The following is a 57671-nucleotide window of genomic DNA, read 5'->3' as shown; positions in this document are numbered from 1 at the left end:
TACTTTTTCCGGCTCCACTAAAACCGATGACCCCGAATATATCCCCTTTTTCAACGGTTATATTAATTTCCTTTAACGCTTCGATTTTCTTCTCTCCATCATCAAATACTTTTGAAACCTGACGAAATTCAATCAAAGTGGCCACCTCCTCTTTTTAACTAGCTTGGTATAGAATACTCCCTTCCCTTAAAACGCTGGCACGACGGCTCCTTCATATTTATCTAAAATAAACTCTTTGACCTTTTCCGTCGTTAATGCATTCGCAAGCTTTTGGATCGCTTTATCGTCCTTATTATCAGGACGAGCCACTAAAATGTTTACATATGGTGAATCCTTTCCTTCAATTATCAGTGCATCATCTAGAGGTTTTAACCCTCCTTCCAGAGCATAGTTTGTGTTAATGGCCGATGCTTCCACATCGTCAAGCGAGTGAACTAAAAGTGGGGAATCGACTGCAATGAATTCTATTTTTTTATCATTTTTTGTAATGTCCTCAATCGTATAATCCCCTGACTTGGAACCATCCAGCTCAATGATATTATTTGCTGCAAAAAGCTGTAACGCACGTGAAAAGTTTACTGGATCTTTCGGGATAGCTACTTTCGCTCCGTCTGACAATTCCCCTATAGACTTAATTTTCTTTGAATAGACACCAAATGGTTCAATATGTACGCCCTTCACATTAACAAATTTAAACCACTATCTTTATTTACTTGCTCTAAATACGGGGTATGTTGAAAGAAATTTGCATCCAATTCCTTGTTTGCGGTTTGTTGATTCGTTTGAATACCATCCGTAGAAATCACTACATCCAGTTTCACGCCCTGTTTTTCTAAATCCGGTGCGATAAACTCTAAAATTTCTGCATGTGGGATCGAGGCTGCACTAATTTTCAAAGTCACTACCTCATCTTTGTCTCCTTTACTCTCCGATCCTGTTTGCTCATTATTTCCACAAGCTCCCAATACCAGCAATGCTATTGTTAAAATCGTTACGGACAGCCATTTAATTTTCTTCAATGTTTCTCACTCCTCTTTCTTATCTTTTTATATTGGAATAACAAATATTTATCAGCTGCTTCATATCTGCTGGTATTTCTTTTCCTTCTATATGATAGTCTCATCCCCTAAGAGAAGCGGACTCAACAACTGAAAAGATTGGATCCGTTCTGTTTCTGTTCGAAGCGGTGTATGCAAAATAAATTCATCCACTTGAAAAACCTCCTGAAGTTCCTTTAAAATCCCGTTAACATATCCTGGAGTCCCAGCAATAACACTTGGGGTCTGCTCTTCTATTTCGTAAGCTTCACCAGCCTGCTTCTCAAATGACTCAGCCTGCTCACGTGATTGAACTGTAAGCGTCCGGCCACTTTGAAGATGAACTTTAAATAGTTTGTGTTCGCTTGCCAGCTCCTCTGCTTTTTGTTGGGTAGGAGCTGCCACAACCGCTACTGATACGATAAAACGACCTTCTGGGTACTTGCTTCGGTAAGCAGAGGAAGCTTCATACAGCATGGTATCATCACTATTAATAAATCTGGCGAATACAAAATCCATTCCTAGGTTAGCGGCTAGTTGAGCGCTGTCTGAACTTGCACCCAGCAGAAAAGTTTCGGGCTTTTCAGGCGGTATCGGCGTTGCTTGAATACCAGAAAGCAAATGATCGTAATTAATTGAATTTTCAATAATCTTCTGCAATAAGGATGCACGTTCCCCAAAATCCTTTCCATCATTTTCAGTTCCAAATTGTAATGCCTTTGTTGATAAAGGAAATCCACCTGGTGCTTTACCAATGCCAAGATCTACCCTGCCCGGGGCAAGCGTGGATAAAACATGAAAATTTTCAGCGACTTTATAAGGACTGTAGTGCTGAAGCATGACACCTCCAGAACCTACACGAATGGATGTGGTCTTCGATAATAAATAAGAAATTAATACTTCCGGTGAAGAGCCAGCAACTTGTTCCATATGATGATGTTCAGATACCCAAAAACGGGTATATCCCCATTCCTCAGCTTTTTGAGCTAGGTTTACGGTTTGCTTAAGTGCATCAACTGCCGAATTCCCAGGAAAAATGGGGCTTTGATCTAATATTCCAAGCTTAAAATTCATATCTCTCTCTCCAATCATAAAAACCAAGTTAACAAATCGAATTAGTTGTTTTAATTTGATTGAAATTCATCCTAACATTGTAAACAAGCACTTGACAACACCTTAATTGATAGAAAAATTTATTTAATTGATTAAAAAAATCTATCATTCGCTTATGAGCATGGAATACCTCTGACTAATAATTGACCAAGCTCTCGCCTATAATGGTTTGAGATTTAATCTTCTAGACCCTTTCAGAATAAGATTCATCAATGAGAGAGAGAGAGGAGTCTATGAAAAGCTGGAATGAATGAAAGAAGAGTGGCTATGTATTGAAGGAAAAAAAGGGGAGAATGTTCGCATCATGACTATACTTGAAATTAAGGTGGAACGAAACCTTTGGAGTTACAACAACAAAGGTACTAGGCACGAAATCGTGTCTGGCACCTAAGTCAAATATGTTCACCACTTACCATGGTTAGATAATAAATCCTTGGCACTTCCAGATAAAAAATAAGCGGCTTTAATAATGGCTTTTTCATCAACAGTAAAGGCTGGATGATGCCAGTCTTCGTTTCCGTTTGTACCAAAAAAGGCAAAGGTACCGGGGATATGTTGAAGGTAATAAGCGAAATCTTCACCACCCATTGAAGGTTCTGGATTGATTACGTGTAATGATTGCTCCAAAGCAGACCTGCGTGCCATTTCTGTGACAGCTGGATGATTATGAAGCGCGGGTGGTCCAGGAAACCAACCAATCGCAGCTTCCTGTGAAAAAGCAGCGGCGATATGATTCACAATCGAATAAAACTTATTCTTTAATTCTTCGCGTATCTCAGAATTAAAGGTTCGAATCGTTCCTTCCAATATGACGTCACCCGGAATTACATTCCAGGTGTTTCCACCTGTAATTCTCGTTACACTTACAACAGCACTATCTAATGGGGAGACATTCCGGCTGACGATAGTTTGAAGAGCGGTAATAAGCTGAGCCGCTGCCGCTATTGGATCTTTTCCGTGTTGAGGGATGGCCGCGTGACTCCCCTTCCCTTGAAGAACAATATGAAAACGGTCCACTGCCGCCATTAACGGGCCATCTTTTATTCCAATGGTGCCGACAGGCAAATTGGGTTTATTGTGCAGCCCAATCACAGCCGCTACATCGTCAATTTGACCATCTTTTATCACATGCACCGCTCCGCCACCAAATTCTTCTGCGGGTTGAAAAAGCAATCGCACTGTCCCGCACAACTCTGATTGACATTCTTTTAAAAGGTAGGCAGCACCCATTACAGCTGCCGTATGAAAATCATGGCCGCAAGCATGCATCACTCCTTTTACTTTCGAAGCAAATGGCAGCCCGGTTCGTTCCTCAATCGGAAGTGCATCGATATCCGCCCTTATGGCTACTGTCGGTCCGGGTTGGCCGCCCTTTATATCTGCAAAAACACCTGTTTTCAATCCTGTATGACGGATCTCAATGCTCTCTTCCTCGAGCCACGTTTGTATCGATTTTGTCGTTTCGAACTCTTCATTAGATAATTCCGGATATTGATGTAAATGGCGCCGTATCGATATTAAGCGCTTTTCCAGCTCTCGACTCATACAGTCGCCTCCTTCTATAAATCTAAGCGATAGCATTTTACTAAAATATCATGATTTTGAAATTCCTTCGTTCGATCCCGTTTAAAGCCAAACCATTCATATAGTTTAATGGCTTTATGCATCTTATCAGTAGAATGTAGATACAAACTGGACGCACCTTGCGATTTTGCATAATTTACACTAGCTTTTAATAATTCCTGTGCGATACCGCGTCCCCTTGATTCGGGATGAACGGCCAACAACCGAATGATTGGTGAAAAAATCCCAAGTTCCGGCTTTTCATATGCTTTTTCAGATGACTGAAAAAGCTGTAATGTACCAAGGATATCCTGATTGCACTTTGCAACCAACACCTTATCAACATGTGGATTATCCACGGAAGATTGAATGTTTTTTAAATACCCTTCCCAGGCTTCCGGGTTCGAATATTCATGTTCATATTGTTGATAACTTTCAACCAATAAACGGCGCACCGTCTCTTTATCTTCTTCAATCAATTCATCGACTACGATTGTATTAATCATACGTCCTCCTTGGCCCCTTCCTTTAATTGGCCTTTTCTTGTAATAACGATAAGGAATAATCTCTTGATATCCGGTTTAAAAATTGTCGTGTTCGTTCTTCCTTTGGAGCATTGAAAATCTCCAATGGTGACCCTTCTTCAACAATGACCCCGCCATCCATGAAAAGAACGCGATCCGATATCTCTTTAGCAAAACTCATTTCATGGGTTACAATCACCATCGTGATGCCTTCCTGGGCAATTGCTTTTATGACAGAAAGCACCTCCCCAACCAACTCAGGGTCGAGTGCCGACGTTGGCTCGTCAAATAGAATGACCTCCGGATTTAAAGCAAGTGCCCTGGCAATTCCAACACGTTGCTGTTGCCCTCCTGACAATTGCGAAGGGAAATGGTTATGCTTATCTCCCAAACCTACTTTTTCCAATAACAGCTCACTTTCCCGTTTCGCTTCAGCTTTCTTATATTTTTTTGTAACAATTAACCCTTCCATTACATTCTCCAAAACAGTTTTATGAGCAAATAAGTTATAATGCTGAAAAACCATTGCCGATTGTCTTCTAAGGGATAGGATTTCCCTTTTGGTCGCCTTCTTAGACTTCACCTTTATATCCCCCACTTGAACAATTCCCTCATCCGGTTTCTCGAGAAAGTTCAAGCACCTAAGCAAGGTTGTTTTCCCAGATCCACTCGGTCCAAGTATGGTAACTACTTCTCCCTTGCCTATTTTCAAATTAATTCCTTTTAAAACGGGCTGCTGGTTAAATGATTTTTTTATTTCTTTTAAATAAATCATTGTACTCCTCCTCGATTATAGGCAGTGGCCTTTTTCTCAATTAAAAACGAAAGCCCCTCTGCAATGATTGTGAGGCCCCAATAAATTAAACCAGCAGCGATAAATGACTCCAAAAATTTCAAATTGGTGGATGCAACAATATTGGCCGCTCCTGTCATTTCTTTTTGCGATACAACGAAAGCAATGGATGACGTATGCAAGAATCCAATGAAAATATTCGTGAAATTCGGGATGGACTGAGCAATGGCCTGTGGCAAAACAATTCGCGTCATGGCTTGAAACGAATTCATGCCCACGGAATAGGCTGCCTCCATTTGGCCATTGGAGACACTGATAATTCCCGATCTGAATATTTCCGATAAATAGGCACCCGCACTCAACGATAAGGCGGTTAAGACAAATAAAATGATCGGAATGGAATTAGATTGAATACCCAAATCAAACTTTTTAGAAATTTGATCGATTAATAATGGAAAACCGAAATAAATGAGCATGATGTGCATGATAATCGGTGTTCCTCTAAAGAAGGAAACATATCCATTTGCAACTCTACTTAGAAATTTCACTTTATATATCCTTATCAAGGCAACAGTGAGACCGATAATAAAACCTGCAAGAAGAGGAAGAATCGTTAAGATAAGTGTGATTGGAAGTGCTCTAATAATCTCCTTAAAAGCAGTCCAAATGAATGGTATATCAATCGTCAAGTCCTTCCCTCCTCTCTTTGTTATCCAGTAACAGACACTTCAACAGTTTGATGCCGATTAATGCGGTTTTCATAAAGTCTGAATATTTTCTCGAACAATAGCACGACTGCATAATAGATAACGGCTAATGAGAGATAGACTTCGAGAGCATGTGCAGTTGCGGCAATCAATGTCTCTCCCCTCCCCATCATATCCATTACGCCGATGGTAAAGGCAAGTGAGGTATCCTTCAAGGATCCGATAATAGAGTTTGCGATATTCGGAAAAGCAATCCTTATTGCCTGAGGAAGCACAATTCGAAAAAAACTTTGACTATTATTCATGCCAACAGAATAGGCTGCTTCCGTTTGCCCATAATCGACAGCCTTAATTGCTCCTCGGAATATTTCTGCGAAATGCGCCCCATTACTTAATGCATACGTAATAATGACAAAATACAGAGCATCCATTCTTGAAATATCAATATTAATGAATATAAGGATTGCAGGCAGTCCATAAAAAACTAGAAATAATTGTATTAAAATAGGCGTTCCCCGAATGAATGAAATATACAAAATGACTATTTGATTCAAAACAGGGATACGAAATAATCTCAGGATGGCTGCCGCTATCCCGATGACCATTCCTAATAAAACGGATGCTGCCAGAATTTTCAATGTTACGCCAAGATAATATATTAACGTCGGAATGAAATCGACGATTAATGAAGGATCAAATGCTTTCCCCATGCTTTAGCACCTCCGCGCTTACTACTATCTAATTAAAATCCCACTGAATAGTCGGCGCCCAGCCACTTTTTACTTAGTTCGCTAACTGCCCCTTCTTCTTTCAGTTCCACAAGTGCTTCATCAATTCTCTTCTGTAAAGGCGTTTCGTCTTTTCTTAGCAAAAAGTATACTTTTGAATTAAGAAGCGGCTCACCCACAACCTTTTGCTGTGCATCTGCTTGTTTATTTAAGAAGTCGACTGCAAATGGTGTAGTAATGGTAGCATCCGCCCGACCAGTTTTGATTTGATTCTTCGTATCATCTGTGCCTTGGCCAGAATAGACTATTTCAATACCGGCATTATTTTCTTTATTATACTTTTCAAGAAAAACTGCAGAATTGCTCGTTGCACTCACTATCGCTTTTTTTCCTTTTAGATCTTTAATGGAATGGATATCATTGTTGTCCTGATGAACTGTAACTTGAAGCGGAAAGACATTGTAGGGTTCTTTATTAAATAGAAATTTTTCTTCCCGTTCATCATTCACTTCCATTTGATGAGCAACAAAATCTATTTTGTTCGTTTCTAAACTTAATAATAGATTAGAAAATTCCATCGTTTTAAATTCAAATTCATATTCAGGCAGCTTTTCATCGATTTGACGAACCAACTCGACATCATACCCTGTTAGCTTACCATTCTTATCCAAAAAGCAAATATTAGGGAATTGCGTCCCTGTTCCAACAATGATTTTCTGAACTTTTTTATCTTTTGAATCCCCAGATTTTGCTGTACTCGTTGTTTCTTTTGAAGAACAAGCTCCTAAAAAAGTTAGTAGCAGTGCCATAACAATTAGTAATGTTTTTTTCATCTCAATTCCCCCGTACGTTTTTAATTACTAACAATTGGTTCTTTATTTTCAATAATGCGATACAACGTTTCATCTAGAATTTTACGAAGATACACAATTTTTTCTCCATCGTGATCCCGTTCAGCAAAAATCTCATAGCCCCTTCTTTCATAAATGGAAACTAGCCAAGGGTGACGTTCAGCTGTCGCCAAATAGACAGCCGGCGCTTTCACCTGTTTCCGAAGTGCATTTTCTTCCACCCAGGTTAACAAAGTCGAGCCAAAACCTTTTTGTTTGTATAGGGGGTCGACTGCAAACCACCAAATGAATGGGTACGGACTGAAATGATCAGGATCATTCCATGGATGACGAACTGTCACAGTGGAAACAATTTGGCCCTGCTGCTCTAAAACATAAGTGAGATTCCGCCTAATATTATTCGTCACTAGCTGTAAATCGGCTGTCGCAGCAAGAAAGTTAATATTCAATTCTCTGATTGGTTCATAAGCCCGAAGTGTGACGTTTAGCACTTCTGGAGCATCCTTTACAGTGGCAAGACGGATTAACTGTGTCATGATTAACTCCCCATTTCTATAACTTATTATTTACACAAGAATAGTCGGATTTATTTCTGCAATCTTTCCTTAATTCAATCAGTCATACTTATAGACTTAGATTTTAACGCATGATTTTTTGTTATTGTACACGTTTAAGTAATTTTTCAAGATGAGGAATTCCAATTTCCGTAACGCTCTCATATACACTACCTCGCCCAATTTCAATAATGGGCACATATCGAACACCATATTTGATTTCTAAAATATCTCGCCGATCATCATGATTGGTAACATCCACCGTTTGATAAGCGATCTCCTTTTCTTTTAAGTATTGTTTAACCTCCTCGCAATAGTGACATCCTTGTTTTGACCAAACGACGACAGATAACGCTTCTCCCATTTCTTATTCCTCCTTCAATTTTTAAATTGATTCTTCAATCATTGATTAATGCTTTCTTTCGCATAACGATTTTCCGGGAATGGAAGCCCCAAGTTGCCTCTTAAGGTTTCTGCTTCATATTCAGTACGATATATTCCCCTTTTTTGAAGGATAGGAACCACATAGTCTACAAAGTCACTTAAAGCATTTGGAACACTTGAAGAAAAGATAAATCCGTCCGCCCCCTTCTCTTCGAACCATTGCTGAATCAAATGCGCTACTTTCTCTGGAGTTCCAATGAAAGAAGTCCGGGGTGTTGTCTCCTTAAGTGCTACTTGACGGAGCGTTAACTGTTTCTCCTTCGCTTCCTGTTTAATTCGATCAGTCGTACTTCGGAAACTGTTTTTTCCGATGTCTCCGAGATCTGGGAAAGGTGCATCCAGTTCATATTGGGAAAAATCATGATGATCGAAGTAGCGTCCCAAATAGTCAAGCGCCTTATCTATAGAAACTAGGTTAGCGAGTTCTTGATATTTGTGCTCCGCCTCTTCCTCAGTTGCACCAATGATTGGCGCGATACCTGGCAGAATAACAATTTCATCAGGATTTCTCCCGAATGCAATAGCCCTGTTTTTTACATCCTGATAAAAAATCTTTGCATCTTCCAATGTTGGTTGACCAGTAAAGATTGCATCCGCTTCTTTAGCCGCAAAATTTTTGCCAGCTTCTGATGAACCAGCTTGAAAAACGACAGGTCTCCCCTGTTTAGATCTGGCAATGTTGAGTGGTCCTTGCACGGAGAAAAATTCTCCTTTATGCTTTAATTGATGCATTTTTGAAGGATCAAAAAACTCACCGGACTCTTTATCCCGAGTAAACGCGTCATCCTCCCATGAATCCCAAAGTCCTTTGGTGACTTGTATATATTCTGATGCTATCCGATAGCGTTTGGCATGATCAGGGTGTTCTTCAATGGTTTTGTTATAATTCAAGGCCGTACTCTCAAGAGGGGTAGTAACAAGGTTCCATCCGCCACGACCTTGACTAATGTGATCAAGTGAAGCAAATTGCCGAGCTACAGTAAATGGCTCACTGTATGAGGTGGAAACTGTTCCGACAAGCCCTATTCTTGATGTGAAAGCAGCGAGTGCGGATAAAATGGTAAGTGGTTCAAATCGATTTAAGAAATGCGGTATTGACTTCTCATTGATAAACAATCCGTCAGCAATGAAAAGTAAATCGAACTTTCCCTCTTCAGCCTTCTGGGCCTGCTCCTTATAAAATTCAAGACTAACACTGGCATCTGCTTGAATGTCTGGATGTCTCCAACCAGATATACTCCCTCCAACTCCATGAACAAGCGCTCCAAATTTCAACTTTCTCTGCTCAGACATCAATACTCCTCCTTTAATTAATCGGTTTTCAGCTTTGCTGACATCCACCAACTTCCCTAATTGCTGAAGTCTTTTTAATTTTGGCTCGTAACGTGTTTCTCTTCAGATAAGACTAATTGAAGTGGACTCAACAATCGAAAAGATCTGAACCTTTCTGCTTCCTTTAAAATCGGCGAATGTAGGATAAACTCATCTACCCCGTACTTTTCATGTAAATTTGCTAAGACTTCTTTTACATAAGAAGGAGTTCCAGCAATAATATTGGAATCTTGTTCTTCTATTTCGTAAGGCTCCCCAGACTGCTTCCCGAATAACTCTGCTTGCGCTAGTGTTTGGACCGTGACAGAACGACCGCTTTTGAGATGAACTTTCACAATCTTCTGGTCACCTGTTAACTGTTCTGCTTCTTGTTGTGAAGGAGCAGCAATCACTGAAACCGATACCTTAAAGCTCCCAGCTGGATAGATACTTTGGTAAATGCGTGAAGCATCTTCGAGTACAGTCTCATTACTATTGATAAATCGAGCAAATACATAAGCTATACCAAGATCGGCTGCTAGCCTGGCACTGTCAGCACTTGCACCAAGCAGAAACATCTTAGGCTTTTTGGAAGGGAGAGGTGTCGCTTGAATGCCTGCAAGCGGGTGAGTTTCATTAACTGAATTTTCGATTATTTCTCGGAGGAAAGATAACCGCTCTTCGAAATCTTTTCCATCATTCACAGTTCCAAACTGTAGCGCCTTCGTTGATAAGGGAAGGCCACCTGGTGCCTTTCCGATGCCAAGGTCTACCCTGCCTGGCGAAAGATTCGATAATACGTGAAAGTTTTCCGCCACTTTATATGGACTATAATGCTGAAGCATAACTCCTCCGGACCCTACCCGAATCGATTTTGTCTGGGCTAATAAATAAGAAATCAATACTTCCGGGGAGGACCCCGCCAACTGTTCGGCATGATGATGTTCCGATACCCAGAAACGGGTATAACCCCACTCTTCTGCATGTCTAGCCAGATTAATGGTTTGTTGTAGTGCATCAAATGCTGAAGCTCCTGGAAATATCGGGCTCTGGTCTAAAATGCCAAGCTTATAACTCATATTCTCTCCTCCGCTTTAATTCAAAGTTTACTTATGTGAATAATTATATTTTGACATATCCTATCATCTAGAACATGCTAATGGCAATGGTTTTACTAATAGAAAAAAATATTGTATTGATAGAAAATATCTATCAATTCGATTGTAACTGTAATTGCTGAGGGTTTTTCTCAAATTTCCGAATCGATAAAAGAATGTCTTTCCATAATAAAGGGGATTCCATCCCGTGATTTAAATGCGTCAGATGGATGTGCTGCTTTATCTTGATTAAATGTGACACATCCACTTCAATCAAATTTCCCTGTTCTAACTCTTTTTTAATACATAAGTACGGTAAAAATCCGATACAGCTTCTGCTAAGAATTAGCGACTTCGCCACTTCCAGGTGATCAACCTGAAATTCAATGCGAGGCTCTACATTGGATACTTCAAAAATTTTATGAACGTGGTTCCAGTCAAACGCACCACACTCAAAAAATACCAACGGCTCCATTGCTAATTCCTGTACTGTAAGCCCAGTTCGAAGTTGAAATGGATGTCCTGGATACACGACTAAACGAATCGAATTATCAAGGGTTTTGTAATTTTGCAGACCGCTATGTGTAACATCCTTCATAAAGGCTATATCAACCTGTTTCTGAAGCAATTTTTCCATTAATGCATCATTTGTTGCTGAAATAAATTTAAAGCGTAAATTGGGGTTTTCCTTTTTCCATAGAGGAAGAGCAAATGGAATAAAGTATTGCGATGTAATGATATTAGCCCCTATCGTTATTTCCTCCAGTTCGCTTCCTCTTTTCAACTGCTTTTTCCCCTGGTGAAAGGTACGAATAATTTGATCCGCAAACGGAATGAAGGCTTTCCCTTTTTCGGTTAAAATAATCCCTCTTCCTTGCCTCTCAAATAGTACTGAATCGAGTTCACTCTCAAGCGTCTTAATTCTTGCCGAAACCGTTGGCTGTGATAAAAACATTGCCTCTGCGGCTTTATGAAAACTATTAAGGTGAACAACATACATAAAAGCTTCAATATGATCAATATTCATCTTGCCAACTCCTTTTTCCAAGTGAACGCAAAAAGCTCCTGTTCGCTTATCACGTTCAGGAGCTTTCGGTTGTCCAATCAGCTCATCACTTATAATAATTCTTTCTCCGATTTTAATCTGATAAAACCAATAAGTAAAGTATAATTTAATTAACTAAACAACCAAAAAATCACGATATATTTTTTACGTTTTCATACATTATGATATTCAAGGAACGTAATAGTAATTATGCAGATGAAAATTTCAGGATTCTAAGTAAATAAAACGAATACTTTTTTGGACGTTTCAGAACTTTTCCAAGCTGTCCATCCTGTCTAGGTTATATTTTTTTCTCCTTATAAAATAGAAAAGAACGGTCATCCTAATGGAGTAATCCCAATAATGACATAAGGAGAGAAACTACATGCCTCAGCAACAAATTGATATCAATCAATTAAATCAAGCAAAAGCAAACGTTACCCTTACGCAAACCTTACTTTCACAAGCAATTGAAAAATCTTCCTCTGATCCAACTTTGGCACAAGAAGCCATTAAACAAGCTGCTCAAGAAATCGCCCAAGCCCAATCTTCCGTAAATCAGGTTTACAATACAGTACAAGCTCAGCAAGCGGAATGATTTTGAGTATTATCTCGATTAATTAATTCAAAACAAGAAGAAAGAGGCCTATATCCAAATTTAGGAATAGGCCTTTATATAACGAATATTTATGGTGAATCCAAGCTTTTTCAAACCCACTTATTTAATGGCGGTATGCTTTGTGGAAAACTTAAACGCATTGTATGGATCATACCTCGTTTTCACTTCCCTAAGCCGTTTGAAATTTTCTCCATAATACGCAGTTGGCCAATCTTTGATTAGAGTATCCGGCCAATTCACATAGTCACCGGTAGTAAATGGCGACAAGGCATGCTTCAGGTCCTTGATCCAACGAATGTTTAGCCGCTCTTCTTCTGGATTGGTCCATGCAGCCTGATACTCCTGGGCGATGATGGCATCGCGATAATAAAAAGCTGTCTCCTTTGGATCTTTAAGGCCCGCCACTCCTCCTAAGGATTGGTGCCAAATGGCTGCATTTTCATTTGGAGCATTTCCTAAAAAATGTTTCATGGTCATGATTGCTTGCTCCGGAAAAGCTTTTTCAATGAAAGATCCTGACCTCTTTCGATACGCCGGTTGATTTCCAGCTGGATAATCAAAGAATCTTACGGCTTCAATGTATGGGACTTCCTTTATCATGACATTTATTGGTGAACCAGTTTTTGTCAAAGGCTTTAATAGCTGCTTCAATCTATGTGACGATCCAACAAATTCACCTTTAGCAAAAATTTCGTTTGCTTCCTTTGCCTTGAATTCTATTTCTGAAGTTAAGCATTCATCAGCTTGAGGGGCCCAATCCTGCCAGGCTTCAAACACCGCTTCGAAATCTTCCCACCCCCATGTGACGGAGAAAACGGATACCCTTGATACGGGGGTTACCCTGAAAGTAAGAGAAGTGACTATGCCAAAGTTTCCCCCTCCTCCCCCGCAGCATGCCCAAAATAAATCACTATTGATTTTCCTATTTGCTTTAATGAGTTTGGCGCCCCTCTTTCCACACGCCCTTACCATTTCTATTTCAAGTAGATTGTCACAAGTAAGTCCAAAGCGCCTCGTTAACATACCTATTCCACCGCCGAGCGTAAGACCTACAACACCAACACTGCTTTCGGTCCCTGCCGGAATCGTCGTTCCATAGTTCCATAACGTATTATATACTCGCCCTAAATCAGCTCCGGCTTCAATTTTTGCGATCATTTTTTCACGATTGACCTTGATATTGTACATTTCACTAATATCAATGACTAGACCGCCATTCACTAATGAAAAATTTTCATAACTATGCCTGCCGCTCCTAACCCGGAAAGGTGCATGATTTTCCCGGGCCCACTTCAATGAATTCAACACATCATCGGAATTTTGACAAAACACAATGACCTTTGGGAATTTAGAAAAACTTAAGTTATTATTTATCCTGGCACGCTCATACTCAGCATCATTTGGTGTAACGATACGCCCGGTAAGCTTAGTTCTTTCCAAAAGATAACCCCTTCCTCGGGTAAATATGTTACATCCTATGAAAAAACTGGCAGGAAGATACATTCCCCTTGCTGTCCCTCCCTTGTAATGGGGTCAATTTAGCTTTACTCGTGAATTTCGCTGTTTTACTCGTGAATTCAACGGTTTTACTCGTAAATTTCGCTGTTTTACTCGTGAATTCCACGCATTTACTCGTGAATTCCACAATTGATCCAAAAAAACAAAAAAAGCCCTTCTCGAATTAAGAGAAGGGCTTTTTTTACCTTATCAGGAAATCTCATCATCGGATTTAACATCCAATGGTGTTCGTTTATCCATTTTCAGCATGTAATAACTTGCTGCGACCAAGGCTAGGAAAACGATCCCGACAACCAAGGAAATCCTTGTACTAGGATTGATCCACATACCGACCAGCACCATCAGTAAAAAGGCAATCGTCGCATAGTTACTGTAAGGGGCCAACGGCATTTTGAACGGATGTTTCTCCATTACAGCAGCATTCACCTTTCTGAATTTAAGCTCACTGATAAGTAAGACAAACCATGGAATCATCCCGGGCAATACACTCGCACTGTACACATAAAGGAATAATTGAGGCGGTGCAAGGTAATTCAGGATAACCCCGATGCCCAATCCTAAAAGTACAGCGATCGTGCAATATGCCGGCACTCCATTTTTAGATACTTTAGCAAAGGCTTTCGGAGCTTGGCCATTCAATGCCAGTGTGTAAAGCATACGTCCTGCACTGAAAATCCCACTGTTGCATCCAGACATTGCTGCAGTGATTACGACAAAATTAATGATGCCTGCCGCTGCAGTGATACCTATTTTGGCAAAGGTTGAAACAAATGGACTGCCTAAGTCATCCAGTTGATCCCAAGGGAATACTGTCACGATGACGAATATGGCACCAATGTAGAAAATTAAAATGCGCCATATGATTGATTGGATCGCTTTTGTTACGGTCTTGGTTGGATTCTTCGCTTCTCCTGCTGTGATTCCGATAAGCTCAACGCCTTGATAGGAAGCCACTACTAGGGAAAGCGCGAAGAAGAATCCTGTCCAGCCTCCCGTAAAGAAGCCGCCATTTGCCCAAAGATTCGATAATCCAATAGCATCCCCGCCATTCCCTATTCCAAAGAAGATAAGGCCAAGGCCGGCAATGATCATCAATATAATCGTTATGATTTTTATAAGCGCAAACCAAAATTCAAATTCCCCGAAGGATTTAACCGAAATAAGGTTTGCCGCCCCCAAGATGATCATGGCGACCACACCTGGTATCCAAGCAGGTAACTCCGGGAACCAATATTGCATATACAACCCAACCGCGATGATTTCGGACATTCCGACGATTACCCATTGAAACCAATTGCTCCAAGCAGTCATATAACCTGCCAAGGGATGTATATAGCTGCTCGCAAAGGTTGCAAAAGAACCTGTAGTCGGTTCTAAATATAGCATCTCACCCATGGAACGCATGATGAAAAATATAAAAATACCTGCGATTGCATAAGCAAGCATAACAGAGGGCCCGGTCCATTTGATCGTGCTCGCAGAACCCATGAATAAACCGACCCCGATGGTTCCGCCTAAAGCTATCATTTGAATATGTCTTGATTCCAGCCCTCTCTTTAATTCCTTGTTCGACATGATTAACTCCCCCAGATGCAATATCGGTAATGCTTTTCCATCCTTGCCACGAACGACTCTCTTTTAATTAGAAATGCTTTATCGTAATCAATATTACATAACACTTCAATTATATTTTCTTATCTTATAATAGTAAATATTCTGTAAAAATACAATTGTATTTTTGAAATAAACAGTTACCAATAATATCTTGTCGATTTTTCTAATCTAAAAATATCATTTTAAAAAAATGATGTTCAGTATTTTATAATAGTGATCGTTCAAAAAGAGCAGAAAACTATCACTTCTGCTTAAACCTTAAGTTAAATACAAACCACTATTAAACTGCGATAATGCCTGTTTCATTTCAAAAATATTGTTGACCTACCGAAAAATTGATGATAGAATTCCAATATTATTTTATAAGCATAATGAATGATCCAACAGTGGAAGATTAACACTGACAGACATTTCTTCACAACCGCATACAAGCAAGCGATGAATGCTATGGATGACACTATAGCAGGAGCAGCTTCTGGAGAGACTGTACAAGATGCAGCGCCGAAGGATTCACAATCTCAGGCAAAAGGACAGAAGAGTAACGAATGATAGAATTGTTATTCTGAACCCTTTAAGAGATTGGTATTATCCAATCTCTTTTTTTATTGTCCATTTTGTGATTGGACTTAAAACTACACTCTTGAAAACCAATGGAATAGGCAAGCAGGGCAAAAAATCACGTCCCTCTCTCCAAGACCATGCAGGTTGAAATCATTACTAACAAGACTATAAAAAACGGGGGCGTAAGAATTGGCTAAACAGGAATTAAAAAGAGATTTAAAAAATCGACATGTACAACTGATTGCAATAGGAGGAACCATTGGCACCGGTTTATTTTTAGGATCCGGAAAAGCCATACAATTGGCTGGACCTTCCATTATATTCTCCTATCTGATAATAGGGATTGCCTTGTTTTTTGTGATGAGGGCGCTGGGCGAATTGCTATTATCCAATGCAGGTTATGCATCATTCACTGAATTTGCAACCGAATATGTCGGTCCATGGGCTGGATTCGTGACAGGTTGGACATATTGGTTCTGTTGGATCATGACCGCAATGGCCGATATCATAGCTGTCGGTGTCTATATACAATATTGGTTCGATATCCCTCAATGGATTCCAGCTCTAATATGCCTAGTCATTCTGTTAGGGTTGAACCTATTGACCGTTAAGTTATTTGGCGAATTGGAATTCTGGTTTGCCATCATTAAAGTAATCACGATCATTGCCTTGATCATCGTAGGAATCATTCTATTGATCATCGGCTTCAACACCAATACCGGAACGGTTTCCATAACGAACCTATGGAATCATGGGGGCATGTTCCCCAATGGCATTTCCGGATTCCTATTATCATTACAGTTGGTCGTCTTCTCATTTGTCGGTGTCGAATTGGTCGGGGTTTCCGCAGCGGAAACGGCGAACCCGAGAAAGAACATTCCTTCTGCCATCAATAAAATCCCTGTCCGGATTTTACTTTTCTATGTTGGTGCCCTATTCGTCATTCTCTGTGTCAACCCATGGACACAACTTGATGCCTCAAGCAGCCCATTTGTAGAGGTCTTTGCGTTAATCGGCATTCCTGTCGCTGCAGGAATCATCAACTTCGTCGTGTTGACATCCGCTGCTTCTGCATGTAACAGCGGTTTATTTTCAACAAGCCGAATACTCTATACGTTAAGCAGAAATGGCGAAGCCCCTGCTAAACTGGAAAAATTAAATAAACAGGCTGTTCCAAGCAATGCCTTATTAACATCCACAATCGTTGTATCAATAGGGGCATTATTAAGCAAGCTGATACCGGAACAGGCATTTACCGTCGTGACGACCATCAGTGCCATCTGTTTCATTTGGGTATGGAGCATTATCTTGATCTCCCATATCAAATATTCGAAAACAAGGCCTGATCTAAGAGCCGAATCGACTTTCAAGGCTCCTTTTACACCCTTTGTCAATTACGCCATTTTAGGATTATTCCTATTCATCCTTATTGTTATGCTATTCGCTGAAGCTACACGACTATCACTGCTCTTGACCCCGATCTGGTTCATACTCTTGGTGATACTATATAACTATCGGAAAAAAAATAGCTAAAGGAAATAAAGCCTTGAATTCAATTCGAATTCAAGGCTTTATCCATCTAAGAAACATATCAAGATTAGGCAGTTGGCACTTTTTTGCTAAAATATATCACCCAACTCCATTAAATTTTATATCAAAATAGTGTAAGCTATTATATATCATCGGACCTTTTTAAAAGAAGGTAAATCCGTCTTGTATGAATTTTCCTTCCCGGTTTGGTTCACCCAGCCATCAGTGGCATTGAAGAATAAACCCCATTGATGGACGTTTCACTTATTTAAAACGGAGGGGTTTGTTTAATGAAGATTATATATATCCTTACTCTAGTTCCTTTTATAGGCATACTAGGATTTCTACCTTTTGTTAATAAAATAGAACCATACGTATTAGGGATGCCTTTCAATATGTTCTGGATGGCTATGTGGGTTGTCCTTACCTCTGCCATATTGGGCATCATGTATAAGCTGGATCCCAGGAATCGGGAAGGTGACCAGAAATGAATATTGCTCTCTTAATCATTTTAGCATTTTTACTTCTATCGATATTTTTAGGGATACGCTCTTCAAAAGGAAAAGATATGAACTTGGAACAATGGACGGTGGGCGGACGTGGTTTTGGTGCGATTTTCGTCTTTCTGCTGATGGCCGGGGAAATCTATACGACCTTCTCCTTCCTTGGCGGCAGCGGCTGGGCATATGGCAAGGGCGCACCCGCTCTATATGTTCTAATTTACATTACTCTGTCTTACGTATTATCCTATTGGCTCCTTCCGGAAATATGGAAATATGCCAAAGAAAATAAACTGATGTCTCAATCCGATTTCTTTGTGAGCAAATATAAGAGTCCCAGTTTAGGAATTTTGGCTGCACTTGTCGGTGTGGTGTCGATGATTCCAGTGATCGTCGTGCAGCTGAAAGGATTGGGAATCATTGTCTCAGAGGCATCTTATGGTGCCATCTCAATGTCCGAGGCAGTTTGGATGGGGGCGATCAGCCTAACCATTTATGTGATGATCTCCGGTATACACGGTTCTGTTTGGATAGCGGTCATTAAAGATATCATGATGGTCGCCATAATAGGATTTTTGGGGATTTATCTGCCGATCCATTACTTTGGCGGATTTCAGCCGATGTTTGAAGCGATTGATGCGGCCAAACCTGGTTTTCTAAAGTTCCCTGACCAGGGACTTAGCGTATCATGGTTTATCTCCACGGTAATATTGCTCGTATTCGGTTTCTATATGTGGCCACAAGTTTTCAGCGCTGTCTATTCAGCACGCAGCGGCAAGGTATTTCGAAAAAATGCCATCATCAGCCCTTTATATACACTCATGCTGTTATTCGTCTTTTTCGTTGGGTTTACAGCTATATTGAAAGTGCCCGGACTTGTTGGGGCAGATGCAGACCTCTCATTGCTGCGCCTTTCGATCGAGACATTTGATCCATGGTTTATAGGCATAATCGGCGGAGCTGGATTGTTGACCGCATTGGTGCCGGGATCCATGCTTTTGATGAGCGTCGCTACACTGCTCGCGAAAAACGTCTATAAGGAATTTGCACCTGCAGTGTCCGATCGCCACGTTGTACGATTGGCAAAGTTTCTTGTTCCAGTCATTGCCCTTATAGCCGTCTACTTCACCTTAAACGGCGGCGAAACGATGTCAGCATTAATTCTAATGGGATACAGTCTCATTACACAGCTATTCCCGTCCCTGCTCTTTAGTCTGAAGAAGAATAATCCCATCAATAAATATGGCGCAATCGCCGGCATCATCACCGGATTATTCATCGTAATCTGCATTACACTCAGTTCTTCAACTATAGGAACCTTGTTTCCGTCCTTGCCGCAAGCCGCGAAAGATTTGAATGTGGGAATCATCGCCTTGGCGGTCAATTTCATTGTGATGATCACGGTAAGTCTTGCTTTCAGAAAGCACGCGGTTCAGTTGGAACCTAAATCCGTTAACGATATTTGAAACACTTTCTGATGCTGGTTATTTTGGATAATGAAACATTAAAAGAACATCGAAAGGGCTCAGTCAAAAGACTGAGCCTTTCTTATAATCGACATCCAAAGTCATAATGTCCTTTTTCTTAAGAGTAATTATACAAAGTTAATAGCGGACAAAAAACAATGTCTCATATGAAACTACTAATCTTTTTTGTTTATAATCAAAACCCCTATTTTAACTAATAAATACAACGAGAAAATACTCTTTTCAGGAGGTTCGGGCTTTTACTTGGGATTTGGAGTAAATACTCGTGAATTCTACGTTTTTACTCGTGAATTTGGAGTAAATACTCGTGAATTTGGAGTAAATACTCGTGAATTTGGAGTAAATACTCGTGAATTTGGAGTAAATACTCGTGAATTCCACGCTTTTACTCGTGAATTTCATGCTTTTACTCGTGGATTTGGAGTAAATACTCGTGAATTTCATGCCCGTTAAAATTCATTTCCTTTTTTCACGTACCTTCAGTAATCCACTAAAGCCTTCCTGTCATCATTCATTGCTTTAACGATACCCTTATATTCGTGCAACTGTTGCTCCAGTTTTTGTTTTCTATTTACGATCATCCTCGTAACTTCTTTCGGGCTGGGCCCGCCTTGAATGCTTCTAATTTCCACAAAGTATTCGGGAGAGATGATCTTTTTCCATTCGTCTTCAGTTAAATTCACTGCAACGAATTCATTGATGATCTTGTTGATGTCTTGCGTGTCCCAATCATAAAGCTCCTTCCCTTCACCAATCGACCGTTTTGCAATATGACTCGCTATGGAATGAGCTTTTCTAAATGATATCTCGTAATCTCTTGATAGGGTATCCGCTAATTCAGTAACCGTTATACTGGATTTTGCGGCCATTTTCTTTGTATGTTCTTCATTTACTTTCAAAGTCGATATGACGGCATACATTAGTTTCATGACACGTCCTGCATTCGAAAAAGCCCGATATAAATGCGGCTGTAAATCATCTTCCGTATCGACGATATCACCAAATGGCGTATTGTGGATCATATTCATTGCAGCGAGTGCATCACCATACGCACTGCTTGCAATCGAACGGGAATGTTCAATGGAAACTGGATTTCTTTTTTGCGGCATGATGCTGCTCACTTGAACATAAGGATCGGCCACATGAAATGTACCAAACTCCCTTGTCACATGCTGCAGGAAATCTTGAATCCATCTTCCTGCATTGACCATGCACGTCATGATGGCAGTTGCGGTTTCCAATAAATAATCCGCCCCGCCTATCGAGTCATAGGAATTCTCGATCACCGAATCAAACCCAAGCAGTTCAGCAGTACGGTTGCGGCTGATCGGAAAACCGGTGGTCGTTAACGCGGCAGCGCCCAAAGGCGATTGGTTAACCGTTTCATAGGCTGCCCATAACCGGCCAATATCCCTTTGAAGCACATCATAAATGGCTAAAAAGTAATGTCCTATCGTAGTCGGCTGAGCCGGTTGGGTATGCGTGTAACCAGTTATATAAGTTTCTGTATGTTTTTCAGCCTGCACCAGAAATGCCTCACTCAAATGGTTTGCGTAGCCAATCAATTGGAGCAGATGGCCTCTCAAAACAAGCCGGTACATCGCGACTCCCATATCATTACGACTGCGGCCGATATGAATCTTTCCTGCAAGTTCATGACCGATTTCCTCACCTATCTTTGCCTCCATCATGAAAAATAAGTCTTCGAATTGGGGCTGATAGGTCAACTGCTTGAGATCTGTTTGGGCCACTTTCCGAATCCCATCAAGCATGGTTTTCGCCTCTTCTTCTTTAATGATCTTTTGTTCCGAAAGCATGATGACATGCGCCCGATGAATATCGAACATTGCATGAAATAAGTAATCTCTTTGATCATTAAAAACAGGCATCAGAAGCTCTTCTGCATATGTTTTTCCGGGAAAGACACTACCTTCATTTTTGATAAATTCTTCAAGCCTGCTCATCTTTAAACCTCCAAATTCATAAAGCTTTTTCCGCTTTGATTCCAAAAAACTTGTTCGAAATAAAGAGAACGATTACAATCAGTGTGATTTGAATCATCCCATAGGCAGCTGCCTGCCCCATATTGAACATTCGAAGCTGATTCATGATTTCAATGGATATGGGTCTGTTTGAAATCGTGTACAACAGGACCGAGGTCGGGAATTCCCCCACAGATTCGATAAATGCCAATAATGTCCCTGATAAAACGCCAGGCATAATAATCGGAAATATGACCTTTCTGAAGGTATAAAACCACTTTGCCCCCAAGTTTCTGGCTGCTTCTTCAATCGAATCATCGAGCTGCTCCAGAACGGCGTTAGTCGAGCGGACAACGAGTGGTATATGTCTGATGAAATAGGCAAGAGGCAAAATCCAAAATGTTCCTACCAATATTTGACCAAAGGAAAAAACGCTAGGTTCATTGAATGCGAATATCAAGTTCATCCCTATGACCGTTGCAGGCAACGCCCAAGGAATCATGACTAGAATATCGACAAAGCTTTTCCCGACGAATTTCCGTTTGACAAGCACATAGGACGCTATGACCCCAAACACCAGATTTGCCAACGTTGCAATAACCGCCATCAGTAAACTATTTCGTAACGGTTTGAAGATATTAGGATCTTCAAACAAAAGCCTGTAATTTTCCACATTAAATACTGTTGGATACGTTTGAAATGTCCAGGTTCCATCCGGCACAAGTGAAAGCAAAAGAATCGTAAAGTGCGGTAAAAGCAAAATAATTACGCCAATGATGCCCGTTACGACCATCACCCATTTCATAATCGGGTTCTTCACTTCACTCCTGTGTGCCCCAATCCCTTTCGAAGCCATTCGATAATCTTTCCTATTCTGATACCAACGCATGAATAATAGAAATGAAATCGAAACGATGGATAGAATGACGGATTGAGTAGCGGCAATTTCCATATCACCATTTATTTTCGAAAAATAAATTTGCAGGCTCAACACCCTGTATCCGCCAGCCAATAAAAACGGGGCACTGAATGAAGCCATTGATATCATGAAAACAAGCAAAGAAGCGGCAACGATGGCAGGTGTCAATAATGGAAATGTCACCTTCCAAAAAACCTTGAATTTATTTGCCCCTAAGTTATAAGCAGCTTCTTCAAGGGACGGATCTATTTTATTGATTGCAGCGGATACGGTCATATAAAAATAGACATACATCGTATAGGCATGCACGATAAGGATTCCCGATACCCCGCCAATTTTAAATGGAACTTTATCGAGACCAAACAGATCCTTGATGGCATTCGGGATCAATCCCGATTCTCCATATAAAAACATAAAAGCCATGACCCCTACCAATGATGGAAGGACAATCGGCAAAATCGCTGCTGATGAAAAGAAGCTTCTGCCGGGAAAATCATAACGGTTAAAAATAAATGCGAGCGGAATGCCAATCAAGGCACTGACCAATACACTCAATAAGGATATATAAACGGAATTCCATAGCGCCTCTAGGTTCGTTTTCGATTCCTGCACGAAGAAGTCCTGATAATTTCCAAGGGATATCGTTCCGTCTTTTTGCAGACTTTCGATAAAGGTCCTCAACGATGGGTAGAGAACATACGCTACGAGCACTAATACAACTGGTATAAGGAGCCAAATCGTCAATCTCGTATCACGATTTTTAATCATGGAGCTTCACCGCTTATGATAGGGATAAGACGCAGCTGTTTCTCAGGAAGCTGGACATACACTTCCTTTCCTTGATGAAAGTATCCAAAATCCTGAGTGTTGAAAACGTCGACCCTTAGTAACACGTCTTGAACATCCACCATGACATTCACAACAGATCCAAAGAATTGGACGGAATTTATTTTACCTTTAAAGATATTCATTCCTACTTCGGCTACATCCAGAATTCTGATTGCTTCAGGACGAATCGAAACAGCAAGGTCATCATCAGTCTGTAAGATTGAAATTCCTTCTCTAGCTTGATTTTCTACATTCAATTTAATCGGTTGTTCACTATTTTTAAGAGCAACCACTATATTCTCTTGTTGAACTTTTTCGACTTGAACGGGCAATAGATTAATCTCGCCTATAAAACTCGCCACAAAATCATTGGCCGGCTGATTATAAATTTCTGCCGGCGTCCCGACCTGGTGACATACACCATAATTGAACACAGCGATCCGATCACTCATCGATAATGCCTCAGCCTGATCATGTGTGACATAAATGGTGGTAATCTTATAATCACGCTGCAGCCTTAGGATTTCCACCCTCATTTCATCACGAAGCTTGGCATCCAGATTACTTAATGGCTCATCCAGCAGTAATATTTCCGGTTCGATGACCAGTGCTCTCGCAAGGGCCACCCGCTGCTGCTGTCCTCCGCTTAACTGGCTCACTTGACGATTCGAATAGCTCTCCAGCCTGACCTTTTGGAGAGCATCCAGCACTCTCCTCTTTAAGTCAGCAGAAGAAACTTTTCTCACACGCAAGCCAAACGCTACATTTTCAAAAACAGTCATGTGGGGAAAGAGGGCATAGTTTTGAAAAACCATGCCAGTATTTCTTTTCTCCGGAGGTACACGCGTCATATCTTTGTCGCCAAATCGGACGACACCTTTTGTCGGATAATAAAAACCGGCAATCATCCGAAGCGTTGTCGTTTTACCACAGCCACTTGGACCAAGAAAGGTAAAAAACTCCCCTTCTTTGATTTCCAGATTTAAATGGTCGACAGCTATCGTTTTCCCGAAGGCTTTTTGGACATTCTCTATTTTTATTGACGCCATCCCAACGACACTTCCTTATTCTTTAATTTCTTTATCTCCACTTTTAATATTTTCGTCCCAATATTTCATCCACTCGTCACCTTTTTCCTCGAATGCATTCCAATCAATTTCCATCGCTTTAATTTCTGTTTCCGTGATCCATTCAGGTAAATCCTTCACATCATTTCTGGTCGGAATCCTGTAAAATTCTTCTGCCAAAGTTTTTGCGGCTTCCGGTGAATTCACAAACTCATAAAAGGCTTCTGCCGCTTTTGGATGCTTGGCACCTTCAACGATGGCGATACCTTCTGTCAATACTGGTGTTCCGCTTTCTGGAATGACGAACTCAAATGGATAATTTTTATTTTCCTTAAGCATGACAACATCCGGCATTGCCCAAACGGAAAGTGAACCCTCTCCTTTGGCCACCTTGTTATACATCATTTCCGGGTTTGCTGAATATTCCTTTGTGTTTTGGTCGAGCTTCTTTAACCAGTCATACCCTTCTTTTGGGTCATCTGTATCCTTATACGTACGATAAATCATCGCAGAAAAAATTGTCCTCATCGTTCCGGAGGCTAACGGATAGCGAATGATGATTTCGTCTTTCCACTTCGGATCAAGCAGCTCATCCCAATCTTTCGGTACCTCGTCTTTTGATAGTTTTTTGCTGTTATACATGATGACTTCCGGTGTCTGGCTCGTTCCCGTCCAATACCATTCCGGATCGTGGAATCCTTCATCGAGACTATCGGAATAGCTAGGCTTATAAGCAGCCAGCAGCCCATCACTCTTTGCTTGATTGAAGTTCGTGGAAGGTGCCCCCCACCAAACGTCTGCCTGTGGATTACTTTTCTCTGATCGAACGCGGTCAAGGATTTCCTGAGACCCCATATCAAGCCACTCAACATCAATACCATACTCATCTTCGAACTGTTTTTCGAATTTTGATAAAATATCTTTGCCATGCGGTGAATAAACAACGATCTTATCTTCCAGCTCACCCTTTTTTCCCTTGGCACCGCCAGCATCCGAATTCGTTTTCGTCTCGCCACCGTTACACCCCGAAATCAATAGTGCTGCCGATAAGGCCATTACTGAAACAAGCGACTTTTTCCTATTTTTCATTAATACTCCCCCTCATCACGAAAATTCAAAATGCCATCATGTTCCCTTAAGAAAAGGGAAACCGCTCCAAGTACTCCTGCGTTTTCTCCCAGTTGTGAAGTTTTCATTTCTACTAAACTAGGAAGATATCGATCAACGATCTCCCGAATTCTAGGTAAAATGTATTCAGATGAATTTAAAACACCACCTCCTAAAATAATCACCTCTGGATTTAGTAAACTGGCCGCATTGACAATGCCGCAGGCCAAATGCTCGATGGCTTCATTTATGACGGCCATAGCTGCCGCGTCTCCTTTTTTTGCTGACAAAAAAGCATCCTCCCCCGATAGTTCGGAAGATTTGGCCCGTTCGAATAAAGAATGCTGAGGATCCTTGAGAACCTCCCTTGTAAAATGACTGCCAATCGACTTTCCTCCTGCGACACTTTCCAAATAGCCGTATCTATGGAAAACCGGCTTGAATTCACGCTTCATATCCTCTTTGTCCGTTACCATATAACCCATTTCCCCAGCTGCACTGGAAGCCCCTCTGTATAACTGGTTATTCAAGATGATGCCGCTTCCTATCCCCGTGCCAACCGCAATGAACAGCAAATTCCGCTTATTTTGGGCATTGCCCAGCCACTGTTCACCTAGCGCAGCCGCGTTTACATCATTGTCTAGAAAAATGGGGAAATCAAAATACCGTTTCGCTTCGGCTATGAACGGATATTGTACCCAGCCTAAACTCGGTGCCTCTATTACCAATCCGCTTGCCGTTTGCGTTATACCAGGGATCCCGACTCCCATCCCCAATATCCTGCCTTTCGCAATCTGATTCTTTGCAATTAACCGTTCCGTTTCAATCGCCATTTGTTTAAGAAGCCCTGATTGTAAATAGATGTTAGTTGAAAAACTAGTGTCGGCAAGGATGTTGCCGCTTAAATCACTTAAAATGATTTTCACTTTCGTCCCGCCTATATCGACCCCGATGATATAGGCAGCCTTTTCATTAAAAAATAGCTGGATAGGCCTTCTCCCGCCTTGAGAGGAGGATTCTCCTATTCCTTTCTCAAATACCCATTTCTCCTGTATAAGTTCATCCACAGCCAGAGAAACAGTTGGTTTACTTAGCTGAAGCTTAACGGCGATTTCAGCTCTTGAAATGGGCGAACATTCCTGGATGCATTGAATGATTCTTTTTTTATTGACATATTTTTGATGACTGGGTGGTCTTTTAAAACTCATCACATCACGGCCTTACATCATTTAGTTAGTAAATCTTCCTAATTAAGTAAAAATATAACTTAAAAAAATCCAGCATACAAGTTATTTTTCAGAACTTTTAAAATGTTCAATTTTTAATAGTTACTTCGCATCATTTACATTTATACCCATTAGTGCTATTTATTAGATAAGTTTTTTTATCTGGTTAGTTAGAAAATATTACTAACCTACATTTTTTTTAGGTCTTTTATAAAATGAAGGGGGTTAAAAGAATAATGAAAAAAGCTTTGTTATCGTTGCTTTCCCTTTTGTTGGTCCTTGCATTATTGCCGCTTGGAGGTAGCGCTGCAATTCCTGAGGAAGCTAACGTTGAGTTATGGAATGCGGTCAAGCCGCTCGAGACGACCGTGACATTCTTGAACAGCGGTGCCCATCCGGATGATGAACGCAGTGACTTTCTCGCTTATCTCTCGAGAGGGTTAGGGGTTAAGACATCCAGCCTGATTGCAAACCGTGGTGAAGGAGGACAAAATGAAATTGGGGATGAACTGGACAATGCCCTTGGAATCATCCGTTCGAGGGAAATGATAGAAGCTGCAAAAATCACCGGGGTTAAGGCCTATCATCTAAGTGAAACAACCAGTGATCCCATTTATGATTTCGGCTTCTCGAAAACACCAGAGGAAACATTGGAAAAATGGGGCGAGGAACTCACCTATGAACGCCTTATCCGCTTTATTCGAACGTATCAGCCGGATATATTGATGCCATCCTTTCAAAATGATGATACCCAGCATGGACATCATCGAACAATGACAATCTTAAGTGAACGTGCTTTTAAGGATGCCGCAGATCCAACTGTTTTCCCGAAACAATTGAAACAAGGTCTATCGGTATGGCAAGTGAAAAAATTATATTTACCTGTTTCCTCCGCAGATCAAGCAACCACTTCCATTGAAATCGGTAAATATGATCCAATATACGGCATGACTTACCCTCAGCTTGGAGAACAATCCCGCTATCTGCATAAAAGCCAAGGCATGGGTTCCGATATCCCTGCAGCACCTCGCCAGGTCCATCTGGATTTAAAGCAAAGTGCCGTTGATACAAAAAACAAGTCGGATCTTTTTGCAGGTGTACCTTATAATTTCGCTGAATGGGCTGAAAAACTCCCTCACTCGTCTTCAAAATTAAAGGCAGAATTTAAATACCTGCAAAGGAATTTGGACGCCGTTATTGCGGCTTATCCCAATGAAAAACGTGTTTTTTCAACATCCCAAAATGCTCTTTCCAAAGTTCGTTCAATTACTGCGCAAGTCAAAAAGGCAAAGCTAAGCCCTGCCATTAAGAACGACTTGCTCCATAAACTCTCATTAAAAGAAGAGCAATTACAAAACGCCAGTTATGTCTCTTCAGGACTGGATGTTCAAGCTAAAGCAGCCTCAAACATTCTTACGAAAGGGCAAAGTACAAATGTAACCGTAACGGTTAAGAATAATGGGAAACAAACATTGAAAAAAGTCACTGCTACATTGAACGTGCCTAAAGGATGGCAGACTAAAACAAAATCTAAAGATGTCAATCTGGCACCTAATAAATCAGCAACGATCACCTACAAGGTTGAAGTCCCTAAAGATGCCGCCTATTACCATGCCTATGATGAATCAACCATTACAACGAGCATTTCTTATAAATACGGCAGCACAAAAACAGCAATCAAGGAAGAAGTGGGCGGAACGATCGCTGTCCTTCCCGACGTTGGCCTTACCCTATCACCTGAAGATATCGTCGTAAATACAGCTGATGTAAAAGAAGAAGTCCCAGTGACCGTAACCTTGAAAAACTATACAGAAGGAAAAGCATCAGCAAAGGTCGCTTTAAAAGTCCCTGAAAACTGGGGGGTTCAACCAAAAAATACCACTGTATCGTTTAATGAAAAATCAGAAGAAAAACAAGTGAAGTTCACCCTCAGACCGCCGAAGACAATTCAAAATGGTGAATATCATGTTAAGGCTGCTGCTACTGTCAATGGGAAAACCTTTGATTCGACCATTCAGGAAATTTCCTATGACCATATCGGAACATTCTATTACCAATACCCAGCAGCTATCAACACCGTTGCATTTGAGCTTTTGAAGCCAGCTTCATTAAAAGTGGGGTACATTGAAAGCGGATTCGATAAAGTGGCAGATTATTTGAGCAATGCAGGCCTGAACATTACGAAGTTAACTGCAGCCGATTTAGCTGAAGGTGATTTAAGTCAATATGACACGATCGTTACAGGCATCCGTGCTTATCTATCAAGGGAAGATTTAAAGGCAAATAACGCGCGCTTACTTGAATATGTGGAAAACGGCGGTCATCTTGTCGTTCAATACCATAAACCGGGTGATGGATGGGATGCCCTGAAGACAGCTCCATATCCCCTTACCCTCGGGAATCCTTCCATCCGCTGGCGGGTAACCGATGAAAACGCCAAGGTAAACGTCTCGAAACCAGAATCGGCTCTCTTTAACTATCCAAATAAAATAACAAGTGATGACTGGAGCAATTGGGTCCAAGAAAGAGGATTGTATTTCCCAATGGAATGGGATGAACGGTTTGAAACATTCATTTCCATGGCCGATCCAAATGAAGAACCATTTGATGGTGGAATCCTTATGGCTAAATACGGTAATGGCACCTACCTCTACACAAACCTTGTCCTATACAGGCAAATTCAAGGCCAGGTTCCAGGCGGATATCGAATCATGACGAACTTGATTAGTTACGGTGCAAAGTAAATAAGAAAAAACCTATGCATGTGGCGAATGCATAGGTTTTTTTTGATGCTTGCCCGATGATTTCATAAACATGCCTGACTGATTCCTGCTCAAAAAACAAAAAAGTTATGCACAAAGATAAGGAAAAGACTGATGCGTTTGGGTTTCCCCTCATTTGCCGCATTCCTTTGTCCCCACTTTATGCACAACTTCATTCATGATGTACCATGATCTCTTACAGTCATCCCGTTAAAGCACTTTGCTCAAGAATGCTTTCGTTCTTTCATGCTGAGGGTTACCGAATAATTCATTCGGTTCATTTTCTTCCACGATATACCCTCCATCCATGAATATGACCCGGTCCCCGACTTCCCGGGCAAAGCCCATTTCATGCGTAACGACGACCATTGTCATACCTTCCTTGGCAAGTTGTTTCATTACCTCCAGAACATCGCCGACCATTTCAGGATCAAGGGCAGAAGTCGGTTCATCAAATAGCATGATTTTCGGATTCATCGCTAATGCCCTTGCGATGGCGACCCGCTGTTTTTGTCCGCCGGAAAGTTCCCCTGGATAGCTATTTGCTTTTTCCTTAAGGCCAACCTTATCCAATAACTCAAGCGCCAATCTTCCTGCTTCCGCTTTATCCGTGGCACGAATTTTAATAGGGCCCAAGGTTATGTTCTCAAGGACGGTTTTATGGGGAAATAGATTGAAATGTTGAAAAACCATTCCAACTTCTTGCCGGACTTTGTTTATATTGATTTTCCTTTTAGGATCGGTTATATCATGTCCATTAATGACCACATCACCGCCCGTAACTTCCTCAAGGAGATTCAGGCAACGCAGGAATGTACTCTTTCCAGATCCAGAAGGGCCTATTACGCAAATTACTTCCTTTTCCTGCACTTCTGCATTAATATCTTTTAAAACCTCGACAGTTCCAAATGATTTTCTCAGGTTTTTTACAGTAATGATGCTCATCGAACTTGTACCCTCCTTTCTATGAAATTAGCAATCAGGGTTAACAAATAGATGATGATAAAGTAAATCACACCAACGGCCAGCCAAATCTTGAATGCTTCAAAGGTTGCCGAAGCTTGAATCTGACCTTGCTGGGTTAAATCGGCTATACCAATGACGGATAATAGCGAAGTGTCTTTCAAGCTGATGATCGATTGATTCGTAATGGTAGGGAGCATCCTTCTAAAGGCTTGCGGCAGCACGACATACCTCATTGTTTGAGTACCCGTGAACCCGATGGATCTTGCCGCTTCCGTTTGTCCTTTATCGATGGATTGTATCCCCGCCCTTATTATTTCAGCAAAATATGCCCCTGCATTGATTGCAACGGTAATTATTCCAGCTGTTGTACTGTCCAAAGAAATCAAGTTCAGTGAATTCACACCAAAATAGATAAAGAACAACTGCACGATGAACGGTGTCCCTCGTATCGCATCCACATAAACCTTTGCAATCCAGTTCAAGATTTTGATGGGGGCAAGTCGCAGCAAAGCCACCACTAAACCAATCAAAAAACCTAGGATAATGGCAATCACAAAGATATAAAGTGTCACCTGAAGTCCTTTTAATAAAATAGGCAATGCCGCAACAATTATATCCATTTCTTTCACCCCTTTGAAAAAGAAAGCGCGCCATAAGCGCGCCTATCGAGATTTAATCTATTGTTTTATTCACCAAGATACGTTTTAATTATTTCATCATACGTGCCGTCTTTTTTCAGATTGGCAAGACCATCATTTATTTTCTTCAATAAATCCTCGTTTTGCCCTTTCAATACAGCAATTCCATATTGGTCACCATTCAAACGGTCACCTACGATTTTCAACCCAAGATCTTTTTGGGCAATCGCATAGGAGATTACCGGGTAATCTTCTATAAGAGCATCCGCATTACCGTTGGCCACTTCCTGGAACATCGCTGGACTATCATTGAATTGAACTACTTTAATTCCTAGCTTAGTAGCATTATCCTGTGCATACTTAGCACCTGTTGTCCCTTTTTTGACTGCAATGGTTTTTCCTTTAAGATCTTTAACAGTTTTAGTGCTTGTATTATCTTTTTTAACAACTATTGTTAATCCTGCATCAAAATATGGTGTTGAGAAATCTACTACCTTTTTTCTTTCCTCTGTAATGCTCATGCCCGCAATGGCCACATCAAGCTGATTGGCTTGCATAGCCGGAATGATGCCGCCAAAATCCATCGGAGACAATTTGATTTTAAAATCCTGGTCTTTCGCAATTGCATTGATCAATTCTATATCAATACCTTTATATTCGTTCCCCTCTTTAAATTCAAAAGGAGGATAAGTCGTATCCACACCAACCTTATATACCTTTTCAGGTTCCTTTTCCTCACCTGCATTTTTTTCTTCATTGGTTCCACAAGCCGAGATAAAGATAGTTAGAATCAAAAACATACTCAATAAACCAAGTTTCTTCATTCAAATCACTCCAATTCTTAGATTATACGTGATAATAAATAATTCTCCCTATAATATAGCATAAGAATAAAGTATTATAATATGAATTTTTAGAATATATATTATTTTCTTTAAATAATTTTTATGGATGTTTTTCCTAATATTGTTTCAGTGATGGAAAATCAAAAAAGGATATGGAAACCTTCACTATAAGAATAGCCGATCATGCCATCAATGCCTGTAAAACAAGACCATTAGAGGGCGGTTATATTCTAGTTTATGAGCGTCCAAAAGTTAATTGATTTAGGTTTTTTCTTATGCAACTAAAGGGGGATTTCTTATTAGGGATGACTAACTTACGTTTAATTAATTGTTAAATTGGGGAAATATAAATTTAATCAATGATGACTTGAAAACTAGGATGGGTATGATGAGGATTACGGTAAAAAAAATAATATATTACCTGATTAAATTAAGAGGTAGAATCTTTATACCATTTGCCATTTTATATATATTACTTGCTGCGTATGTTGCTTATTCTATAGAGCCACAGACGTTCAAATCATATTTAACCTCAGTTTACTGGGTTCTTACAACGCTTGCTACGGTTGGTTTTGGAGACTATGCACCGGTCACCGATCTTGGAAAAGCATTTACTATTGGTCTTTACATCACGGGTATTGGGCTTGTTAGTCTTTTTATTGGAAAAATCATTAAATCTGTATATCTTATCGAAAAACGTAAAGTTGGTGGAAAAATGAAATATACAGGTAAAAATCATATCATTTTGATTGGATGGAGTGATAAATCAAAATCAGCACTCCAAGAAATTTTTAAATCTGATGAAACCATTGACATTGTAATCATCGATAACTTGGAAAAAGCTCCTATGTTGGAGGAGCGTCTGTTTTATGTTCGCGGGGATGCTACCGATGAAGAAACATTACTCCGTGCAAATCTGCCTAGAGCAAAAGGCGTTATCATTTTTGCTGACCAAATAACACAAGATAATTATGCTACAAAAGACCCATTACTCGTCGATGGAAAGACATTATTAGTTGCCACTGCCATAACGGCCATTGAGGAAAAAACGAGTACGTCCATTCATGTCACCGCCGAAGTGATCAATCAAAAGCATATTCGTTTATTCGAGCGTGTAAAGGTGGATGAGTTTATTCCTACACAAGAAATGATCTCCCACGCAGCAGTACGATCATTATTTTCTCATGGAGTCATCCATATGTATTCTGAACTTATGAGCACTAAGTATGAAGAAACCATGTATGAGATTTCTAAAAAAGATGAATGGAAAACCTATCGTGATGCGTTCATAGATCTACTTAATAAAGGAGCCACACTGGTAGCAGATCGTGGTGATCTTAACATAAACCAAAAATTAGATGAACGAATTCCTGACGATGCACAGCTTTTCGTCATTTGCGATAAAGAGACCATTTCCCAAATAAATTCAAATACACATTAGAATCTTTGGGGATGCTATAATAGCATCCCTTATTGATTTTTCTTATTAAACTATACTGCGCCTTTAGTCAAACCTTCCCTTTCGAAGTAAGCATCCTTATTTGAATAAGCTTCAAGACAAAAAAGAACCTTCAATCAAAGATAGATTAAAGGTTCTGTTGTTTTTAATTTCAATGCCACTTCCAAAAATTAACTATAAACTAGCTCTTTTTTTTTGCTTAGACCAAGCGTCTCTGAAGTTGAATTTTGAATTTCGTTCAGAAGCTCTGGATTTTCCAATAGTGACTCTCCATAAGAAGGAATCATTTCTTTAATTTTTGGTTCCCACTCTTTCATACGTTGCGGGAAGCATTTATTAATTACCTCAAGCATAACGTGAACAGCAGTAGAAGCACCTGGAGATGCACCTAGCAATGCTGCAATCGAGCCATCGGATGCACTGACAACTTCCGTACCAAATTGAAGTGTACCTTTGCCGCCTTCTGCAGTATCTTTGATAACTTGTACACGTTGGCCAGCTACTACTAAATCCCAATCCTCGCTCTTAGCGTTCGGGATGAACTCTCGTAACTCTTCCATGCGCTGTTCTTTCGATAACATAACCTGCTGGATCAGGTACTTTGTCAATGGCATCTCTTTTGCGCCTGCCGCCAACATAGTTAAAACATTATTCGGTTTTACGGAAGTTATTAAATCGAACATTGAACCTGTTTTTAGGAACTTCGGTGAGAAGCCCGCAAATGGTCCAAATAGCAACGATTTTTTATTGTCGATAAAACGTGTATCAAGATGCGGAACAGACATTGGCGGTGCACCAACTTTAGCTTTTCCGTATACTTTTCCATGATGCTGCTCAACAACTTCAGGATTATTACATACCATGAAGTATCCGCTTACTGGGAATCCGCCGATATGTTTCCCTTCAGGAATACCGGATTTTTGCAGCAAATGCAAGCTTCCGCCCCCGCCTCCGATAAAGACGAATTTAGCATTATGGCGTTCTACGCTACCAGTATCGACATTACGCACTTTTAATTCCCATGAGCCATCGCTGGCACGTTTAACATTATCAACACTATGTTTATATTTGATATCGACGTTTTTAGTCTTTAGATGGTCAAACAACATGCGTGTTAAAGCACCAAAGTTAACGTCTGTACCGTAATCAATTTTTGTTGCCGCTATAGAATCATTCGATGGACGGTCTTGCATAATAAGTGGAATCCATTCCATCAGTTTTGCTGGGTCATCGGAATACTCCATACCTTGGAACAGAGGATTTTTTGACAGCGCTTCAAAACGTTTCTTTAAGAACGCTACATTTTTATCCCCTTGTACCATACTCATATGAGGCAATGGCATGATAAAGTCTTGCGGATTATCAATCAGCTTACAGTTTACAAGATACGACCAAAACTGCAATGAAACTTGGAACTGTTCATTAATTTTAATTGCTTTGCTAATATCTATAGATCCGTCAGATTTTTCGGATGTATAGTTAAGCTCGCACAGTGCAGAATGTCCCGTACCCGCATTATTCCATTCGTTAGAGCTTTCTTCTCCTGCGTTTGCAAGCTTCTCAAATACTTTGATTTCCCATTCCGGTGCTAACTCTTTCAGTAATGATCCCAAAGTCGCGCTCATGACTCCGCCGCCAATTAAGATAACGTCTGTTTGTTTCTGTATGTTGCTCATTATAACCTTCCTTATCCCCTATATTTGCAAAAAAGATGTAGGCGCTCCTGTTTAGGTGTCACCAAAAGCCAGGCATGAACTAGGAACACACCTTTTCTGTCTCCTTATAACTATATCATAATCTATTATTATTATTTCATAGATTAAAATATTCTACTATTACTTTTTTTGCTAGAAAATTGATTTTGTGAAGAAATTAGCTTAAACTTATCCGCCATGATAGTCGAAGAAAAAGATTTCTTCAGCAGATTGCCCTTATTGAAGGAAGAAACTGTTAGTGAAATAATATTGACACATCAGAAAAAGTAACGAAAATACACATTTATTGACAAAATCGGAAGTGAAATTAGAAGTTTCTGTAACCATTTCCCGAAAAAACAAGGACCTTCCTGAAATTGCTAAACTACTACCTTTTTAACTTGGATCATAAATTTCACCCAATAATTAGATATTATAACAATACCAATAATTACTGATAATTAAACCAATATTAGGTACGGTCATTGAATATATTCCTAATTTTAAGACTTATTGCATAGTCCCTTAAAAATGAAATTTTATCCTTTATTGTTATTACAAAAAAACATTATTTAAGTTTTCATTTTCGCAAATAGATATTTTCAGCTTTGTGATCTGATCCTTTTTTTAAAACGAGTTTTGCCCGTCCTTTTGTCGGCAGTATATTTTCATGTAAATTTTTCAAATTAATTTCTTCCCAAATTTGGGTCGCTTGTTTAATGGCTTGTTCTTTAGACAAGTCAATATAACGATGAAAATAGGATTCGGTACTTTGAAATGCGGTCTTTTGAAGTAAAAGGAACCTTTCAACATACCACCGCTCTATGTCATTTGCGTCTGCATCTACATAAAGTGAGAAATCAAAAAAGTCACTGACGAATACTTGATTCTCCTTATCAACTTGAAGAACATTAATACCTTCCACTATTAAAATATCCGGATTACAGATAGTCTGCACTTCATTTGGCAAAATGTCATACTTCAAATGTGAGTAAATTGGAACTTCCACTTTATTTTTTCCCGCTTTTACATCCCCGATAAGATTAATTAATTTTTGAGTGTCATAACTTTCAGGAAACCCTTTTCTTTTCATCAGTCCTTTTTCTTCTAAAAGATCATTTGGGTACAAAAAACCGTCGGTAGTGACAAGACCTACGTTTCTATGATTATCCCATCTAGATAATAAGGTCTGAAGTAACCTTGCTGTCGTACTCTTTCCTACAGCAACACTCCCTGCAATTCCAATGATATAAGGTACTTTTTTATCATTAGTTTTTAGAAATGAAGAAGTGGATGTATTAAGCTGCTGAGATGCTTCAACATATAAATTGATTAAACGAGTCAAGGGCAAGTAAACCTCTTCTACTTCCTGAATGGATATTTCTTCATTTATGCCTTTTAAGTTATCCAATTCTTCTTCAGTTAAAGGAAGAGGGGTATGGTTTCGCAAAGATGCCCACTTTTTTCGATTGAATTCATAATAGGGAGTATAGGAACTCATGTTTTTCGCTACCTCACTTTTTAGAGTTACTATCAGTTTAACAAGGATGATGTCCATAAAAAAAGAGTTCCTGACCCCTTATTTACATAAAGACCCTATGACTTGATAAAGAAAATGAATGTATGGAACCAGCTGGCATAAAAGGCGTTCCTGCATGATTAAACATTATAGGTGGTTAATCTTTGAATGATAACCCACCTGCCTCCAGAGCATCCCTAAGTTTAGGTAAAGAAGCTGGTCCCATACCGTGAAACTTCAAAATCTCTTTTTCACTATATGTTGATAGCTGATGCAAAGAGGTTATCCCGTTATTTTCCAATGCTCGTCTGGCTGGTGCCGAAAGCAATGAAAGAAATCCGGTGTCAGGTTTGCGTTCTTGCTCACATACAGGGCAGGTCGGACAGTCGCTGGATTTATAGTATTTGTGACCCTTTTCGCAAGTCCTCAAATTCTTCTTTGAAGTTGTCATTGTCAATGTCTCCTTTTCTTATGATTTTTAACATTCTATCTTAAGAAGTAATAACATCGCAGTTATCTTACGCTAAACTTTTGCGGAAACGTATCCTGATGTCACTAACTAGATTGCCCTGACCTTTCTCCATTCATCATAGCCCAGAAAGCTTTTAATTAACTAAGGGAGCCCAACAAGAACCATTACTTACTGTTTTCAATTGCTTCTCGGGATATATCCAAGGTCACTATACACCTCATATATCCAACAAGCAATATCTATAGCACAACTTTCATCTTCAACTATCATTTTATCATCTCTTATCAAAGCTAAACTGCCCTTTTAGTTTCATTGGAAAAGGGCTGCCGAAGCAACCCTTTGCAAAACCAAGTGAATTATAGATTAACCCACTTTATCTTCCTTCTGAGCCATTGTCTGAGCATCGGCTTGTACACGCTTGCCTATTCCAAAAGCGAAATAACTAATTACAACGATAGCGAGAAAACCTATTCCAACCATTAGTGATATACGTGTGTCATCATTAAACCACATACCGATTAATACCATAAACAAGAAAGCGATGGTCAGGTAGTTTGTAACAGGTGCAAATGGCATTTTGAATGGATGATTGTGCATTTCAGCTTTTTTAATTTTCCTGAATTGAATTTGGCTGATCAGAATGACAAACCACGGAATCATACCAGGAAGCACACTCGCACTATATACATGCACAAATAAATTTTCTGGTGCAATATAACTTAAAACAACCCCAATCGCTAACCCGACTATCACTCCGAACGTACCGAATAAAGGTACACCGCTATTAGATACTTTCGCAAAGAATTTTGGCGCTTGGCCATTCATCCCTAATGTGTAAAGCATACGTCCTGCACTGTAAATACCACTATTGCAGCCAGACATAGCAGCCGTGATTACGACAAAATTAATGATTCCAGCTGCTGCCGTGATACCAACTTTCGCAAAAGTAGCAACAAATGGACTGCCAATCGCACTTAATTGATCCCAAGGGTAAACGGTTACAATAATGAAAATCGCACCGATATAGAAAATTAAAATACGCCAAATGGTACTTTGAATCGCTTTGGTTATCGTTTTTTGCGGATCTTTTGCTTCACCAGCCGTAATTCCGATTAATTCTACACCTTGATAAGCGGCAACCACCAGTGAGAGAGCAAAGAAGAAGCCTTTCCAACCACCTGTAAATAAACCACCATGTTCCCAAAGATTCGATAATCCTAAGGCTTCCCCTCCGTTACCGATTCCAAAGAAAATAAGTCCAAATCCTGCAACGATCATTAATATAATCGTTACGATTTTAATCAGTGCAAACCAAAATTCAATTTCCCCAAAGGATTTAACGGAAATTAAGTTCGCTGCTCCAAGAATCACCATTGCGATTAAACCTGGAATCCAAGCCGGGAGATCAGGGAACCAATACTGCATGTACGTCCCCACTGCAATTATTTCTGCCATCCCGACAATAACCCACTGGAACCAGTTACTCCATGCAGTCATATACCCTGCCAATGGATGAATGTACTTATAACCAAATGTTGCAAATGAACCTGTACTTGGCTCTAAATACAACATTTCCCCCATTGCACGCATGATTAAGAATATAAAAATCCCAGAGATCGCATAAGCTAACATTACTGACGGACCTGTCCATTGAATCGTGCTGGCTGAACCCATAAATAAACCGACACCAATAGTTCCGCCCAAAGCGATCATCTGAATATGACGACCTTTCAAGTCCCTATTCAAATCTTTGTTTGCCATTCCATTTCCCCCTACACTACTAATAGTCGAAATTTAATGCAAGATGCTTAATACACTCCCTATTTAGTATAGAAATGATATAGCAGGCTCCATTTTTTTAATCTTTCTTAAAGCTGCCTCATAAAATCATTCTTCACTCTTAAGCATTCCTGACAGTTAGAAAGATTACTATCAAATTTCATGTTATATCTTAATTCTGTTCAAGGTGTAATAGAAAGCGCTTACTTTTTATCGTTTATAACAGCCCACCCCTTATACGTTAAAATTCCTCTGTATAAAGTAACTCGAATAAAAGAGTATTGCAACTCTTTTATTCGGCTGGCGTTTTAATTCATGCTGTTACTAAAAGGGACTTCAATCTCAGCTTCAACAACATATCATTCGTCATTTTCTCTAAATCATATTCCGCCTTGAATCCCCACTCTTCCTTTGCACAAGTTGAATCTATTGTATTTGGCCAACTATCGGCAATGGATTGTCTTACAGGATCGACCTCATAATTCATGACAAATTCCGGAATATGCCTTTTGATCTCGGCTGCAATTTGCTCCGGATCAAAGCTCATGGCTGACACATTGAAAGAATTGCGATGTTTTAATTTTGAGGCATCTGCCTCCATTAGATTAATGATGGCAGCTAAAGCATCAGGCATATACATCATATCCATATACGTTCCCTTATCAATGTAAGAAGTATATCGCTTGTTTTTAATCGCTTCATAGTAAATTTCAACTGCATAGTCGGTAGTTCCACCGCCAGGAGGTGTGACATACGAAATCAGTCCCGGGAATCGAAGCCCCCTCGTATCAACCCCAAATTTATGATGATAATAATCACATAATAACTCTCCGGATACTTTATTCACTCCGTACATCGTATTCGGTCGTTGAATGATATCTTGCGGTGTCCAATCTTTAGGGGTGGTTGGACCAAACGCACCAATCGAACTAGGTGTGAATAATTGGCAATCGAGTTCCCGTGCCGATTCCAAAGCATTGACCAATCCGCCCATGTTTAAATGCCAAGCTAAAAGAGGTTTCTTTTCAGCTGTTGCTGACAATAAAGCGGCTAAATGTATAATTGTATCCACTTCATGTTTTTTTGCCATGTTAAACATCGCTTTTTCATCTGTAACATCTAAAATCTCAAATGGACCTGATTGGGCAACATCGCTGTCCGTTTTTCGAATATCTGTTGCAATGATATTGTCAGCTCCATAAATCTCTCTCATTTTCAGCGTCAGTTCTGAACCAATTTGACCTAAAGCCCCCGTTACTAAGACCTTTTTCATCAAAAATCCCTCCCTATGTTTTAAACTCTGAAACAAGCAATCTCTTATATGATCGACATCTCTTTTCCTACTTTTTCATAAATGGCTATTGCACGGTCCAGCATCTCTTTTGTATGAGCTGCAGTAGGCATATTCCTCACTCTTCCTGTACCCTTTGGAACGGTAGGGAATACGATGGATTTAGCATACACACCTTCTTCATTCAGCCTCTTGCTGAATTGCTGCGTTTTTGCTTCATCCCCTATGATGCAAGGCGTAATCGGTGTTTCGCTCTCCCCGATATCAAACCCTAATTCCTTTAGGCCTTTTTTCAAGTAATCACTGTTTTCCCACAGCTTATTTTGAAGTTCTGAGCTATTCATCAAAATATCGATGGCTTCTATACTAGCTGCAACTGCTCCCGGTGTGGCAGCCGTTGAAAATAAAAATGGACGGCTTCTCACTTTTAACCAATCAATCAAATCTTTCTTTCCTGCTACATAGCCTCCAACAACACCAATTGCTTTGGATAATGTTCCAATTTGGAAATCCACTTTATCCGATAACCCAAAATGTTTTACCGTTCCTGCACCATTACCTAATACACCCGATCCATGTGCATCATCAACATAAGTAATTAAGTCAAACTCCTCTGCAATCTCCACAATTTCAGGAAGCTTGGCAATATCCCCGTCCATCGAGAAAACTCCATCGGTAATGATCATGACTTTGTTATACAATCCGGACTCCTTTGCTTGGCGTGCTTTTGTCCGTAAATCGTCCATGTCGGAATGGATAAAGGGAATAATTTTCGCCTTGGATAATCGGCATCCATCAATGATTGAAGCATGGTTCAGTTCATCTGAAAGAATGGCGTCATGTTTATCCATCACTCCTGAAATCGCTGCCATATTACAGTTAAATCCAGATTGATAAGCAATGGCTGCTTCTGTATGTTTAAACTCGGCAAGCTTTTCTTCTAATTTGACGTGAATATCCAATGTTCCGTTGATCGTACGAACGGCACCGGCACCGACACCATATGTTTTCGTCGCTTCTATGCAAGCCTCTATTAATCGTCTATCTGTTGCTAAACCTAAATAATTATTGGATGATAAATTAATTAACTCCCTGCCTGCAATGGTGATTACCGGACCATTTGGACCTTCCACCGGATCAATAACGTTGTATAGTCCCTTTTCTTTTAAATCTTCCAAATTTTCTTTCAAAAATTGATTTAATACTTCACTTGACATTTAATATACCCCCTCATTGATGGCTGGAATAAATGCAGGATTTTTATATGTTTTACCCCTATTTAAAAAAAACATTGTATTTATTTCCTTTTTTCTAAAAATACAGGTGTCTTCTCCAAAAACACACAAAGGATTAACCTAAATCCCTTTATACTAAGTGTTATAACAATCATAATAATAGATAATTTTAATGTTGTCCATATTGCACGGACAAAAAAATCGGAATTTTTGTAGTTTTACAATAAACATTCGCCTAAAATGCGCTTATATCAACGGAAATACGAAGAGAAAATAATCATCAATTTTCAATGTGAACGATGTTTTATCTTCTGTTTTTTGGAGACATTAACAAATAACTACAACTAAGGAGGGGTATTGTGAAAACAGAAGATGAAAAAACCTCGGAAGGCCTAAATGAGATTTTTGAAATTATTAATGCAAAAGGTGACATTGGGGAACTAAAAGAAATCGTCCAAAAATCTGATGAACAAACAAATGAAGACAAGTAAACTAAGGGGTATAATTATCCTCTTTTTTGTCTGTTTTACATTGTACTAATGGACGCTTAAGTCCATTACAACAATAAAAAAAGAGCTGCTGATCAACTTAGGATATTGAAGTTACGTTCAAGTACAAAGAAATCAAAAAAAACAAAAAAGTTATGCACATTATCAGGAGGAAAGTTTGAAAAATTAGGATTTTTTCTATTTCCTTCTTCCTTTATCCACACCTTGTGATTTTCTACAATGTAACAGCCCAGCGGTCTTTCCTCTGAATAACCCATTAACAGCTCAATGGCCATCCATTGGTCCACCCCTGGAATTCTTTTCGATTGAAATGCAATAGGCAACTTTCCTTTCATGATGTAATGAGCAAAACATACAAGCTATGCAAAGAGATAGGCAAAAGTTATGAAGAATGTCCTACATCTGAGAAGGTTTGTTACGTTCGTAACATACGTTTATCAGGTTTCATTAAGGGAAAATAACGTATATCAAGCTAATTCCTGCATCTATTTTCAAGATAAGTGAAATAATTAACAAGAAGTGATATTCAAAGAAATAAAGGAGAATGGCTGTGAAATATAAAAATATCACGATTGCCGGCAGCGGTGTTTTAGGAAGTCAGATCGCATTTCAAACCGCCTTCAAAGGATTCAACGTATCTGTATATGACATCAATGATGAAGCATTGGAACGTGCAAAAGATAGGATCACTAATTTGAAGCCATACTATAAAGAAGACATAGGCGCAACGGAGGAAGATCTCAATACTGCTTATGCCCGCATTTCTTTCCACAGTGATTTATCTGCTGCAGTATCCGAAGCTGACCTTGTGATTGAAGCGATTCCAGAAGTGGTTCAAATCAAAACGGATTTTTACACGGAGTTAGGAAAAGTGGCTCCTAATAAAACAATTTTCGCGACGAACTCTTCAACATTATTGCCAAGCCAATTTGCCGAAGCAACAGGCCGTCCAAAAAAATTCCTGGCGTTACATTTCGCTAATGAGATCTGGAAAAACAATACGGCAGAAATCATGAAACATCCTGGAACGGATAGTGAAGTGTTCGATGAAGTGATTGATTTTGCAAAAGCGATTGGAATGGTTCCTCTGCCTTTACATAAAGAGCAGCCAGGCTATATTTTGAATTCCTTACTGGTCCCCCTTTTGGATGCTGCCCAAATGCTCTTATTAAAAGGAGTGGCAGATACGGAAACCATCGATAAAACGTGGATGGTCGCAACAGGAGCGCCTCTTGGCCCTTTCGCCATTTTAGACGTGGTAGGAATCAATACCGCTTATAATATTTCACTTGCAAAAGCGAAAGCGACAGGTGATCCAGAGGTTGAAAAGCTGTCTAACCTATTGAAAATAGAGTATATCGATAAAGGGAAAATCGGTAGAGAAGCAGGAGAAGGCTTCTATAAATATCCCAACCCCAATTTCGCAAACCCAGACTTTTTAAGAGGTTAATGAACGTGCGAAGGTGCCTTAAGGGTGCATTATGTTTTTTAACTGTTTCGAACTTTCCAATGACTTCAATAACGTTCATACTAAAAGAAAAAGACCCTGAAATCGGAAAAGTACTTTTCACGAAATCAAAGCCTAATTGTAATGATGTGCATGATAAAAACAGTTACTGAACCCTTACCCTATATCTCAAAGTTAATCCTTTTAAGAAATTTCTGGCGTATCGATCCCCGCACTCTTTATAATTCCTATGACCCACTTTCCTTAATATAGCGCTTAATTCCCCTTTTGTTATCATGACACCTGCTTCATCTAAGATATCAATCATATCCTCGCTGGTTAATGTCAATGCTATTTTCAGTTTCTTCAGAAGGATATTATTCACACTTTCCTTAATCTTTACATCCGGTGCCTGACTTTGAGGCTGACCAGGTTTTGGCTCTTGTCTCCCTCTTTTAAAAATGATCAAACCATTTAAAAAGGACTCTAACATCATGTTATTGCAGTTTACCCCATCTTCATCTTCATCCATACCATCATCATATTCATCATAATAATCATCTTTTGGTTTTGTGAGCATCTGCATGACTTCTTCTCTTGTCACTTCAATATCCCCGAGCTTAAATATCTCAACCATATCTTTATTTTTAATATCCAGCGCATATCTTAATCGAATTAATATATCATGATTATGCATCCAAAACCCTCCTATGTATTTCTCGATTTCACAGTACTTTCATTATTTCACAAATGGATGGAAATAAACGCAGATTAAAATCCGAGAATCTTTTACAGATTCCCGGATCACTCTGCTTATTCTTTAATCAGCTTCAATGAGGTTACTACTTCAACATGGCTCGTCTGCGGGAACATGTCCACCGGCTGCATGGCCTCCACGCGATAAGAAGAGCTCAGTTCTTGTAAGTCCTTCGCCAATGTGGACGGGTTGCATGATACGTACACAATGGTTTTCGGTTTAACTTTCAAGATTGTCTGCAGTAATGATTGATCACAGCCGGATCTTGGCGGGTCGACGACCAGTACGTCCGGTTTCCAGCCTTCTTTGGTCCAGCTTGGAAGGATATTCTCGGCTTTGCCTGTTTCATAGAAAACATTGTTGCGTTTATGTTTTTTTGCATTTTTCTTGGCGTCCTCAATGGATTCTTTAATGACGTCCATTCCTCTGACTTCTTTGGCATTTTCGGACAGCCATAGGCCAATGGTCCCAACACCACAATAAGCGTCAACCACTTTTTCCGTGCCGGTTAAGGCTGCTGCTTTTTTCACTTCATCATATAAGCGAACAGTTTGGACCGGGTTAAGTTGGAAGAAAGTACGGGCTGATAGTTCGTATGATAGGTCACCCAATGTTTCGTTGATGACTTTTTCACCTGCCAGGTGAATCGTTTTTTCGCCAAAGATAAGTGATGTGTTCTGGTTGTTGATGTTTTGAACGACCGATTTCACTTCTGGCAGTTGGTCACGAATTTGTTTAAGCAACTGATCTTTTTGTGGAATTTCTTCCGCACCAGTAACGAGGACAACCTGTACTTCACCTGTTTCAAAGCCTACCCGTGTAATGACTGTACGGATAACACCTTTTCTTTTTCTTTCGTTATAAATCGAGATGTTCAGGTTCTTTAGTATCTTTTTCACTGTACGCGTTACCTTATTTGTTGCCTTATGCTGTACAAGGCAATTCGGGATATCGATCAGTGTGTGGGAATTCAAGCCGTAAAGGCCAGCAATCAATTTGCCATCTTTTTGGCCGACTTGGTACTGACTCTTATTGCGATAATTCCAAGGATCTTCCATGCCGATCGTTTCTTTTACATTTAATGAAGAAACTGGGAATTTCGAATGACGTTCCATCGCTTGAATGACGATATCGCGTTTTTCAATAAGCTGCTGGGCATAACTTAAATGCTGTAACTGACATCCGCCGCATTCAGCATAAACCGGACATGGTGCTGCAATGCGATGCGGTGATTCTTTACGGATGGTTTTTATTTTCGCCTCAGTGAAGTTTGACTGAACCTTTGTGACCATAGCTACAATTTCTTCACCAGGCAATGCACCTGGGACGAAGACGACTTTCTTTTTGAAATAACCGACTCCCTCCCCGTTAATGCCAAGCCGTTTAATCGTAAGGGGAAGGGTTTGATTTACTTCCAGTTTTGTATCTTGAATGTTTGTCATTTCTTTTCACTCCGTTTTTCAATGCTTCTCCACAAATAGAGGGAAGCGTAGCTTAGATATGGGGCCCATTTCACACTATAGGACTCCATTTCTTCTTGGGTCGGCTTTTGCGGTAAGCCATATAATATTTTCAAGGCATTTTGAATGCCAATATCGGCTTTAGGAAATAGGTTCGGCCGGCCAAGTCCAAAAAGCAGGAAGTTTTCAGCCGTCCATCTACCGATACCGCGTATTTTTATTAGTGTATCCATAACCTCTTGATCGGATAGCTTTTCCATTATATCAAGGTTGAGATGGCCTTGAATGATCTGCTCGGAAAGTCCGATGACGTATTCGGCTTTTCGGCCACTAAATTGAATGGCTCTTAATTGTTCGATTTGAAGTTGGGCTGTTGTTTCCGGTGTCGGATAAAACCATGCACCTTCCATCTGGTAGCCGAAGGTTTTAACGAATCGTTCCGTGAGCGTATGGGCAAAGGATAAGTTCAATTGCTGATGTATGATGCATTTGACGAGGCAACTGTAGTAATCGAAGTCCAAGACTATGGCAGTACCGCGGTGTTCTTCGAAGATTCCCCTTAAATCTGATTCCCGGAAATGCCGGGAAACGCCTTCTAATGGCTGATGCCAATGAAAAACCTTTTTTAACCGTTCGATTGCTTTTGACTTGTAAACCTCTGAATGACCTTTGATGATAAAAGATGGTTCATCGATATTTCCTATTGCCTGAACCTGCAAAACGATTGGTTCTTTTTCTATATATAGCGGAACTTTTACCGTCCTGTTAGTAAAATCAACTACCTGAAGTGGGTCTAACGATAATCGTTCGAGAACTAGATCGAAATTATAGGGTCCTTGAACCTGTAATTTTTCTGTCCACACAAGCGATCCATCCTTTAGCAGTTTTCCACGTATTATAGCATGTTTCCAGAAATATTACTTGAAATTGAAGAGAATGGATAAAAGCGGGACCTGAATTATCACTACAGGACCCGCTTCTCATCTTAATAAAGCATTCGGTTCGGCAACCGTTTCTCAATCATTAAATCATCAAGGCTACTGAATGTGTACCCCTGTTTTTCAAGATCCGTCAGAATTGAGTCCAATGCTTCCGCATTATCCTTCGATACGGTATGCAGTAATAAAATCGCGCCAGGATGAATCTGCTTAAGCACTTCATCGTGTGCGAACGCGGCACCCTTTTGTTGATCAACAATCCAGTCTTTATATGCCAGTGACCAGAAGATGTGGTAATACCCTTCTTTTTTTGCAACCCTCATTGTTCTCTCATTAAATACCCCACGAGGCGGCCTTAAGTAATTCATTCCCTTTTGCCCCGTTAATTTTTCCGTTGCTTTTTTTACCCGCTCAAGCTCCATGCGTATCACATCGTCCGTCACGCTGGTCATATCCGGATGGTTCCATGAATGGTTTCCTACGATATGCCCCTCATTAGCCATACGGACAACAAGCTCAGGTGCGGTCTTTAAATAATGACCCGTTACAAAAAAAGCTCCAGGAGCGCCATGTTTTTTCAGAACATCTAAAATCTGGGCCGTATAGCCATTTTCATAACCGTTATCAAACGTTAAATAAACGGCTTTTTTCTTTGTATCCCCTTTATAAATCGCTTCATATTCAGGCAGCATTTCATTGAATTTTTTACCGGCATCGGCAGGTGTCCCATTTTTTCCTTTATTGAAACCCCAGTTATAGGATTCTGCAAAAGCTGGGCTTGCCAAAGAGCATATCAAGCATATAAAAGCGGATAAAATCACCATTTTTTTCATTGGAATATCCCCCATGTCCTTTTTTCTTATTGTTTGGAACATGAAGATTTATATGCATGATATTGTGAATGTCGAATTATTGGTCCAGGGTCTAATTTACTACGCTCAGGGACAAATTTTAGTACCGCGGTCCGAATTATTAAAGGTATTTCCCCGCAAAACCTTAATCCACATAAAAAAGGCCTATCCTCGAAAAAGGATTGGCCCCCCATGCTTTGTTTATCCTTTAAATAACGCTTGTGCCGCCTTCCAAATAATGGCGATAGCGAAAATGAGAACGATTACAATTCCGACTACGTCAAGGAATGTTTCAAGACCGGAGAAAATCGTATTTGCCACAGGAAGCTTGATGAAAGCAAAACCGGTTAACATGGCGATAAAGTATAAGATGTAGCTATTCTGCATGAAAATCCCCCCTTTCTCTTTTAATGTATGTGCGAGCGTTCCAAAAGATTGTACTTTTTTGAGTTAATTATCGCCTTTTTTTTCATATACATTTAGCAAGGGGGGAATGAAATGCTGGAATGGGTTATCACTATAGGCTTTGTTGGTTGTCTTGGTTTAGGTGGCGGAGTGTTTGTTCATTTTGTGAAAAGTGGATTGAATTTAGAGGATGCTTCAAGGATCGATCCACTGCCGAAAATCGAAAAGTAAGATATGCAAAAGACGCTCAACCGTTTGGTGAGCGTCTTTTGCCATACAATTATTTAAATACTGGTTCTTTGAATTGTGCCAATTTTTCCAACGAAGATTGCTGAACGTCTTTATGCAGGCTGTTTCCATGTGAATCCATGGTAACTACGGCAGTAAATCCTTCAACATTCAGATGCCACATCGCTTCTGGAATACCAAATTCGGTGAAGTTCACACCTTCGACGGACTTGATGCAGTCTGCATAATATTGAGCAGCCCCGCCGATTGCATTTAGATAAACGCCGCCGTGTTCACTTAGTGCCTCTAGTGTTTTCGGTCCCATTCCGCCTTTACCGATAACTGCACGGATGCCGAATCGTTTCATGATATCTCCTTGGTATGGTTCTTCACGAATACTTGTTGTTGGTCCGGCAGCCTTCACATGCCATTTACCTTCTTCGTCCTTCAGCATAACTGGGCCACAATGATAGATGATTTGTCCATCTAAGTCGATTGGTGCAGGATTTTCAGATAAATGCTTGTGGATGGCGTCACGGCCTGTATACATTCTGCCGTTAATATGAACTACGTCACCAACTTTTAATTCACGGATTTGTTCTTCCGTGATTGGTGCTTGCAGGGTGATTTCACGGGAAGCTTTAACGTCCGATTCAGCAGCGGCTGCCACTTCATCCTTCGCTGCTTTTTCTGCTTCTAAAGCAAAGTCGATTTTCTCGCCTTCTTGATACAACCACTCATTGATTTCACCTGTTTCAGGATTGACTTTCACTCCTAAACGGCGGAACGCCCAGCAGTTGTAAGCAACGGATACGAAAAAGCTTGCCGGAATACGGTGCATGACACCGATTTTACATCCAAGCAGTGTAGTTTCACCGCCAAAGCCCATCGTGCCGATTCCCAATTCATTAGCTGTCTTCATGATGTAATCTTCAAGTTTACGAAGGTCTTCATTCGGATTCACATCTTCATTACTGCGGAAAAGTTGAGCTTTAGCCAGATCATATCCGGATGAACGGTCCCCTCCGATACCAACGCCGATGAAGCCGGCACTGCAGCCTTGTCCTTGTGCTTGGTAGACAGAATGAAGTACACATTTACGGATTCCGTCCAAATCACGGCCCGCTTTCCCCAATCCTTCAAGCTCCATAGGCAGACTGTATTGGATGTTTTTATTTTCACAGCCGCCGCCTTTTAAGATAAGACGAACATCAATATAGTCATTTTCCCATTGATCAAATTTAATGACAGGAAGACCTTCCCCAAGGTTATCCCCACTATTTTCACCCGATAAAGAGTCAACTGCGTTTGGACGAAGTTTTCCGCCTTTAGTCGCTAAAATGATCGCATTTCGGATTGCTTTTTTTATTTCAAGTTGGTTCACGCCAACTGGAGTTTTTATTTTGAAAGTCGGCAGACCAGTATCCTGACAAATCGGTGATACATTGTCGTCAGCCATTGTAATATTATTCGTGATGGTGTCCAAGCTTAATGCAGAACGAGTACCTGCATTTTCACGTTGTTTTGCACTTTTGACCGCACGACGAACATCCTTTGGAAGATTCGTTGAAGTTTCAACGATAAGACTGTACATACTTTCTTGGAATTTTTGAATATCCAAATTTCTCTTCCCCCTCTTATTTCCCCTAGATTAGATTTAATCATTTCCCTGCTTCTCTATAAATAGCGAATGATTCAACACCCGTTTTATTATACATCTAACATAATCTTTCGAAAACAAGTAATTATTTTTCTTAATGAACAGCAATTTGGAGAGAAATGATCAAAGCGCCTTAAATAGCCCATAAGTCAAAATGTCATCACCAATCATTTCCAAGAAGATTTGATATTAAAAAGGGATGACGCAGATTTCTCGTCATCCCTTCATGAATATTAACATTGAAAAAGTCATACTATCGAAACAGATATTAGTCTTCCCGGGTTTTGAATTGTTCCACTTTGCCTTCCAAATCATCTATCATGCCGATTAAACGGTCTATATCTTCCAACTCCGTATTTTCCGGTTCGATATGATCAAGAACTTCCATGAACATCGTGAGGCGTTCTTTTAAGTATGTTAATTGTTCGTTTTTACCTGTAATGGATTTTCCCATGAGGCACTCTCCTTCCGTTCTTCTTTCATCGTAACGAAATCTGCTTGAAAGTGCAATGGCAAGCTATAAATGCAGCTCTCCGCCATTTGACAATTTTTGTTCCCATTGTTCATAATGGGTTAGTGCATTATTACGTAAGGAGTTTTAAATATGTCAATAATCAAGCAAGATCTTTTAACACCAATTACACCCAAGTATGATCCTTGGGAAGCATATATGGACGTTGAACAATATGGAAAACTCAGCCTCACCAACGTGGAGTTCACCACCACCACCCTTTGCAATATGCGTTGTGAGCATTGTGCCGTCGGTTACACACTTCAGCCCAAGGACCCGGATGCCCTGCCTCTGGAATTACTGATTCGGCGTCTTGATGAGATCCCTTTGCTTCGCTCGCTCAGCATTACTGGCGGGGAACCGATGCTTTCAAGAAAACAAGTGAAGAATTATGTTTTGCCTCTATTGAAATATGCCCGTAGCCGCGGGGTACGGACACAAATCAATTCCAATTTGACCCTTGACTTGGAACGGTATGAGGAAATCATTCCTTATTTGGATGTTCTGCACATTTCCCATAACTGGGGAACGATCGATGAATTCATTGATATCGGCTTTGCCATGATGGACCGAAAACCATCTCGGGAACAGCGAAAGATATTATTTGATAAAATGATTGAAAATTCCCGTGCCCTGACAAAAGCTGGTGTGCTGGTATCTGCAGAAACGATGCTTAATAAACGGACATTGCCTCATCTTGAGCATATTCACAGACAGATCGTCGATGAAATGGGATGTCAAAGGCACGAAATTCATCCGATGTATCCAAGCGATTTCGCTTCGGCACTTGAAACTTTATCATTGGATAATATGCGTGAAGCGATTCATCATTTGCTTGATATCCGTGATGAAAATGTTTGGATGCTTTTCGGTACCCTGCCATTTTATCCTTGCAATAACAGTAAGGAGGATATAAAGCTGCTTCAACGACTTTATGGTTCACATAAAGTGACCGTACGGAATGACCCTGATGGACGTTCCAGGTTGAACATCAATATTTTCACCGGGGAAGTGATCGTGACCGATTTCGGTGACGCGCCTACATTAGGGAATATCAAAGACCAGTCCTTGACCGATTCCTATGACACATGGATGAATTCGAAACTGGCCAATGAATTGAACTGCCACTGCCCGGCAGTCAAATGTCTGGGCCCGAATGTTCTCGTCAAAAATGCCTACTACCCGAAGGATGACTTCAGGATGAGGAAGTCAACCATATGAAGAAAAACTCGCCAAGCCGGCGAGTTTTTCAATTTACCTAGGTTGCTGCGAGACTGTAAAGCTGAAGGAAACATGGTCCTGAACCGGTATCCATGCACCGATGCCTTGTGAAGTGATATTCTTTATCGTAATGGTTCTTTTATTTCCTTTTAGGTTCAAATATACTTCCCCATATGTGACCTTGCCTTTTTCATTGACGGCGGAAGCAAAACTGGATAAGTAACCAATCCTATTTGAAGCAACATTGTATACTTGATCTTTTTTCGTACCAGCTCCGATGATCGTTTCAAAAGCCAATGGCAAATTCGTTTTTTCAGTGGCTTTTAGCAGCATCATCTTTTGAACATCCTCAGCCTTAGGAATTTTCGCTGTCAGACCGCCACTTACTGCCTTCTGACTTTCCTGGACATAACGGATCTTATAGGGAACTTCACCGCCGCGATTATCATAGTAATTCGTATTGATCTTTTGGTATTCCCAGTTTGGTGCCGTTTCCGAGGACTCATAATTCAATGCCCAATGTCCAAGGTAAATGGTCGCTCTGTATCCAAAAGCAAGCGGGGCTTTTGCAATTGCGGATTCATTCAACATTTTGATGAGTTCTGGGTTTTCAATCTTGATATCCGACGAATCGATCAATTGTTCGGCAAGATTACTTGGCTGCAGCATCGGAAGATCCTGGGTCGGGTTCGGATACGTATTCTCCTTTGCAATATTCAATACTGAAGGTGGGATATTCACCTTATTCGGATCTGCTTTGACTTCTGGTATATCAGCTGCAAAACTTACATTCGCCTGAATGAAGGCAATTAGGGCAATCATCGTAATAAAAATAGTTCTTCTCATGCTGTCGCACTCCTTTTGAGGGGTTCAATCATATTGATTATAGATTTTGTTTTTAGCCAACATTCTATACATTTCATTACGATTTCAACTTTGTAATGAATTTGTAAAATTTAGAATATTTACTTTTCTCTTCAAATCAGTTATACTTATTTTACATTATAAAAAGGAGGCGAAATCGTTCATACCTATTAAACCTTCAGGAGGTATGCTTATCGAACATTCCATGACACCCTTTTAAAGGATGACAGAAAACGAATTCGCCTATACTTAAATCTGATGTAAAAGGATGGTGTGACACTCTAGAATATTTTCTCAACTTTTTCAAAAGCATGATGAAAAATTTTGGAATAACTTATGAATGGTAATTTACTGATATAGAAATGACTCTGCTAAATCTAACCTGAGCAGAGTCATTTTTATTTTTTAACTTAAAGAAAGACCTCCCACATCGGAAGGCCTGCATTCTTATAATAAATAAAATCCAATTCCCATAATGAAGTATGCGGCCAATAAGGTAAGGCCTTCAAACCAGTTCGTTTCCCCGTCATTAGAAATCATGATCACCAGAAAGACTGCTGAAACCATTGATATCAGTTCTGGCATTGTGAAAACAAGCGGCATACTGGTTGGATACATTAACGAAATCAATACGAGTACAGGAGCGACGAACATCGCTACTTGAAGCGTGGAACCAACGGCAATCTCCACAGCGACATCCATTTTATTTTTATAGGCCATTATGACGGCGGAAGCATGCTCTGCCGCGTTACCGACGATCGCAACGATAATGACACCGATGAATAACTCTGACCATCCGAAGGCTTCCCCCACCTCGCTAAACGTATGGACAAGTTTTTCCGATACGTAAGCAACAGCCAATGTAGCGGCAGCAAGTATTATAATTGCCTTTTTCCTGCTCCACTCCGGTACTTCCTCTTCATGTTCCTCGAGTTTCTCTGTATGCTGATATACCCCGCGGTGAGTAACCAATTTAAAGAATAATGCAGCAAGATATAATAAGATCAATATAATGGAAATTCCGACACTTAACGACATCGTGCTTGATTCACCCATGTTTTGTGTGAATATTTCCGGTATGACGAAGGCTACAATTACTGCAAAAATCAATAGTCCGGCATTATGCCTCGCATCGAATACATTAAACTTCTGCCGTTTGTATTTAGTCCCTCCGACAAAGAATGAAAGTCCTGCCACCAACAATAAATTTCCTAAAACGGAACCAGTCAAAGACGCCAGCACAACACCCACTAGCCCCGCCTTTAATGAAAAGATGGATATGATCAATTCTACTGCATTACCAAAGGTTGCATTCAAGAGACCGCCAATCCTTGGTCCCATAACGATTGCTAAGCTTTCAGTGGCCCGGCCCATGAAGCCTGCCAGCGCCACGATTGTTAAGCAATATACTATGAACATGATTACACTCGGCCAATGCAATAATGACCCAATGACAGATAAAGGGACGCCTAACAGGACAAGCCCCAAAAATATTTTATTCACGATACTTCTCCTCACAATCCTATAGTTCTTTTTATGTAACAAAAACTATCATACATAATCTTCGGGTGAAGACAAAGGAAAATTTTATCAACACCTCTCTTCTTGACAATATTTACCCAAATTTCTATTGCTTAATCCTCTTCCTAAGATGTAACATCAAGAAGGTATACATTTCTTAGGAGACATGATTTTATGAATAATAAATTGCTTTTAAGCGTTTTAATCTTAATTGTCGGCATATCGGGGTTTTCTCAAGGGATGCTTCTGCCGATCATTGCCATCATTTTTGAAAATGAGGGAATTAGCTCATCCCTAAACGGGTTTCATGCAGCCTCCCTGTATATTGGAATTCTATTGATTTCTCCTTTTATGGAAGCCCCACTCCGTAAATACGGCTATAAGCCATTGATATTATTTGGCGGGATAACGGTCATTGTATCGCTTGCCTTATTTCCTGTCTGGAAATCATTCTGGTTTTGGTTCGTTCTGCGTTTCTTCATTGGTATCGGCGATCATACACTTCACTTTGCTACACAGACATGGATCACTGCCATTTCACCAATAGCTAAGCGCGGAAGGAATCTTGCCATTTATGGACTTTTCTTCAGTCTTGGCTTCATGGTTGGCCCGCTGATGACGAAACTTCTCGAGATCAATCAGTCGTTGCCTTTCATCATAACATCCATACTTAGCCTTCTGGCTTGGTCCACTGTTTTCCTTATTAGAAATGAGCTTCCTGAACAGGATGATTCTGAAAGCACATCATTCCTTGGCACACTCAAAAGGTTTACGAAAGTAAGCCGCATAGCCTGGGTCGCTTTTTTACTTCCGTTTACATTTGGTGTGCTTGAAGCCTCATTGAATAGCAATTTCCCTGTATTTGCCCTGCGCTCCGGAATCGATTTAACAGCAGTATCCATCATCATTCCGGCATTTTCTGCTGGGACTCTGCTTACCCAGATTCCCTTGGGGATGGTCAGTGACCGTTTTGGACGGCGAAAGACCTTGTTGACGATTCTTATTTCAGGGTTTGCCATATTCACGCTTGCAGGGTTTTATTCCTATTCAGTTCTTGGCCTATTCCTCTGCTTTATGTTTGGCGGAATGATGGTTGGTTCGACTTTCTCGCTGGGAATCAGTTATATGGCAGATCTTTTGCCAAGAAACCTATTACCTGCTGGGAATTTATTATGCAGTATATTCTTTAGTCTCGGCAGCATCGGCGGTCCATTCTTTGGAGGCCTGGTTATAGAACACATCGATGGAGGGAACTTTTTCTATATGATCAGTATCATGCTTTTCCTTGTCTTCATATCATTAGCCTTGTTTAAGGAAAAAATGCCTGCTTCAGTTATGTAGTATAGTTTTTTATCTGGACTACTTCTTTTATTATTCAATTTGAACGGTATTTATCAAAAGACTTTATATTAGTTAGGAAATACTTTATATTTTTTACTAGATTAGAATCATTCTTCTTTATTTCCGAATAGGATATGTGGTACTATAATAATAACAAAAAGGACATCACGTTTATAAACCATTGAAAACATTGCTGTCATCGCAATTACGGTGGCAGCTTTCATATTTTATCCAGAGAAATGACGTTGATTATCTTTCTCAATTAGATATAACACAAATGATAATCTATATCATTTACACAAAATAGAGAAGAATGTGGGAGGGAGTCTTATGACTACAGATACTAAACATTTAACCCAACCGGCTGCATGCAAAACCACTTGGTTGGAAAAAGCAAAACCTCATCTAGAACTTATTGCTGCATTATTCAGCGGTTTACTTATAGTATTGGGCTGGGCCCTTTCAAAGAACGGAATGGAAACTGCTTCCATAGTCATATACTTGGCCTCTTTCTTAATTGGCGGATATGCCAAGGCGAAAGAAGGCATAGAAGATACGATTGCTGACCGGGAATTGAATGTTGAGATGCTGATGATTTTTGCGGCAATCGGTTCTGCGGTCATCGGATATTGGACGGAAGGCGCCATATTGATTTTCATCTTCGCTTTAAGCGGTGCCCTTGAGACATACACGATGAATAAAAGCCATAAAGAAATTTCGGCACTAATGGACTTACAGCCCGAAGAAGCACTGCGCATCACTAATGGATATGAAGAAACCGTATCCGTTTCACAGCTGCATGTCGGGGATTTGATTTTAGTGAAACCAGGTGAGAGAGTTCCTTCAGATGGAAAAATCACGGACGGCCGTACCAATATCGATGAAGCCGCCATCACTGGCGAATCCATACCAGTCAGTAAATCATTGGATGATGAAGTATTTGCGGGAACGGTTAATCTCCGTGGAACGATTACCGTGGAAATCACCAAACCGGCAAGTGAAACATTATTTCAAAAAATAATTACTCTCGTTCAATCCGCACAAAGTGAAAAGTCCCCTTCCCAGCTGTTCATTGAACGGTTTGAAGGGACTTATGTAAAAGTAGTATTGACTGTTGTCGCCTTGATGATGTTCGTACCCCATTTCCTATTGGGGTGGAGCTGGACCGAGACATTCTACAGAGCGATGATCCTGCTCGTTGTCGCTTCTCCTTGTGCCCTTGTGGCCTCTATCATGCCTGCTACACTTTCTGCCATTTCAAATGGAGCCCGTCATGGCATTTTATTTAAAGGAGGCATCCATCTTGAGAATCTAGGTAATCTGAAGGCAATTGCTTTAGATAAAACCGGTACATTGACAAAAGGAAAACCAGAGGTAACGGATGTCATTATCCGCGAAGATTTAAACGAAGATGATTTCTTATTTCATATTGCATCTGTTGAAAATTATTCGAATCACCCTTTGGCAACATCGATCGTACGTTATGCCAAATCAAAATTGCAAAAGGATATCATTAAACCAAATAACATGGAAGATATCTCAGGTAATGGGGTTCAAGCCTATATCAATGGCGTGCTTTGGCAAGTCGGAAAAGCTGATTTCGTCGGTCGCAGTGAAGCAGAACGATTCCAAAATGGCATTGCACTGACATTGGCTGAACAAGGTAAGACAATCGTTTATGCAAAAGATGATCAAGGAATTGCAGGCATACTCACTTTGAAAGATGTCGTGCGTGAAGAAACCGTAACAGCCATCGAAGCCTTGAAAAATGAGGGCATCCATACCGTCATGCTTACAGGAGATGGGGAAAAAACGGCTAAAGCGATTGCTTCGGAGAGCCATATTGATGCATATATTGCCGAATGCCTACCTGAAACCAAAGTGACTGAAGTGAAAAAGCTGAAAGAACATTTTGGCACTGTAGCAATGGTTGGGGATGGCATAAATGATGCACCTGCACTAGCAACAGCATCTGTTGGAATTGCAATGGGTGAAGGCACGGATGTTGCCCTGGAGACAGCAGATGTTGTTCTGATGAAGAATGATCTGCCGCGCATTGCGGAAGCAGTCAAATTATCCAAGAAAATGAATCGGATCATAAAACAAAACGTCATCTTTTCAATTTCGGTCATCATGATCCTGATCGCATCCAATTTCCTTCAATTTCTAGACCTCCCATATGGCGTGATTGGCCATGAAGGAAGCACAATTCTCGTTATACTGAACAGCTTAAGACTTTTGAGAAACTAAGCATAAAAAAAGGAGCCCTCGAGGGCTCCCTTTTTTATGCTTTTTTCAATTAGTGATATCCGTTCTTACCGTTTGCAGAACCTGATGTTTTATGGTTCGAACCTTTATTTTTTCCTTTTTGCTTTGTGCTTCCATCCTTTTTACTCATGAAAGAACTCCTCCTCTTCAAAAGTTGTTAGTTCTTGAATAGTATCCGCAGCATGATAGTCCGCTATTACGGAAACTCCAGGAAGCTCATCTACATTCTGGTTTTTCCTTTTCACTTATGAGCGCATTTATTTCCCCGCCCAGTATGATGATGAGTCCCGATAAATAAAACCAGA

At 40.2% G+C, this 57671-nt stretch carries 52 protein-coding genes, 2 pseudogenes and 1 riboswitch (2 of these 55 running past the window's edge); of the genes and pseudogenes, 13 read left to right on the top strand and 41 right to left on the bottom strand.

The window, feature by feature from the left end; all coding sequences use genetic code 11:
* From MKY17_RS03320 to MKY17_RS03255, 14 genes and pseudogenes are all read right to left on the bottom strand, one after another.
* A protein-coding gene (locus tag MKY17_RS03320) for a methionine ABC transporter ATP-binding protein (RefSeq protein WP_098370543.1) crosses the window boundary here: on the bottom strand, nucleotides 1-136 show its start. It extends 944 nt beyond the left edge of the window; 136 of the gene's 1080 nt are visible here — the first part of the coding sequence; the start codon lies at nucleotides 134-136; the stop codon falls past the left edge of the window.
* Nucleotides 137-186: 50 nt separating this feature from the next.
* Nucleotides 187-1010, bottom strand: a pseudogene (locus MKY17_RS03315) (MetQ/NlpA family ABC transporter substrate-binding protein).
* A gap of 96 nt (nucleotides 1011-1106) precedes the next feature.
* Nucleotides 1107-2111 (bottom strand): LLM class flavin-dependent oxidoreductase, encoded by a 1005-nt coding sequence (locus MKY17_RS03310; RefSeq protein WP_339201368.1) that lies wholly within the window; start codon nucleotides 2109-2111, stop codon nucleotides 1107-1109.
* 441 nt (nucleotides 2112-2552) lie between these two features.
* Nucleotides 2553-3695, bottom strand: coding sequence for an amidohydrolase (locus MKY17_RS03305; RefSeq protein ID WP_098370540.1), 1143 nt, complete (start codon nucleotides 3693-3695; stop codon nucleotides 2553-2555).
* Nucleotides 3696-3709: 14 nt separating this feature from the next.
* A complete protein-coding gene (locus tag MKY17_RS03300; protein ID WP_098370539.1) occupies nucleotides 3710-4219 on the bottom strand; it encodes a GNAT family N-acetyltransferase in 510 nt (169 codons plus the stop codon).
* A gap of 22 nt (nucleotides 4220-4241) precedes the next feature.
* Nucleotides 4242-5012, bottom strand: a complete 771-nt coding sequence (locus tag MKY17_RS03295) for an amino acid ABC transporter ATP-binding protein (protein ID WP_098370538.1) — start codon at nucleotides 5010-5012, stop codon at nucleotides 4242-4244.
* Nucleotides 5009-5719 carry an amino acid ABC transporter permease gene (locus MKY17_RS03290; protein ID WP_098370537.1) on the bottom strand — a complete coding sequence of 237 codons (711 nt, stop codon included), beginning with the start codon at nucleotides 5717-5719 and terminating at the stop codon, nucleotides 5009-5011. Before MKY17_RS03290 ends, MKY17_RS03295 begins: the two co-directional genes overlap by 4 nt.
* Nucleotides 5720-5739: 20 nt before the next feature.
* A complete protein-coding gene (locus MKY17_RS03285) occupies nucleotides 5740-6447 on the bottom strand; it encodes an amino acid ABC transporter permease (protein WP_098370536.1) in 708 nt (235 codons plus the stop codon).
* A 32-nt stretch (nucleotides 6448-6479) separates the two neighbouring features.
* The gene (locus tag MKY17_RS03280; protein WP_098370535.1) at nucleotides 6480-7298 is read right to left on the bottom strand and encodes an amino acid ABC transporter substrate-binding protein; all 819 of its coding nucleotides are present in this window, start codon (nucleotides 7296-7298) and stop codon (nucleotides 6480-6482) included.
* Between the two features lie 20 nt (nucleotides 7299-7318).
* The gene (locus MKY17_RS03275) at nucleotides 7319-7852 is read right to left on the bottom strand and encodes a GNAT family N-acetyltransferase (protein ID WP_098370534.1); all 534 of its coding nucleotides are present in this window, start codon (nucleotides 7850-7852) and stop codon (nucleotides 7319-7321) included.
* A gap of 121 nt (nucleotides 7853-7973) precedes the next feature.
* Nucleotides 7974-8234: a glutaredoxin gene (locus tag MKY17_RS03270; RefSeq protein ID WP_098370533.1), complete on the bottom strand. Its 261-nt coding sequence runs from the start codon at nucleotides 8232-8234 to the stop codon at nucleotides 7974-7976.
* Between the two features lie 38 nt (nucleotides 8235-8272).
* A complete protein-coding gene (locus MKY17_RS03265) occupies nucleotides 8273-9607 on the bottom strand; it encodes an LLM class flavin-dependent oxidoreductase (RefSeq protein WP_098370532.1) in 1335 nt (444 codons plus the stop codon).
* A 74-nt stretch (nucleotides 9608-9681) separates the two neighbouring features.
* Nucleotides 9682-10704: an LLM class flavin-dependent oxidoreductase gene (locus MKY17_RS03260; RefSeq protein ID WP_098370531.1), complete on the bottom strand. Its 1023-nt coding sequence runs from the start codon at nucleotides 10702-10704 to the stop codon at nucleotides 9682-9684.
* A gap of 133 nt (nucleotides 10705-10837) precedes the next feature.
* Entirely contained in the window at nucleotides 10838-11749 is a 912-nt protein-coding gene (locus tag MKY17_RS03255; RefSeq protein ID WP_098370530.1) for a LysR family transcriptional regulator, read from the bottom strand.
* A gap of 403 nt (nucleotides 11750-12152) precedes the next feature.
* Between MKY17_RS03255 and MKY17_RS03250 the strand changes: the two genes are divergently transcribed.
* A complete protein-coding gene (locus tag MKY17_RS03250; protein ID WP_057278656.1) occupies nucleotides 12153-12365 on the top strand; it encodes a hypothetical protein in 213 nt (70 codons plus the stop codon).
* Nucleotides 12366-12475: 110 nt separating this feature from the next.
* On the opposite strand, the pseudogene MKY17_RS03245 reads toward MKY17_RS03250, so the two are convergent.
* Both MKY17_RS03245 and MKY17_RS03240 read right to left on the bottom strand, forming a co-directional pair.
* Nucleotides 12476-13826 (bottom strand): annotated as a pseudogene (locus MKY17_RS03245) (FAD-binding oxidoreductase).
* Nucleotides 13827-14093: 267 nt separating this feature from the next.
* Entirely contained in the window at nucleotides 14094-15479 is a 1386-nt protein-coding gene (locus MKY17_RS03240; RefSeq protein WP_098370529.1) for an amino acid permease, read from the bottom strand.
* 504 nt (nucleotides 15480-15983) lie between these two features.
* A riboswitch (glycine riboswitch) is annotated at nucleotides 15984-16062 on the top strand.
* A 206-nt stretch (nucleotides 16063-16268) separates the two neighbouring features.
* Between MKY17_RS03240 and MKY17_RS03235 the strand changes: the two genes are divergently transcribed.
* The 4 genes from MKY17_RS03235 to MKY17_RS03220 all read left to right on the top strand — a co-directional run bounded on the left by MKY17_RS03235 (nucleotide 16269) and on the right by MKY17_RS03220 (nucleotide 20049).
* Nucleotides 16269-17612 (top strand): amino acid permease, encoded by a 1344-nt coding sequence (locus MKY17_RS03235; protein ID WP_098370528.1) that lies wholly within the window; start codon nucleotides 16269-16271, stop codon nucleotides 17610-17612.
* A 287-nt stretch (nucleotides 17613-17899) separates the two neighbouring features.
* Nucleotides 17900-18100: a DUF3311 domain-containing protein gene (locus MKY17_RS03230; RefSeq protein WP_098370527.1), complete on the top strand. Its 201-nt coding sequence runs from the start codon at nucleotides 17900-17902 to the stop codon at nucleotides 18098-18100.
* Nucleotides 18097-19575 (top strand): sodium:solute symporter, encoded by a 1479-nt coding sequence (locus MKY17_RS03225; RefSeq protein WP_098370526.1) that lies wholly within the window; start codon nucleotides 18097-18099, stop codon nucleotides 19573-19575. The genes MKY17_RS03230 and MKY17_RS03225 overlap by 4 nt, the downstream gene beginning before the upstream one ends.
* 264 nt (nucleotides 19576-19839) lie before the next feature.
* Entirely contained in the window at nucleotides 19840-20049 is a 210-nt protein-coding gene (locus MKY17_RS03220; RefSeq protein ID WP_339201362.1) for a hypothetical protein, read from the top strand.
* Between the two features lie 26 nt (nucleotides 20050-20075).
* Here MKY17_RS03220 and argH read toward each other — a convergent pair whose 3' ends face one another.
* The 5 genes from argH to MKY17_RS03195 are packed head-to-tail and all read right to left on the bottom strand — an operon-like array spanning nucleotide 20076 to nucleotide 26707.
* Nucleotides 20076-21560: an argininosuccinate lyase gene (gene argH, locus MKY17_RS03215; protein ID WP_098370524.1), complete on the bottom strand. Its 1485-nt coding sequence runs from the start codon at nucleotides 21558-21560 to the stop codon at nucleotides 20076-20078.
* Nucleotides 21561-21576: 16 nt separating this feature from the next.
* Complete coding sequence (locus MKY17_RS03210) at nucleotides 21577-23265, bottom strand: iron ABC transporter permease (RefSeq protein WP_098370523.1); 1689 nt, start codon at nucleotides 23263-23265, stop codon at nucleotides 21577-21579.
* Nucleotides 23262-24374, bottom strand: coding sequence for an ABC transporter ATP-binding protein (locus MKY17_RS03205; RefSeq protein ID WP_098370522.1), 1113 nt, complete (start codon nucleotides 24372-24374; stop codon nucleotides 23262-23264). The genes MKY17_RS03210 and MKY17_RS03205 overlap by 4 nt, the downstream gene beginning before the upstream one ends.
* A gap of 15 nt (nucleotides 24375-24389) precedes the next feature.
* Nucleotides 24390-25481, bottom strand: a complete 1092-nt coding sequence (locus MKY17_RS03200) for an extracellular solute-binding protein (protein ID WP_098370521.1) — start codon at nucleotides 25479-25481, stop codon at nucleotides 24390-24392.
* Nucleotides 25481-26707 carry an ROK family transcriptional regulator gene (locus tag MKY17_RS03195; protein WP_098370520.1) on the bottom strand — a complete coding sequence of 409 codons (1227 nt, stop codon included), beginning with the start codon at nucleotides 26705-26707 and terminating at the stop codon, nucleotides 25481-25483. Before MKY17_RS03195 ends, MKY17_RS03200 begins: the two co-directional genes overlap by 1 nt.
* A gap of 254 nt (nucleotides 26708-26961) precedes the next feature.
* On the opposite strand from MKY17_RS03195, the gene MKY17_RS03190 reads away from it, so the two are divergent.
* A complete protein-coding gene (locus MKY17_RS03190) occupies nucleotides 26962-29469 on the top strand; it encodes an NEW3 domain-containing protein (protein ID WP_098370519.1) in 2508 nt (835 codons plus the stop codon).
* 228 nt (nucleotides 29470-29697) lie between these two features.
* Here MKY17_RS03190 and MKY17_RS03185 read toward each other — a convergent pair whose 3' ends face one another.
* From MKY17_RS03185 to MKY17_RS03175, 3 genes are all read right to left on the bottom strand, one after another.
* Nucleotides 29698-30432 (bottom strand): amino acid ABC transporter ATP-binding protein, encoded by a 735-nt coding sequence (locus MKY17_RS03185; protein WP_098370517.1) that lies wholly within the window; start codon nucleotides 30430-30432, stop codon nucleotides 29698-29700.
* Nucleotides 30429-31073, bottom strand: coding sequence for an amino acid ABC transporter permease (locus MKY17_RS03180; protein WP_098370516.1), 645 nt, complete (start codon nucleotides 31071-31073; stop codon nucleotides 30429-30431). Before MKY17_RS03180 ends, MKY17_RS03185 begins: the two co-directional genes overlap by 4 nt.
* A 65-nt stretch (nucleotides 31074-31138) precedes the next feature.
* Complete coding sequence (locus tag MKY17_RS03175) at nucleotides 31139-31915, bottom strand: transporter substrate-binding domain-containing protein (protein ID WP_098370515.1); 777 nt, start codon at nucleotides 31913-31915, stop codon at nucleotides 31139-31141.
* A gap of 409 nt (nucleotides 31916-32324) precedes the next feature.
* Here MKY17_RS03175 and MKY17_RS03170 point away from each other — a divergent pair, with 409 nt between their 5' ends.
* A complete protein-coding gene (locus tag MKY17_RS03170; RefSeq protein ID WP_179891014.1) occupies nucleotides 32325-33377 on the top strand; it encodes a potassium channel family protein in 1053 nt (350 codons plus the stop codon).
* Nucleotides 33378-33565: 188 nt separating this feature from the next.
* On the opposite strand, the gene MKY17_RS03165 is transcribed toward MKY17_RS03170, so the two are convergent.
* The 6 genes from MKY17_RS03165 to MKY17_RS03140 form a co-directional block, all read right to left on the bottom strand.
* The gene (locus MKY17_RS03165) at nucleotides 33566-35071 is read right to left on the bottom strand and encodes a malate:quinone oxidoreductase (protein ID WP_098370513.1); all 1506 of its coding nucleotides are present in this window, start codon (nucleotides 35069-35071) and stop codon (nucleotides 33566-33568) included.
* 598 nt (nucleotides 35072-35669) lie between these two features.
* A complete protein-coding gene (coaA, locus tag MKY17_RS03160; protein ID WP_098370642.1) occupies nucleotides 35670-36590 on the bottom strand; it encodes a type I pantothenate kinase in 921 nt (306 codons plus the stop codon).
* A 175-nt stretch (nucleotides 36591-36765) separates the two neighbouring features.
* Nucleotides 36766-37059 carry an RNA polymerase alpha subunit C-terminal domain-containing protein gene (locus MKY17_RS03155; protein WP_098370512.1) on the bottom strand — a complete coding sequence of 98 codons (294 nt, stop codon included), beginning with the start codon at nucleotides 37057-37059 and terminating at the stop codon, nucleotides 36766-36768.
* Between the two features lie 384 nt (nucleotides 37060-37443).
* Nucleotides 37444-38841, bottom strand: a complete 1398-nt coding sequence (locus tag MKY17_RS03150; protein ID WP_098370511.1) for an amino acid permease — start codon at nucleotides 38839-38841, stop codon at nucleotides 37444-37446.
* A 331-nt stretch (nucleotides 38842-39172) separates the two neighbouring features.
* The gene (locus MKY17_RS03145; RefSeq protein WP_098370510.1) at nucleotides 39173-40132 is read right to left on the bottom strand and encodes an L-threonine 3-dehydrogenase; all 960 of its coding nucleotides are present in this window, start codon (nucleotides 40130-40132) and stop codon (nucleotides 39173-39175) included.
* Between the two features lie 44 nt (nucleotides 40133-40176).
* Nucleotides 40177-41367, bottom strand: coding sequence for a glycine C-acetyltransferase (locus tag MKY17_RS03140; RefSeq protein WP_098370509.1), 1191 nt, complete (start codon nucleotides 41365-41367; stop codon nucleotides 40177-40179).
* Nucleotides 41368-41744: 377 nt separating this feature from the next.
* Between MKY17_RS03140 and MKY17_RS03135 the strand changes: the two genes are divergently transcribed.
* A complete protein-coding gene (locus MKY17_RS03135; RefSeq protein WP_257790335.1) occupies nucleotides 41745-41876 on the top strand; it encodes a hypothetical protein in 132 nt (43 codons plus the stop codon).
* A 92-nt stretch (nucleotides 41877-41968) separates the two neighbouring features.
* On the opposite strand, the gene MKY17_RS03130 is transcribed toward MKY17_RS03135, so the two are convergent.
* Nucleotides 41969-42169, bottom strand: coding sequence for a hypothetical protein (locus tag MKY17_RS03130; RefSeq protein ID WP_098370508.1), 201 nt, complete (start codon nucleotides 42167-42169; stop codon nucleotides 41969-41971).
* Between the two features lie 275 nt (nucleotides 42170-42444).
* Here MKY17_RS03130 and MKY17_RS03125 point away from each other — a divergent pair, with 275 nt between their 5' ends.
* Nucleotides 42445-43344: a 3-hydroxyacyl-CoA dehydrogenase gene (locus tag MKY17_RS03125; RefSeq protein ID WP_098370507.1), complete on the top strand. Its 900-nt coding sequence runs from the start codon at nucleotides 42445-42447 to the stop codon at nucleotides 43342-43344.
* 163 nt (nucleotides 43345-43507) lie between these two features.
* Here the strand turns inward: MKY17_RS03125 and MKY17_RS03120 are convergent, their stop codons facing one another.
* The 5 genes from MKY17_RS03120 to MKY17_RS03100 all read right to left on the bottom strand — a co-directional run bounded on the left by MKY17_RS03120 (nucleotide 43508) and on the right by MKY17_RS03100 (nucleotide 47734).
* Nucleotides 43508-44038, bottom strand: coding sequence for a DUF1456 family protein (locus MKY17_RS03120; protein WP_098370506.1), 531 nt, complete (start codon nucleotides 44036-44038; stop codon nucleotides 43508-43510).
* Between the two features lie 116 nt (nucleotides 44039-44154).
* Nucleotides 44155-45540, bottom strand: coding sequence for a 23S rRNA (uracil(1939)-C(5))-methyltransferase RlmD (gene rlmD, locus MKY17_RS03115; RefSeq protein ID WP_098370505.1), 1386 nt, complete (start codon nucleotides 45538-45540; stop codon nucleotides 44155-44157).
* Nucleotides 45537-46421 (bottom strand): DNA-3-methyladenine glycosylase, encoded by an 885-nt coding sequence (locus MKY17_RS03110; RefSeq protein WP_098370504.1) that lies wholly within the window; start codon nucleotides 46419-46421, stop codon nucleotides 45537-45539. The genes rlmD and MKY17_RS03110 overlap by 4 nt, the downstream gene beginning before the upstream one ends.
* Nucleotides 46422-46543: 122 nt before the next feature.
* Complete coding sequence (gene pdaA / locus MKY17_RS03105; protein ID WP_098370641.1) at nucleotides 46544-47320, bottom strand: delta-lactam-biosynthetic de-N-acetylase; 777 nt, start codon at nucleotides 47318-47320, stop codon at nucleotides 46544-46546.
* 228 nt (nucleotides 47321-47548) lie between these two features.
* Nucleotides 47549-47734, bottom strand: coding sequence for a hypothetical protein (locus tag MKY17_RS03100; protein ID WP_098370503.1), 186 nt, complete (start codon nucleotides 47732-47734; stop codon nucleotides 47549-47551).
* Between the two features lie 111 nt (nucleotides 47735-47845).
* On the opposite strand from MKY17_RS03100, the gene MKY17_RS03095 reads away from it, so the two are divergent.
* Complete coding sequence (locus MKY17_RS03095) at nucleotides 47846-47983, top strand: hypothetical protein (protein ID WP_179891013.1); 138 nt, start codon at nucleotides 47846-47848, stop codon at nucleotides 47981-47983.
* Between the two features lie 49 nt (nucleotides 47984-48032).
* On the opposite strand, the gene MKY17_RS03090 is transcribed toward MKY17_RS03095, so the two are convergent.
* Entirely contained in the window at nucleotides 48033-49601 is a 1569-nt protein-coding gene (locus tag MKY17_RS03090; protein ID WP_098370502.1) for a fumarate hydratase, read from the bottom strand.
* Nucleotides 49602-49908: 307 nt separating this feature from the next.
* Nucleotides 49909-50094, bottom strand: coding sequence for an SE1561 family protein (locus MKY17_RS03085; protein WP_034305661.1), 186 nt, complete (start codon nucleotides 50092-50094; stop codon nucleotides 49909-49911).
* Nucleotides 50095-50244: 150 nt separating this feature from the next.
* On the opposite strand from MKY17_RS03085, the gene yfkAB reads away from it, so the two are divergent.
* Nucleotides 50245-51372, top strand: a complete 1128-nt coding sequence (yfkAB, locus tag MKY17_RS03080; RefSeq protein WP_098370501.1) for a radical SAM/CxCxxxxC motif protein YfkAB — start codon at nucleotides 50245-50247, stop codon at nucleotides 51370-51372.
* Between the two features lie 33 nt (nucleotides 51373-51405).
* Here the strand turns inward: yfkAB and MKY17_RS03075 are convergent, their stop codons facing one another.
* Both MKY17_RS03075 and cax read right to left on the bottom strand, forming a co-directional pair.
* A complete protein-coding gene (locus tag MKY17_RS03075) occupies nucleotides 51406-52218 on the bottom strand; it encodes a YfkD famly protein (RefSeq protein WP_098370500.1) in 813 nt (270 codons plus the stop codon).
* A gap of 465 nt (nucleotides 52219-52683) precedes the next feature.
* Nucleotides 52684-53742, bottom strand: coding sequence for a calcium/proton exchanger (cax, locus tag MKY17_RS03070; RefSeq protein WP_076371201.1), 1059 nt, complete (start codon nucleotides 53740-53742; stop codon nucleotides 52684-52686).
* Between the two features lie 189 nt (nucleotides 53743-53931).
* Here cax and MKY17_RS03065 point away from each other — a divergent pair, with 189 nt between their 5' ends.
* Nucleotides 53932-55098, top strand: coding sequence for an MFS transporter (locus MKY17_RS03065; protein ID WP_098370499.1), 1167 nt, complete (start codon nucleotides 53932-53934; stop codon nucleotides 55096-55098).
* A gap of 330 nt (nucleotides 55099-55428) precedes the next feature.
* Nucleotides 55429-57348, top strand: coding sequence for a heavy metal translocating P-type ATPase (locus MKY17_RS03060; RefSeq protein WP_098370498.1), 1920 nt, complete (start codon nucleotides 55429-55431; stop codon nucleotides 57346-57348).
* 234 nt (nucleotides 57349-57582) lie between these two features.
* On the opposite strand, the gene MKY17_RS03055 is transcribed toward MKY17_RS03060, so the two are convergent.
* Nucleotides 57583-57671: the end of a YihY/virulence factor BrkB family protein gene (locus tag MKY17_RS03055; protein ID WP_098370497.1), read on the bottom strand. 751 nt of this gene lie beyond the right edge of the window; the window shows 89 of its 840 coding nt (coding positions 752-840); its start codon lies off the right edge, out of view; its stop codon occupies nucleotides 57583-57585.

The sequence above is a fragment of the Peribacillus sp. FSL P2-0133 genome (genome assembly GCF_037975445.1).
Classification (GTDB): Bacteria; Bacillota; Bacilli; order Bacillales; family DSM-1321; genus Peribacillus; species Peribacillus simplex_E.
The sequence above is the reverse complement of the archived record's forward strand: the minus strand, read 5'-3'. Positions and strand labels throughout refer to the sequence as shown.

Excerpts from the sequence above, each read along its gene's own strand:
- MKY17_RS03130 (WP_098370508.1), bottom strand. The coding sequence starts at position 42,169 with ATGGCCATTGAGCTGTTAATGGGTTATTCAGAGGAAAGACCGCTGGGC.
- MKY17_RS03085 (WP_034305661.1), bottom strand. The coding sequence starts at position 50,094 with ATGGGAAAATCCATTACAGGTAAAAACGAACAATTAACATACTTAAAA.
- MKY17_RS03205 (WP_098370522.1), bottom strand. The coding sequence starts at position 24,374 with ATGGCGTCAATAAAAATAGAGAATGTCCAAAAAGCCTTCGGGAAAACG.
- MKY17_RS03185 (WP_098370517.1), bottom strand. The coding sequence starts at position 30,432 with ATGAGCATCATTACTGTAAAAAACCTGAGAAAATCATTTGGAACTGTC.
- MKY17_RS03210 (WP_098370523.1), bottom strand. The coding sequence starts at position 23,265 with ATGATTAAAAATCGTGATACGAGATTGACGATTTGGCTCCTTATACCA.
- MKY17_RS03240 (WP_098370529.1), bottom strand. The coding sequence starts at position 15,479 with ATGTCGAACAAGGAATTAAAGAGAGGGCTGGAATCAAGACATATTCAA.
- MKY17_RS03305 (WP_098370540.1), bottom strand. The coding sequence starts at position 3,695 with ATGAGTCGAGAGCTGGAAAAGCGCTTAATATCGATACGGCGCCATTTA.
- MKY17_RS03190 (WP_098370519.1), top strand. The coding sequence starts at position 26,962 with ATGAAAAAAGCTTTGTTATCGTTGCTTTCCCTTTTGTTGGTCCTTGCA.
- MKY17_RS03150 (WP_098370511.1), bottom strand. The coding sequence starts at position 38,841 with ATGGCAAACAAAGATTTGAATAGGGACTTGAAAGGTCGTCATATTCAG.
- MKY17_RS03310 (WP_339201368.1), bottom strand. The coding sequence starts at position 2,111 with ATGAATTTTAAGCTTGGAATATTAGATCAAAGCCCCATTTTTCCTGGG.
- MKY17_RS03225 (WP_098370526.1), top strand. The coding sequence starts at position 18,097 with ATGAATATTGCTCTCTTAATCATTTTAGCATTTTTACTTCTATCGATA.
- MKY17_RS03075 (WP_098370500.1), bottom strand. The coding sequence starts at position 52,218 with ATGAGAAGAACTATTTTTATTACGATGATTGCCCTAATTGCCTTCATT.
- MKY17_RS03095 (WP_179891013.1), top strand. The coding sequence starts at position 47,846 with ATGCTGGAATGGGTTATCACTATAGGCTTTGTTGGTTGTCTTGGTTTA.
- MKY17_RS03250 (WP_057278656.1), top strand. The coding sequence starts at position 12,153 with ATGCCTCAGCAACAAATTGATATCAATCAATTAAATCAAGCAAAAGCA.
- MKY17_RS03145 (WP_098370510.1), bottom strand. The coding sequence starts at position 40,132 with ATGAAAAAGGTCTTAGTAACGGGGGCTTTAGGTCAAATTGGTTCAGAA.
- MKY17_RS03165 (WP_098370513.1), bottom strand. The coding sequence starts at position 35,071 with ATGAGCAACATACAGAAACAAACAGACGTTATCTTAATTGGCGGCGGA.
- MKY17_RS03300 (WP_098370539.1), bottom strand. The coding sequence starts at position 4,219 with ATGATTAATACAATCGTAGTCGATGAATTGATTGAAGAAGATAAAGAG.
- MKY17_RS03065 (WP_098370499.1), top strand. The coding sequence starts at position 53,932 with ATGAATAATAAATTGCTTTTAAGCGTTTTAATCTTAATTGTCGGCATA.
- MKY17_RS03180 (WP_098370516.1), bottom strand. The coding sequence starts at position 31,073 with ATGGATATAATTGTTGCGGCATTGCCTATTTTATTAAAAGGACTTCAG.
- MKY17_RS03195 (WP_098370520.1), bottom strand. The coding sequence starts at position 26,707 with ATGAGTTTTAAAAGACCACCCAGTCATCAAAAATATGTCAATAAAAAA.
- MKY17_RS03175 (WP_098370515.1), bottom strand. The coding sequence starts at position 31,915 with ATGAAGAAACTTGGTTTATTGAGTATGTTTTTGATTCTAACTATCTTT.
- MKY17_RS03275 (WP_098370534.1), bottom strand. The coding sequence starts at position 7,852 with ATGACACAGTTAATCCGTCTTGCCACTGTAAAGGATGCTCCAGAAGTG.
- MKY17_RS03280 (WP_098370535.1), bottom strand. The coding sequence starts at position 7,298 with ATGAAAAAAACATTACTAATTGTTATGGCACTGCTACTAACTTTTTTA.
- MKY17_RS03170 (WP_179891014.1), top strand. The coding sequence starts at position 32,325 with ATGAGGATTACGGTAAAAAAAATAATATATTACCTGATTAAATTAAGA.
- MKY17_RS03265 (WP_098370532.1), bottom strand. The coding sequence starts at position 9,607 with ATGTCTGAGCAGAGAAAGTTGAAATTTGGAGCGCTTGTTCATGGAGTT.
- MKY17_RS03230 (WP_098370527.1), top strand. The coding sequence starts at position 17,900 with ATGAAGATTATATATATCCTTACTCTAGTTCCTTTTATAGGCATACTA.
- yfkAB (WP_098370501.1), top strand. The coding sequence starts at position 50,245 with ATGTCAATAATCAAGCAAGATCTTTTAACACCAATTACACCCAAGTAT.
- MKY17_RS03260 (WP_098370531.1), bottom strand. The coding sequence starts at position 10,704 with ATGAGTTATAAGCTTGGCATTTTAGACCAGAGCCCGATATTTCCAGGA.
- pdaA (WP_098370641.1), bottom strand. The coding sequence starts at position 47,320 with ATGGTGATTTTATCCGCTTTTATATGCTTGATATGCTCTTTGGCAAGC.
- MKY17_RS03155 (WP_098370512.1), bottom strand. The coding sequence starts at position 37,059 with ATGACAACTTCAAAGAAGAATTTGAGGACTTGCGAAAAGGGTCACAAA.
- MKY17_RS03060 (WP_098370498.1), top strand. The coding sequence starts at position 55,429 with ATGACTACAGATACTAAACATTTAACCCAACCGGCTGCATGCAAAACC.
- MKY17_RS03255 (WP_098370530.1), bottom strand. The coding sequence starts at position 11,749 with ATGAATATTGATCATATTGAAGCTTTTATGTATGTTGTTCACCTTAAT.
- coaA (WP_098370642.1), bottom strand. The coding sequence starts at position 36,590 with ATGAGTTCCTATACTCCCTATTATGAATTCAATCGAAAAAAGTGGGCA.
- MKY17_RS03270 (WP_098370533.1), bottom strand. The coding sequence starts at position 8,234 with ATGGGAGAAGCGTTATCTGTCGTCGTTTGGTCAAAACAAGGATGTCAC.
- MKY17_RS03295 (WP_098370538.1), bottom strand. The coding sequence starts at position 5,012 with ATGATTTATTTAAAAGAAATAAAAAAATCATTTAACCAGCAGCCCGTT.
- MKY17_RS03200 (WP_098370521.1), bottom strand. The coding sequence starts at position 25,481 with ATGAAAAATAGGAAAAAGTCGCTTGTTTCAGTAATGGCCTTATCGGCA.
- MKY17_RS03100 (WP_098370503.1), bottom strand. The coding sequence starts at position 47,734 with ATGCAGAATAGCTACATCTTATACTTTATCGCCATGTTAACCGGTTTT.
- argH (WP_098370524.1), bottom strand. The coding sequence starts at position 21,560 with ATGAGCAGGCTTGAAGAATTTATCAAAAATGAAGGTAGTGTCTTTCCC.
- MKY17_RS03285 (WP_098370536.1), bottom strand. The coding sequence starts at position 6,447 with ATGGGGAAAGCATTTGATCCTTCATTAATCGTCGATTTCATTCCGACG.
- MKY17_RS03140 (WP_098370509.1), bottom strand. The coding sequence starts at position 41,367 with ATGTCAAGTGAAGTATTAAATCAATTTTTGAAAGAAAATTTGGAAGAT.
- MKY17_RS03120 (WP_098370506.1), bottom strand. The coding sequence starts at position 44,038 with ATGCATAATCATGATATATTAATTCGATTAAGATATGCGCTGGATATT.
- rlmD (WP_098370505.1), bottom strand. The coding sequence starts at position 45,540 with ATGACAAACATTCAAGATACAAAACTGGAAGTAAATCAAACCCTTCCC.